Below are 57,671 nucleotides of genomic sequence, written 5' to 3' on the forward strand. Positions count from 1 at the left end.
CCTCGACGGCTGCTGCTCGCAGCGTCGGCGAGGCCTCTTCGCCGACCAGGAAGCGGCGGTTGCGGTCGATCAAGATGATCGCGATGACCCCGAGGAGAATGCCGACGAAGATGGAACCGAGGGCGTCGGGGATCGGTGAACCGGTGATCTGGTGCAGTAGGACGCCGACGAATGCGATGACCAAACCGATCAGTGCTGCAGCATCTTCGGCGAACACGGCCCGGGTCGTCGGGTCGGATGTGTTGAGCGCCTGGGCCATGACGTCGCGGTTCACGGCGGACGCTTCGGTTCGGAGTTGCTTGTACGCCTGCCGGAACGAGATGCCTTCGAGGACGAACGAGACGCCGAGGACTGCGTAGGCGACACCGAAGTCGGTGGCCGGTTCGGAATGGAACAGTTCCTGGATGCCGTGGGTGATCGACACACCCGCGCCGAGCGCAAACAGTCCGAGGGCGGCGAACATCGACCAGATGTAGGCCTCCCGGCCGTACCCGAGTGGCTGGTCTCGGTCCGGTACCCGTTTCGAGCGGCGGTTCGCGATCAGCAGCAGCACTTCGTTGCCGGTATCGGCCCAGGAGTGGGTGGCCTCGGCGACCATCGATGCAGATCCGGTGACGATGGCGGCCGCCGTCTTGGCACCGGCGATCAGCGCGTTCGCCGCAAACGCCAGAACGACTGTCGTGGTGCTCTCGTCGCCGTTTCCCGTCGGCTCGGCCTTGGGTTCGATGCTCACGAACTTCAGGCTAGGCGGGTGGCGACGGTTTCGTGCGGTGACGCTCGGCGACGGAGCGCAGCAGGGGGTCGACGGCGTCGTGGAACTGCGTCAGGCCCGGCTCTTCGACGGGAAAGTGCCCGCACCCGTCCAGCATCACGAATTCGGTGGGTGCGTTGATGCGGCGGAGGAACTGCAGGCTCAGTTCGGGTGGCGTCCATCGGTCGTCGGCCGGGTGGGTGAGCAGAACGGGCGTCGTCCGAAATGCTTCGGGTGCGGTGTGCTCGAACGAGAAGTAGCTGCTGAGGAATCCGAGTGGCACCCGAACACCGCCACCGCGCGGATCGGTTGCGCACAGCGTCGCGAGTTCACGGTTGCTGCTCATGTTCGCGACGTCGGCGACCCAACGGATGGGCACGCGGATACGGCCCACCAGTCGTTCGGTGCGGCGCATCAGGGGAGCGCCATAGACACCCATCGGGCCGAACCGCGCCGCGGCAGCTCTGGCCGACGGATTCGCGGGATCGAGCAGACAGGTAGCGACGACGGCGTCGGCCAGACCGGTCCGCGCGGCTACCTCGTAGGCCAGCAGACCGCCGATGCTGGCTCCCAGAAGCACCAGCGGCCGATCGTCGGCTGCTTTCTCGGCCCGGACGAGGTCACAGAGGAGTTCGACCCACTGCTCGTACCGGACGCCGGCGGGATCGCCTACGACGGTGTCGCCGTACAGCGGAAGATCGGGGAAGAGGACTTCGGCTCCGAGTTTCACGCCGATCCCCGCGAACGGCCACAAAGCGCCCGAGTACCCGCCGGCGCCGTGGATACCGAGAACACGAACCGGCGCGTCTGGAACCACTGCCCGTGCGACGTGGACGGTGTTGCCGTTCCACTCCCACCACGTCGTGGTCGGCTCCGGCATGTGGGCGGTGTACCGGTCGGGCATAAACTTCGAGTAATCGGCGCTGGTCACCTACACAATTCTCGGTACCGGCGTCGCGGCTGACAACTCGCATCGGAGGACCGTGTCGACTCGGCGGAAAAGGCCCTCCCAGCAGCGCTCGAGGGCTACCTACGACGCGATCCTGGAGGCAGCTACTCGCGTTTTCGCTGCGGAAGCCATGGCGGCGACCACCAACCGGATCGCTGACGAGGCAGGCGTCTCGGTGGGCTCGCTCTACCAGTATTTCGGCGACAAGTACGAGATCCTCTCGGAGTTGGCGAACCGTCACGTGAGTGCTGCGCGGGAGAGTTTTGCGGTCTGCCTTGCCGACATCGTCGAGCGTGAACTCACTCCGGACGAGGCTGTCAGGTCGTTGGTGGAGTGCGCGATCGAAGTGAACAGTAATCCGCGACAGTTCTTTCACCTGCTCTACGATCAGGTTCCTCGGACCCCTGAGCTCATCGAACAGGTCGAAGGAATGAATCGGCAACTGGTACTAGGTTTTTCGGAATACTTGCAGAGTCGTGGTTTCAGTGTGGACGATGCGTTGTTGACGTCGCGGTTGACTGTGACTGCCGTGGACGGCCAGGTGCATCGGGTTGTGCTGGAATCGGATTCACCCGAAGAACTTCGCGTGCGAACGGAAGCCGTCGTGCGGCAGGCGAGATCGATGATCGCGTCGGAATCCTGATCCGGTGTATCGAATGGTGACTGCGGTCCGTTATGGTTCTGACGTCATCATCGAGGTAATGGGAAGTCGGTGCAATTCCGGCGCGGTCCCGCCACTGTGAGGTCGTCCACGCGTCGACCGTAGCCAGATACCACCCTCGTTGACGTTGTGTCATGCCACGAGGATGGATCGGTCACACCATGAATGCTGTTGGCGGAGCTCTGTCTCCACCTACCCACCTGCCTTCGCCGAAGGCCGGTGCGCCTCGAGGACGGCTCAGTCCGGGTATCGTGCTGCCCGCTCTGCTGGTCGTCACCGTGCTCTCTGCTGTGTGCGCGTTGGCATTCGGATCCGAGATGCTCCCTGTGTCCACTGTGGTGGACGTGGTGCACTCGCGCTTCGGAGGCCCACCCGTCACGCGTTCCGAACTTGCGATCGTGTGGGGAATCAGAGCACCTCGGGTACTGCTCGGTCTGGCCGTCGGCGCTGGTCTTGCCGTCGCCGGTGCGGTGGTGCAAACCCTCGTCCGTAACGCTCTTGCCGATCCCCACCTGCTGGGAGTGTCGTCCGGCGCGAGTGTCGGTGCCACCGCCGTCATCACCACCGGACTGTTCGCCGGCGCCGGAGTATGGGCGCTCAGCTTCGGTGCGATGATCGGGGCATTGGGTGCTGCGATTCTCGTCTTCACCATCGCGACACTGCAAGGCGGCATCACCCCGCTGCGATTGGTTCTGACCGGGACAGTCACCGCATCCGCCCTGTCGGCGATCGCGAGTTTTCTGGTGCTGCGCACCAACGACTCACAGGCCGCACAGTCCGTATTGTTCTGGCTCCTGGGAAGTTTGGCCGGGGCCTCCTGGGACAAGTTGTGGGCGCCGGTCATCGTTGTGGTCCTGCTGACGGCAGCAGTGTTCGCCCTGCACGGTTGGCTCGACGCACTGGCGGCCGGGCCGGACGTCGCCGCTTCGCTCGGTATTCCCATCCGAACCCTGCGAAACGTGTTGTTCGGAGTGCTGGCAGCGTTGGTCGGCACGATGGTTGCAGTGTCCGGCGCGATTGCCTTCGTAGGCTTGGTTATTCCGCACGTCACACGCATGATCGTCGGAGCCAGACATCGAGTGGTATTGCCGGCGGCAGCACTGATCGGCGCGTCGTTCCTGGTATGGGTCGACGTCGTGGCGCGGACCTCGTTGCGACCGACGGAGATCCCGCTGAGCGTGGTGACCGGGGTGATCGGCGCCCCGCTGTTTCTTCTGCTTCTCGGCCGTCGGCGCTACCGATTCGGGGGTAGTTCGTGAGCGCCCGAGCGCTGCCGCTGACAGCGTCCGGAGTCGTTGTCCGCATCGACCGTCGAACCATCGTCAAAGGCGTCGACATCGCGGCTGACGCCGGCGCAGTGGTCGGCGTGGTTGGTCCGAACGGTTCGGGCAAGTCGACGTTCTTGCGGGCTCTTGCCGGTCTCGGGCCGATCGCCGACGGTGACGTTCGCGTCGGCGACGAGTCGGTCCACACGATGTCCGCGCGTTCGCGGGCCAAAGCCATTTCCTTTGTGGCGCAGGAAGAGCAGAGTCCCGCCGATTTGTTGGTGCACGAGTACGTGACTCTGGGCCGCACACCACATGCAAAGCCCTGGAGTGTCGGCGGCAAGGACGAGAAGGCCGTCGTTGATCGTGCTCTGGGCGAGGTCGGAATGATCGAGCACCGGTTCTCTTCCATGGACACGCTGTCCGGTGGGGAGCGTCGGCGGGTGTTTCTCGCCCGGGGACTCGCGCAGGACGCCGGCGTGCTCATCCTCGACGAGCCGACCAATCATCTCGACATCCGGCACCAACTCGAACTGCTCGATCTGGTCCGGTCGCTGGACCGGACGGTGATCATGGCACTGCACGACCTCGATTTGGCTGCAGCAGTGTGTGATCGGGTGCTCGTTCTCGCGGATGGCGTGGGCCACGCGTTCGGCCATCCCTCCGACGTACTCACGACCTCGGTCGTGGCAACTGTTTTCGGCGTCGAGACATTCGCGCTCGTGAACCCGGTTACCGGCCGTTCACACCTCGTATTCGAATCACGAAATCCTCAACCACAACACACATTTTCGGAGAGTGCACTTTGATACACGTCAAGACCCGAGCGTCGTTCGGTGCGGTCGCAGCCGCAACAGCGTTGTTGGCCGTGTCCGGATGCTCGGCAACCACGCCCGTCGACGACTCCGCGGACAAGACTTCGGTCACGCTGGAGAACTGCGGAACGGAAAGCACTTTCCAACGTCCGATCGAAAAAGTTGTTGCGACAAGCAATGCGGCCAATATCGGCACCATTCTCCGAGTCGGCGGTCTGGATCGCCTCGCTGCCGTCGTGTTGAACACGAACAACGACGCGGTCATGGACTCGATGTTCGGTCCCGGAATCGCCGACGTTCCACACCTGGACGGAACGATCACGATGGAGACGATTCTGGGTAAGCAGGCGGACCTGGTGGTCGGGTCCTACAGCGGCTTGTTCAAGGGCGCCTCCGGCGTGACGCCGGAATCACTGCAGAGCAACAATATCGATGCATATGTCATCTCCGACAGTTGTCGGCAGAGCGCCGCCGCGGATTCCGCGCTCGGAACGATGGGGCCGTGGGATGCTCTCCGTGCGGACGTGACCAATTACGGAAAGCTGTTCGGAACCGAGGACACCGCCGCCCAGGCTCAGACCGAATTGGATTCGCGTTTGGCGCGTCTGGAGTCGGCGCCGGATGCCGCCGACAAGCCGAAGGTACTGATCTACGACAGCGGTGAAGAAGATCTGTACACCAGTGGAGGCAACGGAGCCCCCAACGGAATCATCGACGCGGCCGGAGGAACCAACGTGTTCGCCGATGTCGACAACACCTGGTTCAAAGCGAGCTGGGAGACCGTAGCGAAGTCCGAACCCGACGTCATCGTGATCATGGACTACAAGAAGAGCGCTGACGAAGTACAGGGGAAGATCGACGCGATCAAGAGCCGAGAAGGCCTACGCGACCTCGACGCCGTCAAGCAGAACCGCTTCGTCGTACTTCCGCTCGCCATGTTCACCAGCGGATTCCCCAACATCTACGGCGCGGAACAGTTGCGCGCGAAGATCGAAGAGTTCGGGCTGGCTCCGTCGAGCAGCATCGACTGGACAACCGCGCCGTCGGCATGAGCGACAATCGGTCCTCGCGTCGGGTGATCGTCGTATTACGGCCGACTGTCAGTGGCCTGGACGAGTCGGCTGCACGGCGGATGCTCGACGCTGTTCAGGCGGGCACAGACGTCGACGTTTGCGTTGCGTACCTCGACATCGCGTCGCCGAGCCTTCACGAGGAACTCGATCGAGCGCATACCGATGACGTGGACAAGGTCGTGTTGATTCCCGTTGCGGTTCCGAGGGATCGGTACCTGCTCACGTGGACCAGCAAGGCGGTCGCGAACTGGCGTGAAACCCGGATCGACGCCGAACTGGAAGTGTCGCTACACGAATCGGAATCTTTGGAAGGTGCAGTGGCCGCGCAGGTGATCGACGAACTCGACTCGGCGGGAAAGCCGATCACTGCCAGTCCGGCGTCGTATCGCAGTCCGGCCTGGTCCGTGATCGAACCGCACGAGACTCATCTGTTGGTGTGCAAGGGCCCGCGCTGTATGGCGTACGGAGCGGGACCGTTGCACCGAGCCATGAGCGCCGCGGCCAAAGGAACGTCGGCAAAGGTGACGGGAACGGGTTGTCTGAGCCCGTGCAACCTTGGGCCCTTGGTGATCGCGAACCCTGGTGGTACGTGGTTCGGTCATGTGAACGCCGGAGACGCCGACGCGTTGGTGTCCGGTCACGAGGATCACTTGGTGGATCACGTTCTGGACCGATAGATGCAGAGTCGGTGAGAGCAAAGAACCCGCTGAGCGCGACGTGCGCTCAGCGGGTTCTGTTGTCCTGTCTCAGGAACCGAACGGAAGGGTTCCCGGCGGGATCTGGTATCCACTGCTGCCGACGGAGGCGCTGCCCCAGAGTGCGAGGAAAGCGTTGATGGCGTTGGTGAGCATATGAATGTCCTTTGTGAGATGACTGATTCGTTTTCGACGGTACCGGGTGGATCTGTGGATTCGCTGGGAGTTGGCACCCATTTCATGGGGTTGGCACCCGTTCCGGCAGGTCGGAACGGGTGCCAACTGTCAGCAAAGGGTGCTGGCCTCGGGTGGGTCAGCCCACGTAGCCGGGCGGCATGAGTACGGACTTGGTCTCGCAGAAGGCTTCGAGGCCCTCGGGTCCGTTCTCGCGACCGATACCGGAGTTCTTGTAACCACCGAACGGTGATCCGGGATCGAAGGCGTACCAGTTGATCGCGTAGGTACCCGTGCGGATCTGCGCGGCAACTTCGAGTCCGTGATCGATGTCGGTGGTCCACACCGATCCGGCGAGGCCGTAATCGGAATCGTTGGCGATCTTGATGGCCTCGTCCTCGGAGTCGTACGGAATCACCGAGAGAACGGGTCCGAAGATCTCCTCACGTGCGATGGTCATCGAGTTGTCCACGTCGGCGAAGATCGTCGGCTCGACGTACCAGCCCTTGTCCAGGCCGGCGGGACGTCCACCACCGAGTACGACGCGTGCGCCTTCTTCCTTGCCCTTGGCGATGTATCCCTCGACGCGCTCGCGCTGCTTCTCGGAGATCAGCGGGCCGAGTTGTGCTGCGGGATCGGACGGATCGCCGACGGTCATGAAGCCTGCGGCGGTCTTCATTCCCTCGATGACCTCGTCGTAACGCGAACGGGGAGCGAGGATTCGGGTCTGAGCGACACAGGCCTGACCGGTGTTCATCAGGCCGGACATGACGAGCATCGGCATTCCGGCGGCGATGTCGGCGTCCTCGAGGATGATCGCGGCGGACTTGCCACCCAGTTCGAGGGAGCAGCGCTTGAGGTTCTGTGCGGCGATGGCACCGATCTTGCGGCCGACGGCACTGGATCCGGTGAACGTGATCTTGTCGATGCCCGCATGAGAGACCAGGTATTCGCCGGTCTCGGCTCCGCCGGGGAGCACGGAGATGACGCCTTCGGGAACGCCTGCCTCGGTGAAGATCTCGGCGATCACGTGGACGGAGAGAGGGGATTCGGGTGCGGGCTTGAGCAGTACGGTGCAGCCGGCGAGCAGCGCGGGGGCCAGCTTGTTGATCGCCAGGAACAGCGGGACGTTCCAGGCCAGCACGGCGGCGACGACGCCGACGGGCTCACGGGTCACCTTGGTCTGCCCGAATGCGCCGGTGCGCTTCTCTTCCCACGCGAACTTGTCGGCCAGCTCGGCGTAGTAGCCCAGCGTCGCCATCGACGGGGTCTGCTGCATCATGCCGACCATGGCGGGCGGCTGGCCCATCTCGTTGGAGATGAGCTGGTTGATCTCCGCGCTGCGCTCTTCGATCAGCTTGGCGGCCTTGGCGAGGATCGCGCCGCGCTCGGCGGGGGTGGTGCGTGACCACGGTCCCTCGAACGCCGCGCGGGCTGCGGACACGGCCGCGTCGATGTCTGCCGGTGCTGCGATGGGACAGCTGCCGACGCGCTCCTCCGTTGCGGGAGAGAACACTTCGAGTACCTGGTCGGTGGCCGGGGCCACCCATGCTCCACCGATGTAGAGCTTGTCGTAGTCAGTCATCAATTCATTCCTCGGTGTTGTCGGTCGCCGCGAGGGCATACGCGTCGTCTGCCTGTGCGGTGTCGGTGAAACTGGTGAATCCGTATTTCTCGTGCGGTCCGATGGCGGCTACCTCGAAGAGACCGGTGCCGGTATGGGTGTTCGCGCCTTCGGTGAGCGTGAAGGACGCGAGATTGTCGACGGGGGAGAACATGCGTTGGAACGGTTCGATCTCGTGGACCTTGTGGCGCAGGCCCTGTACGACGAGTTCGCCCTGCCACATTCCGTGACGCCAGTCCTGTTCGAGTCCGTAGCCGGTGCCGATTCCGATGTAGTTGGCCAGCAACAGTTCGCAGGTGACGGTGAGGACTTCACCGCCCGGCCGGTGGAAGGTGACGATCGCTCCGGTGACATCGCGGGTGTCGGGGCAGAACGTCAACTCGTGTTCGGGCCGGCCGAGCCATTCGTTGTCCCTGGCTTCGTCCGGCCACACCCGCATGGCTTCTTCGACGATGCGCCTGCCCTGTTCGTCTTCCTGCATGATCACCGAAATCGTGAACTCGTCGAACTGCATGACCGCATAGATCCAGAAGAAGTTCTGGATTCCGTCCACGGCGCGTCTGCCTTGCGGTTCGGCTTCTCCGACCGGGCGCACGCCCCACGAGCGGTCGCGGTTTCCCCGCCATGTCGTGGGGTCGATCGCGAGTTCCTCCCCGTCGACGGTGAGCGATCCGGTCCAGGTTCCGGTCTGCAGGAAGCGTGAGGTGTCGAACGTGACTCGTTCGAGTTGGCGGCGAAAGTGCTTGGGCTCGAGCGCTGCCGGGATGGTGGCATCGAAGGTGATGTCGAAGGAGAGATCGTAGTCGCTGCCCGGCTCGAGGACGACGCGGAGCTTCTGCAGTCCTTCGAGCACTTCGATGCGCAAAGGTCCGACGGTGGTGTCGGTACGGTCGGCGCCCAGAGCCTTCGACATGCGAGCAACGATGTGGTCGTCGCCGCGGCGAAGCACTGCGAATGCGTCCATGACGCCGAGGTTGGGGTACTGGCCGAGTCCGACGATGAGGAACACGTCGGGGGATTCGGTGGGGTAGCAGTTGAAGTAGTAGCGGTCGTAGAAGTTTCGATCCGAGGTGGCTACGTGACGGATCGGTTCGGCGATCTGGTGAACGGGATAGTCGTCCATCGGTGAGAGCATGTCAGGCCAACCTCTCCCAGTAGGTACCGTCGAGCATCGCGGCGAGCGAAGCGCGGTGCATGATCATGTCGTCAGGGTCTTCGGGGCGCTGCGACTGCCCGAAAGCTATGGCGCGGGCCTGGATTCGCCACATGATCACCGCCTGGCGCAGTGCGGCGTAGGTAACGTAGAACTCCAGATCGTGTGGGGTGTGGCCGGTGATCTCGGCGTAGGTCTGCGCGAGATCCGGCAGTCGAAGGAAGTCGGGAAGACCGGGTAGGTTGGCCAGTCCGGCGATGTCCTCGAAGAACCTGTGCAGGAATGCCATCCAGCCCAGATCCATCTCTCGTGGGCCGAGAGTTGCCATTTCCCAGTCGAGTACGGCTACCGGCGCGAAGTCCTGGTACATGACGTTGCCGATGCGCGAGTCGCCCCAACAGAGCACCGCCGGAGAATCGTCCGCGGGATTGTTCTCCTCGATCCAGTCGAGGGCACGTTCGATGAGCGGTGATCTGACGCCGTCGGAAACCACCCACTCGTAGTACGCGCGCTGCTCGGCGATGTGCGCCGTGAATGCTTCTCGTGCAGTCGTTCCCGAATTCGGGAGTCGGAGGAAGTCGAAACGCTCACAAGGCTTGTCGATGGCGTGCAATTGAGCCAGGACGCCGACCGAGCTGCGCTGGAGGGTTTTTCGCTGCTCGGGGGACGCTTCGGTGACCCAAGATCCGAAGTTGTACGGCATGACGTCGGGCGGCACGTCGCCGGAGATTCGTTCCATCACGAAGAACGGGGCACCCAACGCGTCCGGATCGGACTCTGACCAGTACACCGCAGGCACGGGCACCGCCGAATGCTCTCGCACCTGAGCCATGGTGCGGAACTGGGATTCGAGGTCGTACGTCGGAAACACCGGCATGGTCGATTCCGTCGGCGCCACCCGGGCGACCAAGGGATGATGATCGCCGTCCCAGGTGGCGTCGAAAAGAATGGTTTCACTGGACATGCCGTTGGCTGCGGGCAAGGTGACGTCGGCGACGGTCACGGTGGATCCGCTCGGCACCTTCCCGGCCATCCACCGTTCCAGTCGCTCACGGAGGTCTTCGGTGTCGCGGAGGGAATCGCTCGGTCGGGCGACCTGGGCGTGATGCTCGGCTTCATCTGTCGAAGAAGCGGTCGAGGCAACGTCAGATGAGGAAGCGTCTGGGCTCACGGTCACCTCCTTCCCGTAGGCGTCACGTGCAATGCCCGTAACGGTGTGAGTCAGAACACTAAAACACGTTACAGAAATTGGGAACAGGTGGCACCCGTTTAGTGGGACTCCCTGCGGATTTATCGGGGAAGAACGCGTGTCAGATAACGGCGGTGAGTGAGAGCAAGCCCGCGCCGGTCAGAGTTCCGGCGTCACCCAGCTCGGCGGGAACGATCCGGAGCTCTTGAATGAACGACAAACGGGCATGTCGGGCAGCCGCGTCGAGCATCGGTTCCCACAGCGGTGTACCCGACTGGGCGAAACCGCCGCCGATCACCGCGAGGTCCACATCCAGGAGGGCGGCCGCCGAGGCGATGGCACCACCGAGTGCCGTGCCGGCGCGGCGAAGTGAGTCCACGGCGATGGTGTCCCCGCTGTGTGCGCTCTCGGCGAGCTGACGGCCGGTGGTGCCCGTCCATCCCTGGGTACGAGCCCATCGCACCGCGGCGGGCCCACTGGCCACCGTCTCGAGGCAGCCGACGCCCCCGCAGCTACACGGTTCGGCAGAGCCTGGAACGACGAGGTGGCCGATGTGACCGGCGTTCCCCGTGCGACCCCGAGCAATCTCGCCGCCGAGAACGATTCCGCCGCCGATTCCCGTCGAGACGACCAGGCTCAGGAGGTTCGGGGTCCCGCGTCCGGCGCCGTGGTGGAACTCCGCCAAAGCCGCTGCGGCTCCGTCCATGGCGAGGGCGGTTCCGGCGTCGGGAAAAACACTGCGAACGCCCGCTACCAGCTCGAATCCCTGTGCCCACTTGGAGATGTTGATGGGGGCGACGACGCCGGCGACGGTGTCCACCGGCCCGGCGCACGCGATGCCCACACCGTCGACGTCTCGGCCGTCGGCGACTCGCTCGAGCAGCGCCGCACACGCTCCCCACGGGTCGGTCTGCGGCGTCGGAACGCTGTCGACTACGGGAACACGGCCGTCCTCGGACACGACGCCGGCAGCCATCTTGGTGCCACCGATGTCGAGTGCGAGGCGCATGTCGCTATCGCTTTTCGAGAACCACGACGAGGTTGCTCACCAGGAACTCCCGCAGGCCGGGGACTCGGACCATCCACCACGCCCACGACGGGTGGTAGCGGGGGATCGCGGCGAGCAATGTGCCCTGGCTGGTTCCACGGGCCCAGCGTAAGCCGTCGGTGGCGCCGACTTTGAACAACGACACCCCGAATCTGTTCTTCGGTTCGCGTCCGGTCTTGCGGAGGTACCGCTTGGCCGCGTACTCGCCGCCCAGTGCGTGCCACGGTCCGGTTTCGTGGCCACCGAACGGACCCCACCACAGGGTGTACGAGAGAACCATCAAGCCGCCGGGCTTGGTCACTCGCAGCATTTCCTCGGCCATCAGCCAGGGTTCACTGACGTGTTCGGCCACGTTGGAGGAGAAGCAGATGTCGACGGACGAGTCCAGGAACGGCAGTGCCAAACCGGATCCACGCACCGCGCCGCCCACCGTCAGACCCGCTGCGTGCATCTCCGAAGGATCGGGTTCGACGGGAATGTAGCGGGCACCTGCGGCTTGAAAGACCTCCGCGAAATAGCCCGGACCGCCGCCCACGTCGAGGACGGTGAGACCGTCGAGGGATCGTCCGGTGTGACCTTCGTGCAGGTCCGAGATCAATTCGACGGAGTCGCGCGCGAGCGCGCCGTAGAAGATATCGGGCGCGGACTGCTCGTGGCGGAAGTCGCTGAGCAGGCCGAACGAGCGTTTCAGGGTTGCCCGTCGGCCGAAAATGCGGGTCACTGCGGGCTTGGTCACGGGTAGCAACTTTAGCCACTGGGCCGCCCGGTCCACGAACACCGTCAGGAGCGCGGCAATACGGACGCTCGAACAGTTAGGGTGTTCGGCAGGGTTACCGGCCGGTCAGGCGGGGCATCCCGCAGGATCGCCCGAACCGGGGTGGCCACCGACCAACTCAGGGAGTAACGCACGTGCGCGAGGTTCTGTTGCTCTGCTGGCGCGATACCGGGCATCCCCAGGGCGGTGGAAGCGAGCGTTACCTCGAGCAGGTCGGATCCCAGTTGGCCGAGCGCGGCATCAAGGTGACGCTGCGGACGGCGTCGTATCCCGGGGCGCCGGCGTCGGAGGTTCGCGACGGCATCACCATCAGCCGGGCCGGTGGTCGTTTCAGCGTGTACCCCCGCGCTCTGGCTGCCATTGCCGCCGGGCGTCTGGGTTTCGGATCGCTCAAGGGCATTCACCCCGACGCGGTGATCGACACCCAGAACGGCATCCCTTTCTTCTCGAAGACCGTGGCCGGTGCGCCGGTCACGCTTCTGGTCCATCACTGCCATCGTGAACAATGGCCGGTGGCAGGCAAGCTCGTCGGTCGGATCGGCTGGTGGGTCGAATCGCGATTGTCACCGCGCACCCATCGACGTAGCCAGTATCTGACGGTGTCACTTCCTTCGGCCGAAGAATTGGTGGACCTCGGTGTCGAGCGCGAACGAATTGCCGTGGTGCGCAACGGTGCCGACCGGCTCCCCGTCGGCGTCGACGCGGGCGGATCGATCACCAGGGCCGAGCGTCCCACCATCTCGGTTCTCTCACGACTGGTGCCGCACAAGCAGATCGAGGACGCACTCGAGGCAGTCGCAGCTCTGCGTCCGACGCTTCCGGACATCCATCTCGACGTCATCGGTGGCGGTTGGTGGGAGCAGAATCTGCGGGATCGCGCCGCAGAGTTGGGAATCGGTGACGCCGTCTCGTTCTACGGTCACGTCGACGAGGCCCGTAAACATGAACTCCTTGCGCAGTCGTGGATTCACCTCATGCCTTCACGGAAGGAAGGATGGGGCCTGGCGGTCATCGAGGCTGCGCAGCACGGTGTTCCGACGATCGGTTACCGCAGTTCCAAAGGTCTGACCGACTCTATCGTCGACGGAGTGACCGGGCTGTTGGTCGGGGGCGAGCACGCCGATGACGGTGACATCGCCGATCTGACGCAGGCTGCAGGCACCCTGCTCCGCGACCACGAACTCCGTACGGTGCTCGGTGAGAAGGCTCGCGTGTGGTCCGGCGAGTTCTCCTGGGAGCAGACCGGCACCGGAGTGCTCGAGGTGCTGACCGCACACAAGGACGGTCGGTGGGTCTCAGGACTGGCCGCGCCGCGCGAGTCGAATTCGGTTCTGGTTCAGTTCGACTGAGATCAGCGCGATCACGCCCATCAGTATCCAGGCGAGATGCGCAACTATGACGGCCGTTCGGGCGCCGGTCGAGGCTTCCTGCGCGGCAACATCTCCCGGTACCCGGTAGAGCTCGAGATCGTTGTCGGCGAAGACCTGTTCCAAGCCGTCGAGTGTCGCTGCCGCCTTGCCCAACTGGCCTGGTGTCCTGAGCTCGATCAGTACCCATCCGACTCCGAGATCGGCCAGCTGGGTAGGAGTCCCGCCGGCAAGCAGCAGATCCTCGACCTGGGTGGCCCGGGTTCCTTCACCGCCGACAGCACCACCGGCAACCACCAGTTGGCCGGTCTGCAGAACGTCGAGGGGCAGGAAGCGTGGTGCTGGATCGAGTACCGGCGCGTCACCGCTGTAGGGGAAGGCACGGAACATCCCGGCGGGAAGCACTGCAACGTCACCGGTTTCGTCTCGTAGTTGCTCGGCCACCACGGTCCAGGACCCGGGATAGTGCACGGGCTTCAACGCGCCGCCGACGCCCCACATCAGATCCGGTAGCGCCACGATCGTCACCACGACGGCGGCGATCGAGAATGTCGGACGGGGAAGGGAGAACCGATTGCCCGCCCACATCACCGCGGCGGCGGCAGAGAGTGCGTAGAACGGTACGGCCAGCGCGACCCACTTCTGCGCGTCACGCAGCAGCCCGGCGCCGGTGAAAACCTCGACCGACCATCGGCCGGCGTCGAGCCCCCACGGAGTGGCGCCCAGGGTCGGAGCGAGCACCGCACACAGGGCCAGCGCGCCGAGTCCACTGACAACGGGGTTCCGGCGTCGGCGCCATAGAGCGGGCACACCGGTAAACACCACGACAAGCAGTAGAACTGTTCCGACCAAAGCGAAGAGTGTTGTGCGCGTGGACGGTACCGCTGCCGAGTTCCAGATACCGCCGAGACCGGCGAGGCTGCCGAGTGTCGCGAGGCCCGGTTCCGCTCGGGCGGCAAAGGCGGCGACTCCCGCCGGATCGGAACCGTCGCCGGCTGCTCCGGATACGAAGGTCGCGACCAACCACGGCGAGGCGGCGACGAGGAACAGTCCGATAGCGCCGCAGACTCGCCGCATGGCCGAGGTTCGGCCTCCTGGGGTGGCAACCACCACCAGCGCGGCCGTCAGAGCGAGCAGAGCGCCGGTAGGTGTCAGGCCCGCGAATGCAAATGACGCGGCCAACGCCCACCAAGACCCGGGCGTGGCTCGGCGAACTCCGATTCCGGCACACACGATCCACGGCAGTGCGGCATATCCGGTCAGCAGGCTCCAATGTCCTTGCAACAGGCGCTCGGCCACGTAGGGGTTCCAGAGCATCACCGTCGACGCGACCAGTTGTGGACCGAGACCGGCCGTCGGCAGCAGGACGGCGACCATGCGCGCCGCACCCCAACCGGCGAGCCAGAGCGCCACGAGCAGGATGAACTTGACCACCAGTCCGCCGTCGATCACGGTGCTCAACGCTGCGATCAGCGCGTCCTGGGGAACAGCGCGGGCTGCGGCGTCGGTGAGTCCGAGGGCGGAGTCGGTCAGGTACGAGCGCGGCGTGCTGACGGCGTCGCGCAGCAGTAGGTAGCCGGGGCCGAGCAGCGGTCCGAGGGTCAACAGTGCCAGCGCCAGGCTGTACGCCGCAGGCAGGTAACGGCGGTATCCGGCTTGCACTGTCATGACGCGCACGATACGTGGTGCATCATTACTGCCATGCCTCGCCAACCACTCGATCGCGCCGCCGCGGCCGGGGTCGGCATGGTTTTGGTGGGATCGATGACGGCCAATGTCGCGTCGTACCTGTTGGCATGGTTGGCCAGCCGATGGTTGGGTCCGGTCGGCTACGGAGAGTTCGCGAGTCTGCTTGCCGCCCAGTTGGTACTTGCGGTTCCGGCTTTGGCCTTGCAGACGGTGGTCGCCCGCGAGGCGGTGCGTGGCAAGAGCACAGATGCGTTGCGGTCGTTGGGGTATCGATGCACCGCGATCGTCGCCGTTCTCGCGGTGGCGCTCGCTCCGGCGATGGCATGGCTACTCGACACCGGAATCGTGGCGGCGTTCTCGGCCTTGGTGACCGCGCCCATGTTGGTTCTGCTGGCCACGGAGCAGGGTTTGTTGCAGGGGCACGGCCGATTCGGCACTCTCAGCGCCGTACTGGCCGGGGCCGGGGTGATGAAAGTCCTTCCGGCAGTGATCGTTCTGGCATTCGGCGGCGGAGCAGGCGCCGCCTTGGTCGCGGGCGCGGCCGGAACTGCGTTGCTGGTGGCGATAGTTCGTGTGGTCGACCGAACCGTCTCGGTGAGCGAGGACCGTCCGGTGCGGATCGGGGTTGTCTCCGTGCTCGCGGCGTCGCAGGTTCAGCTCGCGCTGATCGCGTTGTCTTCGCTGGATCTGCTGATCGTCCGCGTCGTCCTCAGCGAATACGACGCCGGTGTCTACGCACTCGGCGCCGTCGCGACGAAGGTGGCGTTCTGGCTTCCACAGGCAGTGGGCGTCGTGCTGTACCCGAAGATGGCGAATCCGGCGCACTCGGCGCAGGCGGTTCGCTCGGCGTTGGCGGTGCTCGTCGGTATCGGCGCCGTGTTGGTTCTGGGGGCGGCGGTTGCAGGCCCGCTGGTGCCGATGCTCGTGGGCGACGCGTACGCCGCCGTCGCTCCGATGCTGTGGGCTTTCGCCCTGCACGGTGCAGCGCTGGCGGTACTCCAGGGTGCCTTGCTGTCCGCAATCGCGTCAGAACGCACGCGAGTGGCCCTTCTGGCGTGGGCAGGACTGGCCGTGGAGGCGACGGTCATGCTCGTGTGGGCGAAGACGCCGGGAGAGTTGATCGGCGTCGCCGTCGTGGTTGCGTCGACGACGGCGTTGGCGGTGTCCGTCGCCGCGGTGCGAAGTGCCGACCGCGCCGGGCCGGCACCTCACAGCGGCGTCAGTTCTCCAGACGCGTGAACAAATCGTCGAAGTAGTCGAGCGTACGCATCGCGGTGTAGACGGATCCGTAGTTGATGTTTCCACCCGTGTAGACGACATTGTCGCCTTGTACTGCGCGGATACGGTTCCACATCGCACGGTCGTCACTGACGGGATCCACACCGGGCGCGGTGGTGACGATCATTCCGTCGGCAGAGTCGAGGGCAGTCACGAGGTTTTCGGTGGAGATCTCCTTCTGTCCCTCGACCGGCCACTGGAGTCGCACGCCGAGGTCCTCGGCCACCTGCGTGGAGATGCCCTTACGGTTGACGCCGTTGACCTTCTGATTCACGTAGTTCAGCAGCACGATCTGCTTGCTCGCCAAGCTCTGGGCGTGGCGTTCCTTCAGTCCGGCTGCCTTGTCCTCGTACGCTCCGATGACCTGACGGACCTCAGGGTTCTCAGTGCGATTCAGCCAACTCGCCAACTGGTCGATGTTCTCGCGCCATGGACGCGTGAAGTCCATCGGAAGCACTGGAGCCGTCTGGCTCAACTGCTGCAGCGGCCACATGTCGGAGGCCTCACCGATGTCGGTGCAGATGATCAGGTCCGGTTCCAGCGCGAGAATTGCCTCGACGTTGACCGGTGCCTCGAACACCTGCGCCGTGGGATCGGCCGGAACCCACGGTTCGGCGGCGTCGAAGCTGTACGCGATGACCGGCAGGCCCATCGCGACGGCCGGTTCGAGGTCGAGTCGGGAGTCGATGGCGACGACGCGCTTCGGGGTCACCGGAATGTCGTAGGTTCCGAGCGAGGTCGTGACCGTGCGCATCCCGGCTGCATCGCCCTCGGTACCGGCAGATCGTGCGCAACCGGCGGCGAACAGCCCGGAGAATGCAGCACTGCCGACAACAAATCTCCGTCGCGTCAGATCGCTGACACAGATGTGCGAACCCAGAACTGTTGATGCGGGCATGTGGCTCCTCGTGTTCGGGGGGTGGTCTGGACTTCCAGAAAACGGTAAGCCCGCGACCACGCGGAGGGAACGACCCGTTGCGCCAATCCGTACGCCGATCCGGCAACAAAGTCCCGAAACACAGCAGAGCGCCCCTTCCGTGTGGAAGGGGCGCTCTGCTTACTGCCTGAATCAGTCCTTGCGCAGATCCGGACGCGGGATCACCTGGGTGTCGTCCGAGGTCCAGTCGTGCTCACCCGGAGCCGGCTCGGGCGAGCCCTGGCCGCTGGGATTCTGGTTCGTTCCGCCGTGTGCAGCGCGGGCCGGGGTTCCGCCCTTGCCGCTGCGAATCCCGAGGAAGATACCGGCGATCAGTGCGATGACACCGAGGACACCTGCCACGATCGGGACGGTGCGGCCGAACAGCGAGAGCTTGTCCATGCCGTCACGGGCCTGCTGGACCTGGTACTCGATGGTGGCTTCGTCGAAGGGCAGCGTGACCTTGAGAACCTCGACGTCGACGGCATCCTTGTTGCGTCCGTAGTACTGGTGCAACTGCTCCTGGCCCTTGACGACAACGCCGGTCTTGGGCTCGACCCACAGGTCACGGACGTTGGTGTACCAACGCGTCATCGTGATCGGAGTAGCGCCACCGGGAACGCCCCAGGTGTCGGCGGGCAGGCTCAGCTTGTTGGTGGGGGAGTTGACGACCTTCGACAGGTCGACGGGATCGATCGTCTGCTGGAAGTGGTACACCTTCAGACCGTTGATCTCGGTCTCTTCGACGAAGTCGATGTCCTTCGTGGCGCGAGCGTTCAGGTCGAAGTAGGGGTAGCTCTTCTGTTCCGTGTTGAACGGGAACTTGTACTGCAGACCGTCACGGGAAACTTCTTCGGCGGGCTGGTCGCTGGAGGTCTGGACGGTTCCGACCGGATCGTTGGTCGGCATCGAGCTGACGCGATCGAGTGTGACGCGGTCCAGGGTCGCGGTCAGCAGCCCGGTATCGCCCTGCTTGTCGGTACGACGGACCGTCTGGCCGGCTTCGACGGTGATGATGTCGGCGTCGGACGGGTCCTGCGTGGTGACGTAGCGCTGAGCGACGATCGGCACGTTGTTGTCGACCTGTGCCTTACCGGCGAGGAGGGCCGCCGAGTTGAGGACGCTACCGGTGCCTGTGGCGACGGTGGTCACCTCGAGGTCGAGTGGCGTCTTCTCCAGCTTGCCTACCGTGTAGGTAGGAATGAGGATGGCGATGGCCAAAAGGAAGGCACCGAGGCCCACCAGAATGCAAGGAAGTATCCGGCTCGGCCCTGAGCGTTCCGCCATGCTGTGACTCCTAACCCGTTAAGTCTTTCGAGGTTCCCCAACCGGCACAATATGAGCTGCGCAGATCGCATGGGGCCCCCGATGGACACCATGTGTGGCAGAACACTAACAGTCCACCGGCCCGGTTTGTCGCATGAGGGCATGAATTGGCCAGGCATTTTGTTGTGAGTCCCTGGTGGTTTCCCTCAATCGGCCTGGGGTGCACACTTATCCGTGATGATCAGTTCCACGAATTCCTCTCAGACGGTCCCGCCACAGGCTCGGGGCTTCGTTCCGGCTTTGGACGGTATGCGTGGATTGGCGGCGCTCGGCGTCCTCGTCACCCATGTCGCGTTCCAGACCGGTGAAGCGCAATCCGGCGCGATCGGGCGGGCGTTCGGCCGTCTCGACCTCGCCGTAGCGGTGTTCTTTGCTTTGTCCGGATTTCTGCTGTGGCGTCCGCACGCGGCAAAGGCCCGTGGAATCGGGCAGCCGCAGCCGACGGTCCGGTACTGGATCTCCCGCGCGACGCGCATCCTGCCGGCGTACTGGGTGGCGGTGGTCCTGATCCTGCTGTTCCTGCCCGGCGCCGGTGGGGGCTACCAGGTGTGGCTCGCGAATCTCGGGTTGGCACAGGTCTTCGTGCCGTTGACGCTCACCGAGGGGCTCACGCAGATGTGGAGCCTGTCGGTCGAGGTGGCGTTCTACGTTCTGTTGCCACTGTTCGCGTATCTGATGGTGCGGTTGCGCGGCGGTACTGCCCGGTACCGGCTACCGCTTCTGCTCGGAGTGTCGGTGCTGGCCCTGGCGTGGGCATTCATTCCGATTCCGACGCCGGACGCCATCCACCACGACAACTGGTTGCCCGGCTACCTGCCGTGGTTCGGCGCCGGCATGGTGCTGGCCGAGTTGGCAGTTGGCCCGTCGACGTGGGTGCATCGACTCGCGCACCGTCGGGTGCTCCTGGCCCTTATTGCCTTTGTCGCCTTCGTTCTCTCGTGCACCGATCTGGCCGGGCCCGAAGGTCTGGTGCGGCCGGAGCCGTGGCAGTACGCGATCAAGATTGCACTCGGTGCGATCATCAGCTTCTCGTTGATCGCGCCACTGGTTCTGCGCGATCAATCGCAGCATCGGTTCCTGGCCAGTCCTTTGGCGCTGGCAATCGGACGCTGGTCCTACGGCCTGTTCATCTGGCACCTGGCCGTACTGAACGCTGTGTTCCCCGTATTCGGCATAGTTCCGTTCTCGGGCAGCTTCTTCTACGTCCTGGCCCTCACGGTCGTCCTGAGCGTCGCTGTGGCCTCGGCCAGTTACGCCTTGGTGGAGGAACCGGCGCGCGTCGCGGTGACGCGGTGGGAGAAGCGTCGCCACATCGGTGAACCGGCAAAGGGCAACGTGGCCAACCCGGTCACGACCAAGGCCACCAACATCGAGAACTGAATCGCGAACGAGTCGCCCACGTATCCGCCCGGTGCCCGCCACGGTCCGGTCGAGAGCAGCGTGATGCCGATCATCGCGGCCACGCCGGCAGTGCCGACCAGAATGCGTGCGGTCCGAGCCGGGCCGAAGATTCGCAGCGCGGCAAGTCCGAGGATCGAGCACACGACCGCGATCGCCGCTCCCACTCCGCCGCCGATGACGGTGGCCGCCGCGAGCACGCCCACCCATCCTGCCGCGACGCTGCGCCACGGGCGGGGCGGTATGAGCGGCTTGGGTTCTCGGCGGGTGGGGACAAGAGCTGCGAACAGCAGCGGGATCAGCAACACGAGCCCACCGAAGATGCCGAGACGGTACCAACGGTCGCTGGGGAAGTCGATGGTGACGGTTCCCGCGGTGCCTGCCGGCACGATCCAGCCCTGCTGCCAACCGTTCACGACCACAGGCGTCAGCTCGGAACCGTCCGGCGCCGTGGCGATCCAACCGATGCTGGTGCTCTCGGGATTGACGATCAACTGATCGGTGGACGAGTTCGTGACGGTGAGTTCCCGGTGATTCGCCGTCCACGCGGTCGATTCGAGCGGTGTATTCCGTTGCGCGGCTGAAGGACCGACAGCCGTCAGGTTCAGATTGTCGACCGAGAATGCGGGGCCCGGTTCGACGACTACTTCAGGCTGTCCCGCTGGCAAAGTTGCCGACGCGTCCAGGTCGCACACACGTGCCTCGACCGGTGCGCCGGTGCGAAGTTGGGCCGCCGTCGTAGTGATCGAGGTGGGGAACTGCTGTCCGGCAACCGAAATGGTCGGGCCGTCGCCACAGGTGACGGTGACGGTGCGGTTGTCGAATGAGTCTGTGTCCTGCACGCCGGAACCGGCGATCGGTGTCCCGTCTGCGCCGACGACGCCGACCTCGGCGAGGCCGGTGGGCTGCGACTGGGCGAAGCCGAGTGCCGTCTGATCGAGGACCGGTTCCCAATCGGTGACGCTGAGGACGATCTTGTCGGTGACGTAGGGGGAGAGGGTAACTCGACTGGTTCGAGGCGTTTCGTCTTCGAGGTCGGGCAGCTCTCGAACCTGCGGTCCGTTGCCGAGGTTCACCGCGACGCTGGTCGGCAGCGAGGGCAGGGTGCCAAGTCCTCGTGTGATGTCCAGGCCGGTGACCAGGGTGGGTTCGGGAAGGTTGAGAGTCAGAGTCGGTTTCGGGCCGCCCGGTTCGGTGGTGCTCTGCGGCGCCGACCACGTGGTGCGTGCGTCGCCGTCGGTGGCAGCGAAGGCAGATCCGCGTGTGTCGCCGATGTCGCTGGAACCCGAAGCCGTGATTCGGCCTGGGGCGGAAAGCAGGTCTTCGAGGGCGTTGCCCTGACGCGCTCGGACAGTCAGTGTCGGTGCAACGACTGTGTTTTCGGGCACCGTGAGCGTGCGCTGGAAACGGCTCGGCTCTTCGGGTATCGCCATGAATGCATTGCTGCACCGCACGCGGTCCGTCGAGTCGGCGCACGCGTTGCGGCCGGGGAACTCCTGGCTCAAATCCCAGGCGTTCACGGATGCGCCCGTCGGCGTACTCGGCAGGACCGTGTCGAAACGGATCGGGACGGACTTCGGCGCGCTGCGATCGGAGAAGTCTTCGACGGAGAGTTCGCTGATGCCGAACTGTGTTCCAGGCGATCCGTTTTCGGTGTGAGTCGCCGTGACGCGTACCCACGGAGTGTTGCCGCCCGGGATCGAGACGGTGATGGGCTCACCGGGACGCTCCACCTTCACCGCCGTGCTGCCGTTCGGTGTCGAGACCTCGAGCCATTTGACCGGAGCGCCGATCGCCGCGGCGCTGGTGGTCAGATGGAGCAGGCCACTGGAAATCGGTGTGTCGAAGTCGATCTGCAACCACTGGCCCAGTGCACGCTCGATTCCGTTGCTGAACCAGCCGGTGGCCGGATCGCCGTCGACCGTCGATGCCGGACTGCTCGACGGTGAAGTGCCGCCCAGCTGGGTGGCGTCGGAGGCTGCGCTGGAAACGGTGATCGAAGCGCCGCTCCAACGGCCTTCCACGAGAGGCGTGTTCGCTACCGGGTAGTCGGGCACCAGATTGTAGGTACGACGTGCGTCGTCGGGCGTCCGGAGGGCGGAACTGTGGTTGTCGACCTGACCGAAATCGGTTTCCCGATCGCGTGGGGTGTCGGTGACGGTGACCGAATCGACCGGCAGTCCGGCAGCTTCGGCGTCGGCGGCGAGAATCATCGGGCCGGTCCCCGGGATCAGCCCGCTTTCGTGAAGGCGCACAGCAGATTCCGGACCGCCTTGAACGCGCGGAACCTGGTTCAGGTCGACGGAGTACGGTCCACTGACCGCCGGGGTGCCGTCAGGCGCGGTGACCTCGAAGATCTCGATGGCCGGGTAACCGGGACGCAGGTCGCTGTCCGCGACCAGCCCTTCGATCGGTTCGGGGCTGTCGTCTTCACCGAAATGCGCGACGCGCTCGATCCCCGGCGAGCCTTCGACCGCCTGGTGCACGAGTATCGGCCTGGCCGAGCGCGACGTTTCGCCGTCGAGGTCGTTGCGCATCACCAGATAGTGGATGCCCTGCCCCAGCAAGGTCTGCGCGAGGCCGTCCGACGGACGTCCGTCGGCGATCAGACGTTGGACCGAATCGAGCGCTCGGATGGCGCCGGGCGGGGTCAGCGGGACCGAGTCACGCACCGCCCACGGCGTACTCGCCAACGCCTGAAGCGGTTCGTCACGCGTCAGGCCCCAGACCTGGCTGCCGAAGGGCGCTCCCGGGACGACCAGGGCACGTTCGGCTTCCGATCCGGGGGAGGTGTTGTCCTCGAGCCACTGTGCTGCTTCGTTCCAGTACGAGGGGACGTCCGGATACGCTCCGCGGGGAGCGAGCTTTCCCGTCCAGGCCAAGGCCGTCGAGAGGGTGAGGGCGACGAGGATCAGGCTGGTCAGTGCGACCATCGGTTCGCGCTCGGGATGGGCGAACGCACGCCGCCATCGGGCGAGTGGAACCGATCCCGGCAGCGGCACTTTGGCCAGCAGGTGTGCGAGTCCCAGCACCAGCGGTAGACGGACCAACGGCTCGAGCTTGTGGACGTTGCGCAGCGGCGCGCCCGCCGAGTCGAGGAACAGACGCACCGACTCCGATACCGGCGAGCTGAGTTCACCTACGTACCCCGCGGCCAGACCGGTGATACCGACGAACAGGATGAGCGTCAGCCGGCCGCGAGCGGGCATGGACCGCATGCAGAGTCCGGCGAGGCCGGCAGCGGCAACCAGACCGGTGGCGACAACTGCTGCGGGCTGGGTGACCAGAACGGCGCCGGCAATGCGTTCGGGGGAGACGAACGGGGTCCAACTGTCCGTGCCGCGCAGTATCTCGGCGAGCGACGCCCATTGAGTGGTGACACCGGCGGACTCGATGTAGTCCAGGAACGGTGGGCTGATCTTGCCGAGCAGCAGTAGCGGCACGATCCACCAGAGAGTGCCGAGTGCGACGAACAGCGCCCACCATGCGGTGAACGTCAGCCACGTTCGGTTGGGTTTGTGCGAGAGCCACCAGATGATCGCGACCAGGCAGGCCGCGGCGGTGGCGACGGCATTGATCGAACCCATGAGCGCGACGGCAAGCGCGGATTGTGCGGCCAACCGCCTCAACCCCCGTGAGCGGTTAGGGAGTCCAGGGACTCCTTTTCCACGCACAGGGCCGAAGGCCAAAATCACCGGCAACAACACCCACGGCGCCAACATCATCGGCAGGGTTTCCGAGGAAATCGAACCGAGAGTGGTCAGCACGCGGGGAGAAAGAACAAAGGCAACCGCTGCGATGACGCGCGAACTACGACTGCCGATACCGAGAGCCTCTGCAACTCGGATGATGCCCCAGAAACCTGCGATCAGAAGCAGCGCCCACCAGATGCGCTGAGTGATCCACGGCGGAACGTTCGCCAACTCGCCGAGCGCGAAGAACGGCCCGTGCGGAAAGAAATATCCATAGGCCTGGTTCTGAACCTGGCCGAGCGGGGCCTGACTACTCCACTGATGCGACGCGCGTTCGAGAAAACCGAACGGATTCTGCGTCAGGTCGTACTTGGTGTCAGCGGTGATCAGACCCGGCGATTGCAGAAAAGTGAGAAGAAACGCTACGACGGAGGCGCCGAACAGCCACCGCTTCGACAGGGGCTCTGCCGACGGGGCGGTGTCTACCGAAGACACCGCTGCGTCGGCGGAAGAACGGGAACTCGCGAGGCCTGCGCTCTCAGCGGCTGCCGTACTCAACCTGGTTCAGCACGGAAGAATCTGCGTTTCCGCTGCGGTCGATCTCGGGACGAGTGTTGTCCGACGCGGCGGCCGTGACACCGAAGATGACGCCGGCACCCAGAACGGCACCGATGACAGCGCTGGCCACACCGGGGACAAGGAACTTCGTCATCGCGGATCTCCCAATTGGTCGTTAGTCGGTCGTTCGCGGTCGGACGGACTTACCGGCCCGTACGAACTGCTCGGGTCAAGGTATCACCCGTACTCGAGAATCCGGACGATTACCCTCGTGACGTGCTGGTCAGTCGAGGGTTTCGGCACCGAGCGCGGTCAACAGGGTGCGCAGTTTCGTGGACGTCTCGTCGAGTTCGTCCTGCGGATCCGATTCGGCGACAATTCCACCACCCGCGCTGGCCCAGGCACTGAGGCCGCCTGCACTGATCTCGGCGCAGCGGATGGCAACCACCCAATCACCGTCGCCGGCGTCGTCGCACCATCCCACGGCGCCGCCGTAGAAACGCCGCGGTTCCTCGGTCTCGCGGATCACCTTCAGTGCCACGTCGGTGGGTGTTCCGCACAGCGCGGGCGTCGGATGCAGCGCGATGGCGAGGTCGAGCGCAGTGGTGTCGTTTCGCAGCGTGCCGCGGATCGGGCTGGCCAAGTGCCAGACCTCGTGAGTATTGGTCAGTTCGGGAGTTGCCGGCACCGACAGATCACGGCACATCGGTTGCAGGACCTCGCGGATCCACGACGTCACGAAGGCGTGCTCGGCCAGATTCTTCGTCGAACGCAGAAGGCTCTCGCCGGCCTCGCGGTCTTGATCGGCGTCGGCGGATCGCTTTGTGGTCCCGGCCAACGGGCGACACGTCACGACGCGCCCGCGTCGACTGACCAATACCTCGGGCGTTGCGCCGACCAGGCTGTGGCCCTCGAATTCGGCTCCCGCAGCAGATAGGTCGACGGCAAAGGTGTTGGCGACGGGATTGAGCGCCGCCATGCGTGCGGCGAGCGCGGTTGGGGCGATCGGGGTCTGCGTCCGAAGTTCCACGGTGCGAGCCGCGACCACCTTGTCGATTTCTCCGCTGCGGAGGCGTCCGATCAACTTTTCCACCCGGCGAAGATGCTCCGACGACGACGGGATCTCCCGGCCCACCTTGGTCGTGGGCAGCGCCGGGGGATCGACCGGTTGCCACGGCCGCGACGCGATCGTCGCCTCGGCAGGTTCGTACAACGCCGTTGGGGCAGCGGGGTCGAAGGGGAGCGCTCCGACGATCAGCTTTGTCGTACCTGCCGACAAAGCGTGGGTGGCTGCGTCGGAGCTGTCGAAGCTGCGTCGTACGCCGCGGGTGACCACGCTGTGATCGGGGCGCGAGAGAACAAAACCGTCCATGGTGGTTTCGACACTAGTCGGCCACGGATCAGGAATGCGCGAAGGTCACTTCCCCGGAGGGACGATCAACACCGGCCGATGACTGTGACGCAGAACATGATCCGCGACGCTGCTCTGCAGTAGCGACCGCAAACCCGTAGTGCCTCGGGTGCCGGTCACGATGATGTCGACGTCCAATTCGTCTGCGGTTTCGCAGATTGCAGACCAGATCGCGGAGCGGCACTCGGCGCTTCTACCTTCGACGGTCAGGCCCGCGGCCTCGGCCAGTGCGACACCCTCGGCGAGGGTGACTTTGGCGTCGGTGTACGCGATGTCCTCGACGTCGTCGTCGGGAACCCACTCCGGTTGCATCACCCCGGACAGGCCGGACATGCGAGCGGCCTGGCGAACCATCGGCTCCCAGGCAGTGACGAGAACAGCGCGATTGGCGGAGAGGAAACGCCCCGCGTAGTCGACTGCACGCTTGGCGTTGTCGGAACCGTCGTACGCGATGAGCATCAGACCTTGTGGCATCACGACCTCCTCGTCAGCGGGGGAATCGGTTCTCTTCCAGGCTACCGTCCCGATGTGCCCGTGAGGGAGTGTATGGGTACCGGGTCCGTTACGGTCGAGGTATGCGGATCAAGTTTCTGAAGGCTGCGACGACCATTGCATTGTGCGGAGGGTTGGTTGCGGGATGCTCGGGCGAAAACGGGACCGCCGATCCGGTTTCGAGCGCCCCGACCAGCACCACCTCCGAGATCACGTCGACGCCTGCGGCGTCCAGCTCCGCACCCGTCGCCGCGTCGTGCGGTAGTGACCTTCTGGCTTCACTGTCCCTGCGTCAGAAACTTGCCCAGCTGCTCAACGTCGGCGTCACCGGGACCGACGACGCGTTGTCGATAGTGCAGAACGAGGAGATCGGCGGCATCTTCGTCGGAAGTTGGACCGATCAGTCGATGCTCACCAATCGTGAAGTGCCGCAGGTTGCTTCGGCGTCGAAGTTGCCGTTGATGGTGACGATCGACGAAGAAGGTGGACGAGTTTCCCGCGTCGCGGACATCCTCGGTCCCGATCCGTCGGCCAGGGAAACAGCGCAGACCATGACAGTGGAACAGACGTACCAGATGGCTCTCGAGCGTGGACGCGGGTTGAAGGATCTCGGAATCACCGTCAACTACGCCCCCGACGTCGACGTCAGCAGCCAACCCGACGACTCCGTGATCGGTGACCGCTCGTACTCCGACGACCCCCAGACCGTGGTTGCGTACGCCGGTGCGTACGCGCAGGGTATGCGCGACGCCGGAATCTTCCCGGTGATCAAGCACTTTCCCGGGCATGGCAGCGCGTCGGGTGACTCGCACCGGGGTGAAGTGACAACGCCGCCCTTGCAGGATCTGATCGCGTCGGACTTGATTCCCTTTCGCGAGCTGTCGGGAACCGGAGTAGGCGTCATGATGGGGCACCTCGAGGTTCCCGGTCTGACCGAGCCCGGTACCCCTGCCAGCATCAGCCCCGCCGCCGTTGCGTTGCTTCGCGACGGAGTGGGTTACGGCGCAGCGCCGTTCACCGGCCCGGTATTCACCGACGACCTCAGCGGTATGCAGGCGATCACCGACCGATACGATATTGCCGACGCGGTTCAGGCTGCGCTGGTGGCAGGTGTCGATCAGGCACTGTGGCTGACCACTGATGACGTTCCGCGGGTGCTCGACCATCTCGAGCAGGCCGTCGCGTCGGGTGAGCTTCCGCAGGCACGGGTCGATCAGGCCGTCGTCACAGTTGCCACCGCCAAAGGTGCCGTGACCTGCTGAGTCGAAGTCAGGATTCGACGCACAATCTTACCGTAGAGTAAGATCGACATTTACCCTGTGGTTGGAGGAAGCATGGCCGGCGGTACCAAGCGACTGCCACGCGCAGTGCGTGAGCAGCAGATGCTCGACGCGGCTGTGGACGTGTTCTCCGACAGGGGATTTCACGAAACTTCGATGGACACCATCGCGGCCAAAGCCGAGATCTCGAAGCCGATGCTGTACCTGTACTACGGCTCGAAGGAAGAGCTGTTCGCAGCGTGCATTCATCGTGAAGGGCTCCGCTTCCTCGAAGCTCTCGCCCCCGCGGGCGCGCCGAACCTGACTCCGCGTGAACAATTGCGCGCCGCTCTCGAGGGCTTCCTCGGGTTCGTGGGCGCAAACCGCAAGTCGTGGATGGTGCTCTACCGTCAGGCCGTCGGGCAGCAGGCTTTTGCGGGAACCGTGCAGTCGAGCCGCGATCGGTTGATCGAGTTGACCGCGCATCTGCTCGAGTCCAGCACCAAGGATCCTGATGCCGCGCACGATTACGGGATCATCGCCATCGCACTCGTCGGCGCCGGTGAGGCGGTAGCCGACCGGGTCGCGGGTGGGGAAATCGAAGTGGACGCCGCCGCGGACCTACTCGAATCCCTCGCGTGGCGCGGTCTCTCGGGCAAGAAGAAGTCCGAATAGCCCCCAAACCAATCTGAGCGAACGTACCTTTCAGCGCATCCAAGGCGCCGAAAGGTACGTTCGCTCAATTGGGGTGGGTGGGAAACCCGACAAAACTTAGGTCAGCGCAGCGTCGCAGTGACGTGCGGGTAACCCTTCTTCGGGTGACGCAGCGACAGATCCCAGCCGTCGTCGGTGCGGTCGGCGTAGGCATTCAGCGTCGCCGGCAGCAGAATCGGCTTGCCGAAACGCACGCTGTAGGTGACCTTGTCCGCGACGGAACCCTCGACGGTCCGCAGAAGTGCCGCGGCACTCCACATTCCGTGAGCAATGGTCTTCGGGAAACCGAAAGCCTTCGCGCCCAGAGACGAGACGTGAATCGGATTACGGTCGCCGGAGACGGCGGCGTACTTGCTGATCGTGGTCTGGTCGACGCGGATGGTGCTCATCGGCATCGGCGGGACCTCGTCGGCCTTGGGCTCCGGACCGGGCTGGCCGGACAGGGAGGTCTTCTGCTGGTTCAGGAAGCTCGAGGTCTGTCGCCAGACCAGTTCCCGTCCCACCCGAATTTCGGTGATCACGTCGATCAGCAGGCCCTTGCGGTGCTCACGCAGGTTCTCGGCATGCACCGAGAGGTCCAGCGGTTCGCTGACGGAGATGGGCCGTAGTGATTCGATGACGTTCTCGGCGTGAACGGAACCGACGGCGGCGAAGGGGAAGTCCTTCGACACCATCAGCTTCATCACCGTCGGGAAGGCCAAGGTGAAGGGGTACGTGATCGGCAGAGTATCGCCGAACCGCAGTCCGGTCACGCGGCAGTACGCCGCCAGATTGTCGGTGTCGACCTTCAGTCCGGTGAGGGTGAAGGTCTGCTGTGGCACCGAGCGAGAGTTGGACTTGTTCCACGGCAGCAATCCCAGTACCGCGCGGGAGTAGATGTCGAGGGTCCTCGGCTGCTCGGTGAGCGCGACGGTCTTTGTTGCCATCATGCGCCCAGGAGGCTCTGGCCGCAGACGCGAACGACCTGTCCCGTAACGGCATTGGAGGCCGGGCTCGCGAAGTATGCGACGGTCTCGGCGACGTCGACGGTCTCGCCGCCCTGCAGGAGCGAGCTCATGCGGCGGCCGGCTTCGCGGGTGGCGAAGGGGATGGCGGCGGTCATGGCGGTCTCGATGAAGCCCGGTGCGACGGCGTTGATGGTGATGTTCTTCTTCGCCAGGACGGGAGCTTCGGCGTGTACGAGGCCGATGACGCCGGCCTTGGAGGTGCCGTAGTTGGTCTGGCCGCGGTTGCCCGCGATTCCGGCGATGGAGGAGACGTCGACGACGCGGCCGCCTTCCTTGAGGGCGCCCTTCTCGACGAGGTGCTCGGTGATCTTCTGCGGTGCAAGAAGATTGACGTTCATGACCATGTTCCAGCGGCCCTCGTCCATGTTGGCGAGGGTCTTGTCGCGGGTGATGCCGGCGTTGTGGACGATGATGTCCGCTCCGCCGTGACGCTCGAGGAGGTGAGCTGCGAGGACCTCGGCTGCGTCGGCTGCCGTGACGTCGAGGGCGAGGGACGTGCCGCCGACCTTGTTCGCGGTCTCGGACAGTGCTTCGCCGGCGGCCGGGATGTCAGCGCAGACGACGTGAGCGCCGTCGCGGGCCAGGACCTCGGCGATGGTGGCACCGATGCCGCGGGCCGCACCGGTGACGACGGCAACCTTGCCTTCGAGAGGCTTGTCCCAGCTCGCGGGCGCGACGGAATCTTCAGCACCGACGACGATGACCTGGCCGTCGACGAAGGCGGACTTGGCCGAAAGAAGGAAGCGCAGAGTCGATTCCACGCCGGAGAGTCCGGTGGACGCCTTGGGGGAGACGTAGACCAACTGAGCGGTGGAACCGCGCTTGATCTCCTTGCCGACGCTGCGGGTGAAGCCTTCGAGCGCGCGCTGCGCGACATGCTCGTCGACGCTCGACGTTTCTTCCGGCGTCGTGCCGAGAACGACGACGCGAGCCGACGGTGCGAGGTTGCGGATCACGGGCTGGAAGAACTCGAACAGCTGCTCGAGTTCGCTGACCTGAGTGATTCCGGTGGCGTCGAACACGAGTCCGCCGAAGCTGCTGTCGTGTGCCTGAGCTGCCGGGTAGTCGGAGAGCAGTACGCGAAGCGGTTCTGCGAGCCGACCCTTGCCGCCGATGAGGACAGGTCCGGCGAGTGCGGGTTCCCCTGCTTTGTAGCGACGCAGGTTCTCGGGCCTGGGCAGGCCGGCCTTCGACGCGATGAATGCGCCGGGGGCGGACGAGAGGAACTGTGAATAGAGGTCGGGAGCTCCCTTGCTGGCTGCCACGGTCCTACCTTCTGTTGTGTTTCGGGTTGTCTCTCACCGGGCAATCGGAAGAATGCGGCGATAGACAAGTAACTTACTACTGAGTAAGAATAGTCTTCAACAGGTAATCGCACCATCCTTGGAGACGCAAGTGACAAGCAAAGCCCGTTCAAATGCAAAGCCCGCCGCACCTCGCACTGCACCGGCCGCAGCCGCTGCAAATTCTGCAGGTCAGCGCCGTCCGGTTGCGATCGTCGGCGGAAATCGCATTCCGTTCGCACGCTCGGACAAGGCGTACGCACAGGCGTCCAACCAGGACATGTTCACTGCGACGCTCGACGGTCTGGTGAGCCGATTCAATCTGCAAGGCGAGAAGCTCGGCATGGTCGTCGGCGGTGCGGTGCTCAAGCACAGCCGTGATTTCAATCTCATTCGCGAGTCCGTTCTCGGCAGCGCGCTGAGCCCGTATACGTCGGCGTACGACCTTCAGCAGGCGTGTGGCACGGGACTGCAGTCGATCATCGCCGTCGGCGATGCCATTTCGGCCGGCCGGATCGATTCCGGCATCGGCGGCGGTACGGACACCACGTCCGACGCTCCGATCGGCGTCAACGATCAGGCGCGCGAGTTCCTGCTCTCCCTCAACCGCGCGAAGTCCACGGGCGACCGCATCAAGCTGCTCGGCAATGTGCGCGCGGGCATGATCGGCCTCGAGATTCCGCGCAACGGCGAGCCCCGCACCGGCAAGTCGATGGGTGACCACGCTGCGATCACCGCCAAGGAATTCGGCGTCAAGCGCGAGGACCAGGACGAACTTGCCGCTGCCAGCCACAAGAACATGGCGGCTGCCTACGACCGCGGTTTCTTCGACGACCTCGTCACCCCGTTCCTCGGCCTGACCCGCGACGACAACCTCCGTCCCGGTTCGACCGTCGAGAAGCTGTCGACGCTCAAGCCGGTCTTCGGTACCAAGCTCGGCGACGCGACGATGACGGCAGGCAACTCGACGCCGCTCACCGACGGTGCTTCTGCAGTGCTCCTCTCCACCGACGAGTGGGCAGCCGAGCGCAATCTTCCGGTTCTGGCGCACCTCGTCGATTCCGAAACCGCTGCCGTCGACTACGTCCACGGCAAGGACGGGCTGCTCATGGCTCCCACGTACGCGATCCCGCGTTTGCTGGCCCGCAACGGTCTGACCTTGCAGGACTTCGATTACTACGAGATCCACGAAGCCTTCGCTTCGGTGGTTCTCGCCACCCTGCAGGCCTTCGAGTCCGACGAGTACTGCAAGGAACGCCTCGGCCTCGACGGCGCGCTGGGCTCGATCGACCGAAGCAAGCTCAATGTCAACGGATCGTCCTTGGCTGCAGGTCATCCGTTCGCAGCAACCGGCGGACGTATCGTCGCTTCCCTCGCCAAGATGCTCGCCGAAAAGGGTTCGGGCCGCGGCCTGATCTCGATCTGTGCGGCCGGTGGCCAGGGTGTCACGGCGATCATCGAGCGGTAACCGCTCCACAATCTCCCCACGCGAGTGAAAACTGCGCTCACCTGCAGTGATCGTCGCGAGGGGATGTGTAATCGGGGATCCGGCCACGAGGGGTGGCCGGATCCCCGAACTCTTTGCAAACTTTTTCGCGCAGGCGTGTAACGCTGCAGAATAGCTACCGATATTCATGACAGCCCCGTGTTGCTGCCTGACCCCCGACCTGGCAGCAGCGCGGGGCTCTCGTATGTCCGGATATCCTGTATTGAGTTGTCGGTGAGCGCCGCAGCGACGGTTGATGCAGCGAGGAGCCAACAGGTGAGTGACGAAGAGGGTCCGTCCGTCGAGAAGACGAACAGCGAGGACTCGTCCCTCCCGGAACAGGAACTCGAGTCGGTCGAAGAACCTCAGGCGGTCGAAGAGACCGAGTCGGTCGAGGAGCCTCAGACCGCTGAGGACACCGAGACGGTTGTCGAGGCCGAATCACTCGAATCTCCCCAGCCTGTCGACGCAGACGTAGTCGATTCCGCAGAGGCGGCAGACGGAGAAGTAGCGGACGAAGACGAAGACGAAGCGGTAGACGAGCTGACAGACGACGAATCGGCAAACGAAGTCACCACCGTCATCCCCGTCGTCCCAGCGGACGACGCCCCGCCGACGGAAGTAGTCGACGAGGCTCCGGCGACAGAAGCCATCGACGAGCAGACAGAGCAGTTCGAGCCCCCGGCGGTGGTGGTTCCCCCGAAGCCGCCGCGCCCCGAGTTCGTGCAGCAGTACGACACCCAGAAGTTCGAACCCATCCAGCAGCAGTACGAGCCTGTTGTCCGCGAACCAGCGGTAGTTGCACCACCAGTGCCACAACAACAACAACAACAACCGGAAGCGCCTGCTTCGACGTCTTCCCGCAAGTGGGTCAAACCGGCGATAGCAGTCGGCGCCATCTTTGCCGTCGCAGCGATTGCCTACGGAGTGGACATCTTCACCTCGTCCGGGAAGACACCACGCGGCACCCAGGTCGCCGGGGTGGACATCGGTGATCTCACGCCCGCCGACGCGGAGGCCACGCTGCGCGCCCAACTCGGCCCGAGGCTCGTCGAACCGGTAGCGGTACATGCCGGCGGCGTCGACTCCGAGATCGTTCCCGCATCTGCGGGTGTGGACGTCGACTGGTCGGCGACGCTTTCCGGAGTGAACGCTCAGCCCATCAACCCGATCACCCGCATCACGTCGTTCTTCGGCTCCCGCGAGGTGCCCGTGGTGTCGACCGTCGACCAGCAAGCGTTGGACACCTCCATGGCGCAGCTTGCGGCGAACAGTGATCGTGCGCCCGTCGAAGGCGCAGTTGTATTCGAGAACGGGAAGGCGACGGGTGTTTCACCTGCCGCCGGCCAGGCCCTCGAAACGCAGAAGGCGGGTTCGACCTTCGCCGCCGAATGGTCCGATGGTGGCGTCGTCGATCTTCCGGTCGACGAGGTGCCGGTGACGGTCACTCAGGCTGGTGTCGATCGCGCACTGCAGGAGGTCGCCATTCCGGCTGTCTCGGGTGACGTCGTGGTCAACGGCCGTGACGGCAAGGTCGCGACACTCGGCGTCGACCAGATCGGTGAGGTTCTGACCTTCACACCGGACGGCTCGGGTGGGCTGACTCCGCAGTACAACACGGATGCGGCGATCAAGATTCTGACTCCGCAGTTGGTGTCGACGGAAGTGCAACCCAAGGACGCGTCGTTCACCTTCGCCGGTGGCAAGCCGTCGGTTGTGCCGGGTGTTGTCGGTGATCTGATCAACTGGCCGGACACGGTCAAGGAACTTCCGGTTCTGTTGGGCAGCACGGCTTCTCGGGCAACACCCGCCGTGTACGGTCCGGTCCCGCCGGCGTTGACCACCGAAGCCGCGGAGGCCCTCGGCATCAACGAGGTGATCGGCGAATTCACCACCGGTGGTTTCGAATACGCGTCTGGTGTGAATATCGGCCTGGCCGCGTCGGAGATCGACGGGGCCGTGATCAAGCCCGGGGACACGTTCTCGCTCAACGAGTACACGGGCCCGCGCGGTGCGGCTCAGGGATACGTCGAGTCCGGAATCATCAACAACGGTCGTCCGGACAAAGCTGTCGGCGGCGGAATCAGCCAGCTCGCGACGACGCTCTACAACGCGACGTACTTCGCCGGCATGGACGACGTCGCGCACACCGAGCACAGTTACTACATCTCGCGGTACCCCGAGGCGCGTGAGGCGACCATCTTCGACGGTGCGATCGACTTGCAGTTCCGTAATCCGGCGAAGACCGGCGTGATGATCGAGACGATTGCGACGTCGTCGAACATCACCGTTCGGATCTGGGGAACCAAAACCGTCGATGTCACGTCGACGACAGGCCCGCGTACGTCGCCGACGTCGCCGAACACCGTGACGTTGCCGGAGGGGCCTGGCTGTGTTGCTTCGAGCGGTGCGCCCGGGTTCACGGTCAGCGACACTCGCGTGATCACCGACCACGCGAGTGGCGCCGAGATTTCCTCGAACACCCGGACCGTCAAGTACGACCCGGTGCCGATCGTGAAGTGCGAGTAGGGGACTACTTCCCGACGAGGGGGCCGAGGGTGCGGCCCGCGAGGTCGACGATGCCCGGCTCTTCGCCGTTGGTGATCAGGTTGATCACGACGCCGTCGATGCCGTGGTCGAGGATGCGCGTCTGGACCTGCTCGGCTACGTCGTCCGGGCTGCCGACGAAATGACGTTCGGTGGCCTTGGCGACCACGTCTTCCGGCGCCGTGGTGATGTCGAGACCACGCTCCGCGAGGAACGTTCGCTGATGCGCGCGAGCCTTGTCGCCGTCCTCGTCGATCATCATGAACGTCAGGAAGCTGGTTTCGAGGGTTGCGGGATCACGATCGGCTTCGTCGCATCGCGCTGCAAGTGCTTCCATCTTGCGGGGCAGTTCCGACGGGTCGCAGATGATGTTGAGGTGATCCGCGAACCGAGCGGCGAGGCCGAACGTCTTCTTCTCACCGCCACCGCCGAGCAGGATCGGCAGGTCGTCGCGGACGCGAGGCTCGTTGATGGCGTCCTTGACGTGATACCACTTGCCGTCGAAAGTGGGGCGCTCACCGCGGAGCATCGGGGCGATGATCTGCAGTGCTTCGTCGAGTTTCTGGAAGCGCTCGGTGAACGTTCCGAACTCGTACCCGAACGAATTATGTTCGAGTTCGAACCAACCGGCGCCGATGCCCAGGATGGCCCGACCGCCGCTCACCACGTCGAGGGTGGTGACGGTCTTGGCGAGCATGGGCGGATTGCGGTAGGTGTTTCCCGTGACCAGTGCAGACAACTGGATGGTCTCGGTGGCCGTCGCCAGCGCGGAGAGCGCGGAGTAGGCCTCGAGCATCGGGGCGTCCGGCGCTCCGATTCCGGGGAGTTGGTAGAAGTGATCCATCACGAATGCAGTGTCGAAGCCTGCGGCTTCGGCTTCGCGGGCCTGCGCTATGACGGTGGGGAAGAGGTCCTTGACCGGACCGCCGTAGCTGAAGTTGGGCATCTGGTATCCGAGGCGAGTGCTCACCGTTTCGACGTTACTCGCGATCGGTTGACCTGGCACGATTTTACCAACTCTATGGATTCCGTTGTGCTGGGCAGACTTCCGGAATTCAGAGAAGTTCTTCGGCCGCTTCGCGTCGCTTGGCGCGCTGCTGGTGAAGTTTGACGATTGCGATTGCGACGCCACCGCCGATGATGGCGCCTACCACCGCGCCGACCCAGGTTGACGATTCTTCGTACGAATCGAATTCGAGACGGGCCATGATTCCGACAGCGGCCACGAGGTAGAGCGCGATGCTGATCACCACGCGAGGGCGGCCGTAGGTGGACAATACGTAGACATCGACGTCGCGGCGCTTCGCATAGATGATCGTGATCAACGAGCCGAACAACGCAACGATCAGCAGCGCGAGCGAGATCCACGCCCCTGTTCGGCCGGCGACCCAGGGCAGAATCGCCGAGCTGACGAATATTGCCCAGAAGACACTCTGGAGTCCCACCGCCGAGGCTTCGTTCCAGACGTCGCGCTGACGCTCGTCCTTGTAGAAGTCGTCGTCCAGATCGCCGACGAACCGCATTGCCTTCATCATGGTGCTCATGCCGTCTCCTCTGGAATTTCCGTGGTGAGTTCCGATTCGGGTAAGGGGAAGAGCGCTTCGACGGTGGTCCCCAGCGCCAGGGCCAGGCGAAGTGCCAGGTAGACACTCGGTGCATAGTCGCCGCGTTCGACGGAGACGATGCTCTGTCTGCTCACCTGACCTGCCGTGGCCAGTTGCGCCTGGGTGAGGCCGGCGAGGCGTCGGTGCTCCCGCACGTTGTTGTCGCCGGCCTTTCCAGTCATGCAAAAAGTAAAGAATACTTGTCACCGGATGTCAAGTTTGCTTGTCATATGAGAGGCTGAAGAGCATGCGTGAACGATTTCTCGAGATCGCCCTGGCCAATCCGGTGGTCGCAACGATCGTGGATCGGGCACCGAAGCTGGGATTGCCGGAGTGGTACCTGACGGCGGGTGGGCTCTTCCAAACCGTCTGGAATCACATCGACGGCCGTGACCTCGGCGCCGGAATCAAGGACTACGACCTCTTCTATTTCGACGCCGGCGATCTGAGCTACGACGCGGAGGACCGTGTGATTCGTTCGGCGGCAGAACTGTTCGCCGATGTGGATCCCGAGGTCGAAGTACGCAACGAAGCCCGCGTGCACCTGTGGTACGAGCAGCATTTCGGGATTCCCGGCGTTCCGTTCACCAGTTGCCGTGACGCTATCGACCACTTCGCTTCCACAACTTGCTGTTTCGGGATCACCAAGTCTGCGGACGGCACTGTGGACGTGTATGCCCCGCATGGCTACGACGATCTTTTCGACATGATCGTCCGCCCCAACCCAGTGCTGGCACCGAGAGGGGTTTACGAGGCCAAGGCAGCACGGTGGCGCAGGGAATGGCCTGCGCTGACCGTGGAGCCTTGGCCTGAGACCTAGACCTAGACCTCGATCGGCGGATGCAGCCTGTCCATGGTCCACTGCCGATTTCGGCGTGCCGCAAGTGAACTGGCCCCGAGTGAGGCGACGAGAAGGCCGCCGAGGACGGCGATCGAGACCCACAGCCTCGAGTCGATGCCGCCGACGGTGAGTTGTCGAAGCCCGTTCACCGCGTAGGTCATCGGGTCGAACGGGTGGATGATCTGGAACGGTTTCGCGGTTGTTTCGACGGGATAAATGCCGCCGGCCGAAACCAGTTGCAGCATCAGGAACGCCAGGGTGATCACGCGTCCGACGGAGACTCCGAAGATGGCGTTGAACGCCTGGATCAACGCCATGTACGTGGCAGTGATGAGCATCAGGAATCCGACGGTGCCGAGGGCGTGCGTGGGGTGCAGGCCAACGGCGAAGTGCACGACCAGGTACATCACGATCACCTGGCAGATGCCGATGAGCAAGGCCGGCCAGTACGAGGCGAGGACCACTCGCAGCGCGCCGAGTCCGTTTGCGATAGGCCGGTTCTGGAGCGGCTTGAGCAGCATCCAGGTGATGATGCCGCCCACGAACAGTGCGAGGGGCAGGAAGAACGGAGCAAAACCGGTACCGAAGGTGCTTGCCCGGTTCTCGTAGGTCTCCTGCAGCTCGACCGGACTGGAGAGGGTTTGAGCGGTTGCTGTTCGCTGCTGATCGGTCCAACTGGGAACCTGGCCGGCGCCCTCGGTGAGTTTGGTTGCGAGTTCGGCAGACCCGGCACGGAGTTGCTCGGTTCCGTCGGCGAGTTTGGCTGCACCGTCGGAGAGTTGGACGCTGCCGTCGGTGAGTTGAACCAGTCCACTGCTGAGGGTTTGAGCGCCGTCGTTGACTTGCTGACCGCCGTCACGCAGCTGTACCAGGCCGTTGCGGAGTTCACCGCCGCCGTTGGCCGCGGCGCTGAGCCCGGCGCGGAAGGTGCTCGAGGGATCGTCGAGTTGGTAGGCGAGTTGTTGTGCACCGCTCTTGAGTTCGCCCAGTTGGCCCATGGTCGCTTCACCGAAACCCTGAGTGCGCAGCATGTCCTGGGCAGGTGCGAGGGCATTGGCGATCTGTTGGCTGACGGGATCCGGGTTCAGTCGAAGGCTGGCCACTGCCTGCCCGACCAGCTGTGCGACGTCTGCTTGTGTGTTCCCGAGGACACTCAGTTGGTCGACGACCTGGGTGACGCCACCACTGAGTTGGCTTGCGCCGTCGCCAAGTTGGACGGCTCCGAGATCGAGCTGCCCCAGACCGTCGGTCAGTGCGAGGACGCCGTCCGTGGCGGTGTTGATACCGGTCGAGAGTTGCGCTGTACCGCCGGCAAGAGTGGCTGCACCGTCACGTGCAGTAACCATGTTGTCGGCCAGAGTTTTCGAGCCCGACGCCAATTCGCCGGCTCCGGCGTTGGCAGTGTTCACTCCGGCCGAGAGCTGGAGTGCTCCGTCGGCGGCCTGCTTCAAACCAGCACCCGCATCGGTCAATCCGACCAGAACTGTTTCGACGGACTGCGCGCCGATCTTGTCGCTGACCTGACTGAGGACCTGCTGGGCGGCGTTTTGGCCGATGATGGTGCCGAGGTAGTTGTTGACGTCGTTGAAGGTGAACTGCAACTGAGCTTTGTGGGGGTCCTTGGTCGTCGGGGAGGCGACGGCCTCGCTGAAATTCTCAGGCAATGTGAGAGAGAAGTAGTACGTGCCGTCCGAGACTCCCTGAGCGGCTTCCTGCTGCGAGACCAGGTGGAGATCGAGCTCACCGGAATCGAGCAGCGCTTGGCTTACCTCGTCGCCCGCGTTGAGCTCCTGACCCTGCACCATCGCGCCGCGGTCGGTGTTGACCAGCGCGACGGGGACCTTGTTGACCTCACCGAACGGATTCCAGAAGGCCCACAGGTACATCGCGCCGTACAGCAGTGGCATCAAGATGATGGTGACGAGTGCGATCCTGGGCATCGCGCCGCGGGAGAACCGCTTGAGTTCGGTTCCGAGAGACATTCCAGCGAGCATCGCGGTTACCTCGCCCCTTCTTGGTCGGGATTGGTGACTTCTTGGAGCAGGGTGACGGCATCGATGGGTGATCCGTCGGGCAGCGGGTTGACGGTCGACGCGATGATGGTCTGGTAGCTCCCCATCTCGACCAGTCGCTCGACGAGATATGCGCGCTCGGAGTCACGCCGCACCTGTTCGAGATCGTCGACGACAAGCAAGGCCGGCTTCTTCGTGTTCGCGACGGCGATACGCAGCAGGGTCGCCTCGAGTTCCCCGAGATCGCTGACGTATCGGCCGAGCGCAGGCAACGGATGATCGCCGAAGACGGGAGCGCACACCGCTTCGAGTTCGCGGTCTCCGGCGCGTCCGACGAGTTTGTACCAGGGAGCATCCCAGCGAATTTGTTCGGTGATCAGATCGCGGACGGTGACGGACTCGGCAAGCTCGTCGATGTCCTCGAACCCGGCGATCCCGGCGATCTCGAAGATCTCTCGGGGACGCGTTCGACCGAAGACGGACAGTGATCCGGAACTGGCTTTCATTCGCCCGCTGAGTGTCAGAAGTAAGGACGTACGTCCTGAACCGGCCGAGCCTTCGAGGATGGTCACACCGCCCGCACGAATCTCGAGATTGACGGGTCCGAACACCGGCCCCCATGGGCCGTCGAGCGCCAAGTCCGTGGCGGTCAATGCCAGGTCAGGGGCGTAATCGGGTTGTGCGTGCTCTGGTGCGACCACGATGATCACCTGTCTGTTGATCTACTCGGCCTTCGAAAGAACCGAGTGCTGGTTCAGTGGACGTTCGTGCTCACCCAATCACATCGGTAGCGGGCGAGCCGTCCCATGAATGGGATGTGTCGGACACGTCCGGCAACTTGGAGACCGAACGGTATGTATTCTGTTGGAAACGGAACGGGGGAGTCGAGGTGCCGGTTCGTAGACGCGGGATGTGCGCGGTGCTGGTCATGGCCACCCTGTCGGTTGTCTCCTGTGCCGGTGAGCGCGAGTCGCCCCCGTTCGTGTCGAGCGAAAGGCTTTTCGAGTTCACCGGTCGCAATGTCGGACCCTTGACGGTGCCGCCCTTGCCCTCCGATCGGCACGAGTCCGAAGCAGCGCCATACGGAGCCATCACCCTGTCCGGTGGGTGGAGCGGCGCAGCCAATGTCTCGCTGCCTGGATCCGTCACGTGTTTCGAGCACAACTGGGCGGATTCGCTGCCCGCCGGTCACCGTCAGTGGGCCTACGAGGTGCACACCAGTTCCTTCTACGAATACGACGGCGGCGGCGAATATCCGGGACGTGATTTCCAGTTGCAGGTCTACGTGAACGAGAAACCCGAACCAGGTCAGCACGGAGCGGCGATCATGAAGTTCTCGGATCAGAGCGGACAGTTCGTGTCCTTCGGCGGTGGCGACGACAAGTCCGTCGAAATAGTCAGTTCTCCGGACCGCAGGCGCGTGGCGCTTTCCCTGGCGGGTACGGCGGCACGACCGGGCGAGCAACCGACGACGTCGGTACTGTCCGCGCAGATCAGTTGCCCGACCATCGAGCGCAGATGACACCAGTCACCACCGAGTGCCGACAACCGAAAATGCCGGCCCCGAAACGTTCTCGGGACCGGCACTTTTCATGAATCAGGAACGAATCAGAATGCTGCTTCGTCGATCTCCATGATGTCGTTCTCGGTGTTCGCGATGATCTCGCGTGAAGCGGTGAGCTCGGGCAGGACGTTCTTGGCGAAGAAGGACGCGATGGCGACCTTGCCCTCGTAGAAGCCCTTGTCCTTGTCGGAAGCGCCGTTGTCGAGTGCTGCGAGAGCAATCTCGGACTGGCGGAGCAGCTGCCAGCCGATGAGCAGGTCGCCGACGGACATCAGGAAGCGGACGGAGCCGAGGCCGACCTTGTACAGCTCGGTGGGCTGCTCCTGAGCTCCCATGAGGAAGCCGGTGAGCGTGGCAGCCATGGCCTGGACGTCTTCGAGTGCGGTGGCGAGCAGTGCGCGCTCCGCCTTCAGACGGCCGTTGCCGGCTTCGCTGTCGATGAAGGTCTTGATCTGTCCCGCAACGTGAGCGAGCGCGACGCCGCGGTCACGAGCGATCTTGCGGAAGAAGAAGTCCTGAGCCTGGATGGCCGTCGTGCCTTCGTACAGCGAGTCGATCTTGGAGTCGCGGATGTACTGCTCGATCGGGTAGTCCTGCAGGAAGCCGGAGCCACCGAGGGTCTGCAGGCTGTCCGTCAGGTACTGGTACGCACGCTCGGAGCCGACGCCCTTGACGATCGGGAGCAGCAGGTCGTTGACGCGGAACGCGGTGTCCTTGTCTGCGCCCGAGACGAGCTGGGCGACAACCTCGTCCTGGTGTGCTGCGGTGTAGAGGTACACCGCGCGCAGGCCCTCGGCGTACGCCTTCTGCATTGCCAGGCTACGACGCACGTCGGGGTGGTGCGTGATGGTCACGCGCGGTGCTGCCTTGTTGGTCATCTGGGTCAGGTCTGCGCCCTGAACACGCTGCTTGGCGTAATCGAGAGCGTTGAGGTAACCGGTCGAGAGGGTGGCGATTGCCTTGGTGCCGACCATCATTCGAGCGTGCTCGATGACGTCGAACATCTGGGCGATGCCGTTGTGGACCTCGCCGACCAGCCAGCCCTGTGCGGGGATGCCATGGCCGCCGAAGGTGACCTCACATGTGGCGGAGACCTTCAGGCCCATCTTGTGTTCGACGTTGGTGACGAAGACGCCGTTGCGCTCGCCGAACTCTTCGGTCTCGAAGTTGAAGTGCGTCTTCGGGACGAAGAACAGGCTCAGGCCCTTGGTGCCGGGTCCGGCGCCTTCGGGGCGAGCGAGAACGAGGTGGAAGATGTTCTCGAACAGGTCGTCCGAGTCTGCCGAGGTGATGAAGCGCTTGACGCCCTCGATGTGCCAGGAGCCGTCGTCCTGCTTGATTGCCTTGGTGCGTCCGGCACCGACGTCGGAGCCGGCGTCGGGCTCGGTGAGGACCATGGTGGCGCCCCATCCGCGTTCGACGATGGTGGCTGCCCACTTCTTCTGCTCTTCGGTGCCGTTGTTGAACAGCACGTCCGCGAAGGCGGGTCCGGCCTGGTACATGTGTGCTGCAGGCTGTGCGCCCAGGATCAGCTCACCGATGGCCCACACGACGGAGCGGGGCACCGGCACGCCGCCGACCTCTTCGCTCAGTCCCATGCGGTACCACTCGGCATCCCACAGAGCCTTGAACGACTTCTTGAAGGATTCCGGAAGTGCAACGGTGTGCGTCTCGGGATCGAAGACAGGGGGGTTGCGGTCCGCATCGGCGAAAGATTCGCCAAGCGGTCCCTCGGCCAGGCGTGCGACCTCTGCCAGCATGTTGCGGACAGTGTCGGCATCCAGGTCGCCCCAAGCGCCTTCGCTCAGTGGCTTCTCCAGTCCGAGAACCTCGAAGAGGTTGAACTCCAGGTCCCGAACGTTGCTCTTGTAATGGCCCATGTCTTCTGCTTCTCCCAGTGAGGTGGTGCGGTCCAGCACTCCTAGTACCGCCCGAAGTTTATTACTCGTCGGTAACTTAATACATGTTACTAGCCGTTCTTTGCATTGCCAACACCGGATTTGCGTCCGATGACAAGCGCGTCGACCGCGATTCCCGTTTCGGTGTGTCTGTGCGGATTTCCGGCGATCTCGAACTCGAGCCTTCCTTGGAACTCCTGCATCAATTCCTCTGGTGTGTAAAGGATTTCGGGATCTTTCGGGCCGCCGACGCCGTAGTCGATGTTGCTTCGGTCGTGACCCAAAATCATGAGGATTCCATCAGGTTTCAGAGAATTTATGGCACGGTTCACAACCAGGGTGCGTTGTGGTGCGGGCAGATGAAGGTAAAGAAGCAGGGCCAAGTCGTATCCCTGCCCGTTCCGGGAGGCGTACTCCGCGACGGTGACGTCGCCGCACCGGTAGTCGAGCCGGTCGAGAACCGATCGGGGCGAGCGGGCCGCGATCGTGCGGGCTTTCTCGATCGCGACGGCCGAGTAGTCGATCCCGGTGACCTCCCAACCGCGGGTCGCGAGCCACAACGCGTTACGGCCCTCCCCGCACGCCAGGTCCAGTGCCTGGCCGTGGGGGAGGGCCGTCGCGTATTCCACCAGCAGCTCGTTGGGTGGAGCGCCCCAGACGAGCTCGGTTTCTTCGTACTTCTTGTCCCAGGCGGCCGCATCCATAGATGACGACGGTAGTGCCACTCAGTTGTTACGGACGCCGTCCATCGAGTTCTTGCGCAGGGCGGCGCGCGTCGGGATCGCGATGGAGACGAATCCCAGAACAGCGGTCACGGCGACGATGGCACCGTAGATCGCCGGTGAAATCGCCGGGATTGGCTGCCCGGACACCGCTACGGCGATACCCATCAGAGGCGGCAGGGCGATCAGTGATCCGACCACGACGGCGATTCCCACCACCATCAACGACTCGATACGCATCATCGCTCGGACCTGCCTCGTCCGCGAGCCCACCAGTTGAAGGAGCGCGAACTCGCGGGAACGCTCCGCAGTGGCGGCGACCAAGGTATTCACGACGGCGACTGCCAGATAACCGAGCAGGACCAGGACGGCGAGGATGCTGACCCACGACTGCATGCGACGCTGATCTTCGCCTGCGGCCCCGAACTGGTCCTGGTTCAGCGCGGCGATCGAGGGGAAGGAGAGCAACGACTGCTGGACTTCGGCCGACCGTCCGGGTTCGGCAGCAACCAGAACGGTGTCGATCAGAGCGTCGGTGGAGTGCTGACGCAAAGTCTCGATCGGCATGGTCACGTCCCCGAATCCGAGGCCGCGACCATATTTCGCGACGACCATCGGATGTACCAGTGTTCCGTCTCCCAGATAGAGGTCGACGCGCTGGCCGACCTTGGCTCCGAGTGTGAAGGCCCCGTCTTCGCTGACGGCAACGGTATCGCCGGTCAGAGCGCTGAGGTCGCCCTCGGTCACCGCGAGATCGAGGGTTGCGTCGGCGCCGGTGGCGTCGATTCCCTGGGCCGCGATCGCGCTGTCGGCTGAGCCGCCTTCCTCACCGCTGGGTACCGGCAGGACTTGACTGCGGACTACCGGGTTTGCCGCACTCACTCCGGGCGCCGATGCGATCGAGTCGAGGAGCGCGGGAGCGATACCGGCCGGCGCGCCGACGATCAGGTCGGCGGTGACGCCCTTGATCGACTGGTTGGTCGCCTCGGCGGCGACGGTGCTCTGGCTGAAGAACTGCACCGAGCCCAGGGCGATGGCGAGAGCCAACGGAACAACCGCCGACGAGAGCCGCCTCGAATTGGATTCGGCGTTGGCGGCAGCGAGAACTTTGGACGCCGACCCACTACGGCGCAGTGGACCGCCGATCACCTTGATGATGCCGCGCACCAACAACGGGCCGAGCAGCGCGACCGAGAAGATCAACAACAGTGCGCTCGAACCGGCTCCAGCGGCTGCCACGCTGCCGGGCAGGAAAGCGGGGAGGATGCACGCGCCGAGACCGGCGGCACCGAAGATCAGCCCGGTGACGATGCGTCCGCGGCTCAGTTTCGCCGGGCCGCTTTCGGATTCGCGAAGCGCTTCGACGGGGTCGAGCTTTGCCGGTCGTCGTGCCGCGATCGCCGCTGCCGCGCGGGCAGTGAGTACGCAGATCAGGAAAGCCGCGATCGCCGGAAGCGGGCTGTACGCCAGCGCGAAATCGGTGGGCATGACCCCTGCGTCGGCAAACTGTGCACCCAGGAATTGGGCGAGTAGGAATCCGGGCACCGCGCCGATCGCAGCCGCAGCCGCCGCGACGAGCAGCACTTCACGCCCGATCATGACGTGGACTTGTCGCGTGGTGGCCCCGATTGCCCGCAACAGAGCGAACTCTCGGCGCCTGGCGTTGATCGAGAGCGACAGCGTGCTGGAAACGACGAACATGCTGACCATCAATGCAAGACCCGCAAACGTGGCACAGAGCACGATCAACTGAGTCCGCGCAGCTCCGGCGTCGAGGAACTCGATGCCTCCGCGTGCGGTGCCGGTCGAGACCTCCGCACCGGTTCCGGCGAGTGCGTCGCGGGCGAGAGCGGCAGCATCCACGCCTTCGGGAGCGATCAATCCGACTGCGGTGACAGAGTTCTGGTGCGGCCACAACCGTTCGGCCTCTGCGTCGTCGAGGAAGACGAGTGCCGGACGGTCGGGTGACGGCACCGAAGCCGCATCAGCTGTGCCGACGACGGTGTACTCGTCCGCTATCGCGCCGTGAGCCAGCGTGATTCGCTCGCCGAGCGCGGCGCTCGTAGTCGAGACCACCTCGTCTCGGCTCTGCGGAGCGCGACCATCGGTCAGCGAATACGGCGCCAGTTGTGCTGTGTTCCAAGGATGTGCGTCGAGTACGACGCCCTCGGCGGTGCTGACGGGGACGGAGATGTCGGGAACCACCGTGACATCGAGGGCATCGAGTTTGCGGACCGTATCGCCGTCGAGGAGAACTCGCTCGGCAAAAGGCTGATCGGCGTCCTCCTTGACCTCGAGTGCCTGTGGCGCGCTGACCACGGCGTCGGCACCGGCGTAGAGATGTGGTGAGACTCCGCCTCGCACTCCTGATTCCAGCAGGACACCCAAACCGCACGTGAGGAGAGCCGCGCAGAATACGGAGACGAACACGGCGATGAATCCGGAGCGATGCGCTTTGAGATGCGCAAAAGTGTGTGCCTTCATCATCACCAGTCCCCGAGGTGTGTCATGCGCTCGGCAATCTGCTGCGGCGTCGGGCGGTCGATGTGCCCGACCAGTTTCCCGTCGGCGAGGAACAGCACACGATCGGCGTACGACGCGGCCACCGGGTCGTGCGTGACCATGACGATGGTCTGATCGAACTCGGCGGCTGTCCGGCGCAACAACTCCAGAACCTGCTTGGCGCTGCGGGAGTCGAGGGCGCCCGTCGGCTCGTCGGCAAAGAGTGCGTCGGGGTGGGTGACGAGGGCGCGCGCGATGGCGACGCGTTGCTGCTGACCACCGGACAGTTCGGAGGGTTTGCGCTTGCGGTGCGATCCGAGTCCGACGGATTCGAGGACGAAGGTCAGGTACTGCTTGTCGGCTCGTCGTCCGGCGAGCAGTAGCGGGAGCGTGACGTTCTGCTCGACGTCGAGAGCACCGAGCAGGTTGTATGCCTGGAAGACGAAACCTATGTGATCGCGACGGAAGATGCTGCGGGCCTTCGGCTTCAGCTGTGAGATCTCGGTGTCGCCCAGCCACACCGATCCGCTGCTCGGCCGGTCCAGGCCCGCCGCGCAGTGCAGGAAAGTGCTCTTGCCCGATCCGGACGGGCCCATCACGGCGGTGAAGGTGCTGCGCGGCAAGGTGAGGCTGATGTTGTCGAGGGCGGTCACGGCGCCGCGGCCGTTGCCGTAGACCTTGCTGACGCCTTCGAGTCGCACGGCGGATGTTCGGGCGGCCGGGGCACCAGGGGCCGGCGGGGCGAGGACCGAGTGTCGATTCTTCATGGGAAGAACGCTATGGAGATTCGGCATTCGTCGACATCCAGCAGGGTCCCGAATCAATGGTGTAGCCAGCTGTAGTGGATCGCGGCATCAGGTGCGGCATGCTGGGGCAGTGAAGAAGAGAACCAGGGCTGCGGTGTACGTGCTCGTCGAGGGTGTGGCAGCCGTGGTCTCCCTGTTCTTGCTGATGGTCGGTCTCATTCTGCTGTCGCTCTCGATTCTGATCGTCGGCTGGTTGCTGTTGCCGTCGTACGTGCGGGTACTCCGGTGGTGGGCGGGTCTGGCCCGCAAGAGAACGGCTGCGTACACCGGACGCCCTGTTCTGCAGCGATACCCACCGATGCCAAGCAATCCGACATTCGGGGACTGGCGCCGATTCCTCACCGATCAGTCGACGAGGCGCGACGCGGCCTGGTTGTCGATTCACGGTCTCGGGGCTTTCGTCGCGGCGATGCTGACCATTGCTCTGCCACTCGGTGCACTCAATGCGATTGCCGTCCCGCTGTACTGGCAGCAGATGCCCGCGGGCGAACCCGTCAACAATCCGTACCCCGTGACGTCGTGGCTGGGCGCTGCCGGAATGCCGTTGATCGGCATCCTGTACTTCCTGATCGCGTGGTGGTTGATCCCCGCGATGGCGAAGTGGATCAGCTGGTCGACCACGACTTTGCTTGCACCGGACACACGTTCGGACCTCTCGAAGCGCGTCACCGCCCTGACTGCCAGCCGCGCTGCGGCCCTCGACGCGCATTCGGCCGAACTCAAGCGGATCGAGCGCGATCTGCACGACGGCGCGCAGAACCGACTGGTCGCCGTGGTGATGATGCTGGGTATGGCCGAGCGCTCGTTGCAGATCAACCCGGACCAGGCTCTGCCACAACTGCATCGGGCCCAAGATGCGGCCACCGAGGCGTTGAGCGAACTGCGGACGTTGGTGCACGACATCTATCCGCCGATCCTCGACGAACTCGGCCTCGAGGGTGCGATCTCGGCGCTTGCTGGGCGCTCCACCGTGCCCTGCGTACTCGAGATCGAGGAGCTCCGCCGTGCCCCGGCCGCCGTCGAGGCTGCTGCGTACTTCGTCGTCGCCGAGGCTTTGACCAACGTCGCAAAGCACAGCGGAGCGCGCAGCGTCACCGTCACGGCAAGGACGGAGGCGTCCACCGACTCGTTGGGTGAGACGATGCTCATCGACGTGATCGACGACGGTCACGGCGGCGCGAACGAACGGCCGGGCGGCGGCGTGGCGGGTATCCGACGCCGGGTCGAGGCTTTCGAAGGAACCGCAGTATTGGAGAGCCCGGAGGGTGGACCGACAACGATGAGGGTGGAACTACCGTGCGGATTCTGATCGCCGAGGACGACGCTCTCCTGCGAGAGGGGCTGGCACTGCTGCTCCGCGGAGAGGGCTTCGAGGTGTCTGCCGTCTCCGACGCCGAACAGTTCCTCACGGTGTTCGAGGAGACCGCTCCTGACGCCGCGGTGCTCGACGTCCGGATGCCTCCTACTTTCACCAACGAGGGACTTCGAGCGGCGATCGAGGTGCGCAAGCTTCGCCCGGGCTTTCCCGTCCTGGTCCTTTCCGCGTATGTCGAGGATCGCTACGCCGGTGAATTGTTGGCAGGAGGTGCCGGCGGGGTCGGGTACCTGCTCAAGGAACGCGTCGGCAAGGTGGCCGAGTTCGTCGACGCCTTGAACCGGGTCGTCGACGGCGGAACCGTGATGGATCCCGAGGTCGTATCCCAACTGATGAGCCGTCGACGCGCCGACGACCCGATCAGATCGCTTACCCCACGCGAGTCCGAGGTTCTCGGATTGATGGCGGAGGGGCTGGGAAATCAGGAAATCGCCAGGAAACTGGTCGTCAGCGACACTGCTGTGAGCAAGCACATAGGAAATATCTTCGCAAAACTCGGCCTGTCGGCTTCCGAAAGCGGGCATCGTCGTGTTTTGGCAGTTCTAGCTCATTTGCGCGCCTGATCGTGGATCTGGACTACATACCTGACCGAAGCGTAATGTGAGCCAGCCTCATGTTGTTGCCGTGATCGAACGGTGACCTGAGAGGCAGGGGCTTATGTCCTGTACGTAACGTGTGATGTCGAATGCGCGTCATCACCAGAAACCAACGAGGAGATCGATCAATGGGTAAGCCGATTGCCAGTGTGGCCGGAGGTCGGCAGTCCGTCCTTCTCGGGCTCGGCGTTCACCGCCCGGAGCGAGTCGTGACCAACGACGAGATCTGCGAGCTGATCGATTCCACCGACGAGTGGATCCAGACGCGATCGGGTATCAAGTCGCGCCGGTTCTCCGGCGAGGGTGAAGGCATCCTCGCGATGTCGATCAGCGCGGCCCGTAAAGCACTGGACGTCAGCGGCATTGCACCCGAGCAGATCGGCGCCGTGATCATCGCGACGTCGACGTGGGACCTGCAGACTCCCCAGGCCGCATCCATCGTCGCCCACGAACTCGGTATCAAGGGCCCGGCGGCGTTCGACGTCGCGGCAGGCTGCGCCGGTTTCTGTACCGCCCTTGCGGTGGCCAGCGACCTCGTTCGCGGCGGAACGGTTGATCACGTACTCGTCGTCGGCGTCGAGTTGATGAGCGAAGCCACCGAGCCCACCGATCGCAGCGTTCGCTTCATCTTCGGTGACGGCGCAGGCGCAGTTGTCGTCGGCCCGAGCGATACCGTCGGAATCGGCCCGGTCGAGTGGGGTTCGGACGGCAGCCAGTCCGACGCCATCGTTCAGGAGCCCAGCTGGCTCGACTACACCAAGAACCCGACCGGACCTCGGCCGTGGATCAAGATGGCCGGTACCGCGGTGTTCCGCTGGGCTGCCTTCGAGATGGGCAAGGTCGCCACTCGCACCCTGGAGAAGTCGGGGCTCGGTATCGAGGACATCGACGCTTTTGTGCCGCACCAGGCAAACCAGCGCATCAACGAGGTCATCGCTCGCAGCATGAAGCTGCCCGAGGGCTTCCCCGTCTCCAACGACATCGCCGAGACGGGCAACACGTCCGCGGCCTCGATCCCGCTCGCCATGGAGCAGATGCTGCGCGACGGCCAGTGCAAGCCGGGCGACAAGGCATTGCTTCTCGCCTTCGGTGCAGGTCTGTCCTTCGCCGGTCAGGTTGTCGTCATGCCGCCGTTGGCTGGAGCGGAATCAGCCTGATCTTCTCTTGCGCCGAGCGCCTCGAACCCACGGTTCGGGGCGCTCGGTCGTTTCCAGGAGGGCAGTCGTTTCCGGTCCGGCTCGTCGAACCTCTGCGATGTGGCACTCTGGCGAGATGGTCGAGAGTGTGGGGGAGTCCGAACGTACGGGTGAGACGGGCGGCAGCTTGGCGAAGATGGGCGGGCACGTGGCGCTCGCCAGCACGGTCAGCCGGATCACCGGTTTCGTCCGCACCCTTGCGCTTGCCGCAGTCCTCGGGATCGCCCTGGTCAGTGATGCGTACAACGCGGCCAACAGCTTCCCGAACATGGTCTATCAGCTTCTTCTCGGCGGGATTCTCGCCAGTGTCCTGCTTCCGTATCTGACACGGCAGCGAAGCCGTGGGCGGACGCTCGAACGAGAGCAGACGCAGCGCGTTCTCACTGTGGGAGCGCTTGCTCTCGCGCTGGTGACGGTAGTGGCGGTGCTGTGCGCGCCGCCCCTGGTCTCGATCGTGATCGATGATCCGGCTCAACGAGAGTTGACGACGCTCTTCGCGTACTTGCTTCTGCCGGAGATCTTCTTCTACGGCGTCACGGCGATGATGACGGCTGTGCTCAGTGTTCGATCGGTGTTCGGCGCGCCGGCCTGGGCGCCGGTGATCAACAACGTCGTCCTTCTGGTGACGGTCGCGGTCTTCCTGTGCATTCCGGGGCCGGTGGCTCTGACTCCCGAGTCGATGACCACCGCGCAGGTTCTGGTGATCGGTATCGGCACTTTGCTCGGGATAGTGGCGCAAACCGCTGTCGTTGCTCGAGCGCTGCACCGCAACGGTTTTCGGTGGCGCCTTCGCGTGCGGGTCGTGCCGCACACTTGGCGCCCGGTGCGCGTCGGGGCGCCGTTGCTCGGTTGGGTACTGGTGTACGTCGTAGCCGGTCAGGTCGGTGTGTGGGTGACGATGAAGGTCACTCTCTCCCGTCACGTGTACTCGATGTACACGCATGCGGATCTGCTGTTTCAAGTGGCGTACGGCATCCTCGGAGTGTCGCTGTTGACGGTGCTGATGCCGCGAATCGCCAGGTCGGTCGCTGCGGGTGACGACGTCGGTGTCGTATCCGATCTCGGCCGGGGAGCCAGGTATTCGGTGGTGGCGTTGATTCCGGTCACGGTGGCTCTCATGGTGTTCGGCCCCTCGTTGACCACCCTGATCTTTTTCGGCCGGGTCGACGGCAGTAGCGCCCGGTTGATCGGGACGGCCGTGGCAGTCAGTGCATTCGGGTTGGTGCCCTTTGCGATGGTCATGCTTCAGCTACGAGTGTTCTACGCCGACAACAATACCCGCACTCCCGCGGTGATAGCCGTGGTGATGGTAGTTGGAAAGACGGCGCTCGTTCTTCTTGCGTCATTGTCGGCGAGTGACGAAACGCTGATCCTGGCCGTCTGTGCGGCCGGCTCGTTCTCCTACGTGTGCGGAGCGGTGCTCGGTCACGTCCTGCTTCGAAAGCGATACGGGCTGTTGGGATTCCGTCGGGTGCAGGCGACCGTCGGGAGAATTTCGACAGCGGCAGTTCTGGCAGGAGGTTGTGCGCTCACTTTGGTGGTGGCGGTTCAGAACCGAATCCCCGAGCCCAGGCTTGCTGCTGCTATTTCATTGTCGGCGGGTGCGGCCGTAGGTGTCGTCGTCCTGTTGGGCGCATGCAAGGTCGTCGGCGTTCCCGAGATTCGCCGGGCGCGAGCCCTACTGCTGTCCTGAGGACAGGAGCGGTACCAGCAGTTCGTCCGGGGTCAGGGCGCCGTGCTGTCCACGGAGACCGGACAGTCCCGATTCGACCGATCGACGAACGACCGCCACGTCTCCGGAAGCAATGGCGATGACATCGCCGATCCGGCCGTGATACTCGGAATGTACTGCGGGCCCGAACAATCCCGCGACGATGCCCTCGGATCTGGTCCCGATCCACATGCGGTCACCCAGTTCGGCGCGCCAGCGGTCCGCAACATCTTGTGCAGCGCCTTCTCGGGTGTGGATGTGCCGGCACCGGGGCTCGCCGGCAAGGGCGAGTACGTCTTTGGACAGCATCGGGGTGTTGTCGAAGTCGATCTTGTTCTCGTCCAGCACGTCGACCATTCCGTGGTCTGCCGTCACCAGCAATCTCACGTCCGGACCGAGAGCGGCTGCGAGTTGTTCGACCAGTCGATCGACAAGCATCAGTTGGAAGATCCACGGCTCGGACTCGGGTCCGTAGACGTGGCCGAGTGCGTCGATCTCGCTGATGTAGCAGTACGTGAACGTCCGTTCGGCAGATTTCGACGCCGCCACGGTGCGAGCGAGGAGGTCTCCGTATGCCTGGATTCCGGCAAACTGGGCACCGCGCATCCCCGCCCGAGTGAGGCCGCTGCCGTCGAACTTGGACGGAACGACGGTGGTGACGGTGATTCCGGCGGCCGCGGCGCGATCGAAGGTCGTGGCCTGCGGCTGCAGGGTCTCCGGAACGATGGAGTCGGTCTGAGATTCCTTCTTGCCGGCGCTGTGCCAACCCAGCCAGTTGAACACCGAATCGGCTTCTTCGACGTAGGACTGGTAGCCGGTGATTCCGTGTGCTCCCGAGGGCAGCCCGGTCCCCAGCGAGACGATGCTGGTGGCCGTCGTCGTGGGGAAACCTGCCCGTATCGGCGTTCCGACGAGTGAGTTCAGGAATGGTGCGTGTTCGGCGTTGCGAGCGAGCAAGTTCGCGCCCATCCCGTCTACCAGCAGAATTACGGTCTTCTTGCTGGGATTCAGATCGAGACGGTTTGCTTCGCCGCCTACTCCGAGAGAAGCGAGTACCGACGGCGCAAGCGTCGACAGAGTCGGCTGGGAGTACACATCGAGGAGAGGTGCGGGGGCGGGCATCCCATGAGATTAGGCGTTGGACAGAGAAAACTGCATACCTTCTGGGCGAGTGTTCAAATCTGTGCGGTCAGATCCGGACATTCCAGATGATCGGCGCGCAGAGACCGCGGACCGGGGCGGCCTCTGCGCGGAGATTCATTCCATGATCGTGGAGATCTGGAACTTGGCACCGAGTGGATCGGCAACCGACGCGAGACGGCCGAAGGGCGTGTCCTCGGGATCACGCAATACGCTGCCGCCGAATTCGACGACCTTGGCGACGGCAGCATCGGTGTCGTCCGCCCCGAAGTACACCTGCCAGAACGACGGGACCTCTGCCGGGAGGAACGAGCTGGCATCCATCAGACCGGCGACGACGGTGTCGCCCTGCTTGGCTTGTGAATATCGGAATTCGTCGCTGTCGCCGATGGACTCGTAAGTCCAGCCGAACACGTCGGTGTAGAACGGCAGGACCGCGGCGTAGTTCTTGGACAAAGTCTCGTGCCAGACCGGCGCTCCGGCCTCGCCCACCAGACCGAAGCCATTGTGCTGATCTGCCTGCCAGATACCGACGACGGCACCGGCCGGATCGCCCACGATCGCCATGCTGCCCTGGGGGCCGACCTGCATCGACGGCATCATGATCATTCCGCCGGCAGCTTCGGCTTTGGACGCCGACGCCGCCGCATCAGTAGAGGAGATGTAGGTGGTCCAGACGTTGCCGTACGGGTTTCCCTCCTGCTGGGGCCCGAGCCCGGCGATGGGCTGCCCGTCTTTGCTGAAGATCGCGTAACCGCCGTACTGCGGGTCGTCGTTGGAGTCGGCCTGCCAACCGAACACGTTGGTGTAGAAGGATTTGGCAATCTCGGTGTCGGAACTGGTGAGGTCGATCCAACAGGGTGTTCCGTCGAGCGCTGTGCGTGCGGGCATCTGAAACTCTCCTTAACCGAAACGGATACACAAGCAAGGGACGCGGAAATGCTTGGCCGAGGAAGGCACGAATCTCACGCTACGCGTGTACTCCGACACATTCCCAGGGTCCGAGAACTTTGCAGTATGTGACCGTTTCGCGTTCACCTGTGGTTCAGCAACCGTGCGCGGAGCGCGGGATCGCTCGCGCAGTCGATTGCAGTCCACGCGAGCGCGAGGGCGCCGTCCAGCACTGCCTTGTCGCCGGTTTCCGCGCGGCAGTAGGGGGTGAACTCTGCCTGATGGTTGCTTGCGCCGTTGCATTCGATCCCGATGATCGGGTGGATCGTCGGAATACGATGCGAGACGTTGCCCATGTCGGTGGATCCCGCTGCGGGACCGTCGTACTCGAAGAAAACGCGCCCGAGTGCTTCGCTGTTCCTCTGGTAGAGCGCGCTCATGTCCGCGTCCCACCGGGATTCGCCGTACGCCGGTGAAGGTTCCGTGATGGTCACTTCGCAGCCGGTTGCGGTCGCTCCGGCGGTGAAGCAGCGTTCCACCTTGGGCTTGACGGCTACTACGCCGTCGAGTGTGTCGGCTCGAACCGCGTAGGCCCCGTGTGAACTGCCCGGGATGACGTTGGGTGCTACGCCCGCGTCGCTGACATATCCGTGTACCTGCACGTCCTTCGGAAGATGTTGCCGCAGTAGGCCGATCCCGACCTGGGCGACCGTGAACGCGTCGGCGGCGTTGACGGCGCCCACTGCGAACGACGCGTGAGCGGAGATCCCGGTGTAGGTGACGTCCAGGTGGGAGATGGCAAGCATGTTCGGTGCTCGCAGATCTGCGGCACCGGGGTGAACCATCATCGCGCAGTGCAGGAAATCGAAAGTTCCATGCTCGAGCATCACTACTTTTCCGCCGCCGCCCTCTTCGGCCGGGGTTCCGAATACTGCCACGGTGATGCCCAGTTCATCAGCCAGAGGCGCGAGCAACAATCCCGCGGTCACCGCGGACGATGCGATGATGTTGTGCCCACAGGCATGCCCGATTCCCGGCAAGGCGTCGTACTCGGCGAAGAGTCCGATCACCAGCTCGCCGCTTCCGTAGGTGGAGGACACTGCCGTCGGCAGTCCGGCCGGACCGCGTTCGACGGTGAAGCCGGCATCCTCGAGGATCGTTGCCACGGCCGCCGACGCGTTGTACTCGGCGAAGGCAAGCTCGGGATGGTCGTGAATCACGTGGCTGAGGCCCAGCGCCGCGTCTGTGATGGTGTCGAGGTGCTTGGCTGCGCGCTCTTTGAAAGGTGTGCTCGTCGTCATTTTTCGAGACTGCGGCGGCACTGGGAATTGCAGTCCTGTTTGCAGGATCAGTCAACTATCGTGCTATCTCATGCACGATTCGACGCTCTTGGACGAAATTGATCTGCGAATCATTCATGCCATGCAGGTTCAACCTCGGGCACCGTGGGCGTTGATCGGGTCGGTGGTCGGCATAGACCCTGTGACGGCAGCGAGGCGATGGACTGCACTGACCGAATCGGGCACAGCGTGGATAGCGGCTTATCCGGCGGCCGATCCCAGCTCGGTACTTGCGTTCGTCGAACTTCGGTGTGAACCGGGCCGGCTCTCCGCGATCGTCTCGGAGGTGATCACCCACGCACACGTCCTGAGCGTCAACGTGCATTCGGGCAGATGCAACGTGATGCTGGAAGCTCTCTTCGCCGATCACGATTCGCTGGCCCACTACGTGCTCGACGACCTCCACTCTCTGGCCGGCGTCACAGACGTCATCGTCCTACCTGTGACACGCGTTTTCACCGAGGGGAGTCGGTGGCGTCTCGGCGCTCTCGAACCCGACGGAGTACGACGTTTGCGTGAATCCGGGATCACGCCACCGCAATTGGGACGCCGGTACACACTCGAAGCGAGCACCGCCGAAGTCGTCGACGTCTTGAGTGCGCAGCCTCGTATTTCCATCACCGAGTTGGCCGCTGCCTTGGGAATCAGCGCGACATCCGCTCGTCGACGCCTGAATACCGCGCTGTCGCAGCACACTCTTCTGCGTTGCGAGGTCGCACGATTCGCGAGTGGTCGGCCGGTTCATGCCCTCTACTTCGCGCGTAGTTCCGTCGCGGAGAACTCCGCCCGCATACTTCGAACTCTCTCGGACATCAGATTGGTGGCGACGGTGGCCGGGCCGGCCAACGTCATCTTCGCCGGATGGTTCCCGACGCTGTCGAGTGCCGCCGCGGTGGAAGCAGACATCGCAGCACGTACGCCGTCATTGGAGATAGTCGATCGCCGAATCGTCCTCGATGCGCCGAAGTTGATGGGGCACTTGCTCGATCGGCAAGGCCGTTCAACGGGCGTGGTGCCGGTACGGATCAGCTCGTGATCAGCCCCGTGCGATCGAGCCACGCGAGCGCATGACGGGTGAACTCGTCCGGAATCTCCAATTGTGGGGTGTGGCCGGTGTCGCCGAGAATGATGGTGGTCCAGTGTGGATGTGCGGTAGCAGCTGCCCGTGCAGCCTCGACCGGGACCAACCGATCGCGGTCGCCGTGCATCAGGAGCGTCGGAGTCGTGATCTCTCGCAGGGTCTTTCGATACGAAGCCGGACGGGCGAGCGTCATCAACAATGACCGTGCTGCCTGGAGGAATTCTGCGTCCTGGGTGGGTTCGTTGCGGCGAATCGCCGTCAAGGCGGCGCCAGCGTCGAGGACTGCGGGATCGGCTCGCGTCGGATCAGCAAAACACAATCTGGTCATCTGAGCGGCCAACTGCCGGTCTGACATCTTCCGACGTCCGAAGCCGAGGACCTGCTCTCCGACGTACGGCATCGAGTAGAGCGCAAATTGTGCGGCGACTGTCAGGTCGGGAAGTTGGACGGGCAGGGGGAGCGCCGGATCCACCAGGACCAGGCCGGCGACCGATTCGGGACTGGCATGGGTCGACATTGCCGAGACCATTCCGCCCATGGAATTGCCGAACAGGACGGCGGGTTCACCGACCACTGTGTCGAGAAAACGATTCAGGAGTGCTGCGTTGGCGTCGACGCCGGTGTGCCGCCCCCGGGCAGAGGTGAGTCCGAATCCGGCGAGGTCCAGTGCGTACACGCGCGTGCGCGCCGCCAGCGCCGGTGCCACCCGCACCCAGTTCAGGTGCGAGCCGCCAAGCCCGTGGACGAGCACGATGGGCGGCGCTCCGCTGGGGCCACCGAAGTCGATCCAGTGAACATCTCCACCGAGATCGGTGATGTTGCTCGTCCCGCCCCACGGGTGCGTGAGGGTGCTACCGGTGGCGAGTTGGGTCGAAACAGCGGATTCCATACTTGTCAGGATGCACCGAGGCGCGGTTCCAGTCACGCTCTCGTCGCAGTTCGAGATCCGAAACTGTGCGCTCGATCACGGAATTTCGCGAAGTTCGCAAAACGGTCGAAACGGAATTCGACTGATGTCAAACACTTTTCGCGGAAGGTTTGCGATTTTTCAAGGGACCCGTGGCATGCCCGGCCGATGACCGTTCGGGCATACTGAAAACCATGTGGTGGATGGTCGGGCTCATAGTGCTGACCGCGTTGGTTTTGGCATCCGTTCTGGTCGGTTTCGTTTTCGGCCGCCCGATCGCCGAAGACAAGTCGGCGGTGCTTGCCTTCGACGACGACACATCTCAGCCCCAGCGTGACTGACCACCGTCGAGCGGAATTGTTGCTCCCGTCAGATAAGCGGCATCCGGGCCGACCAGGAAAGCCACCGCGGTGCCGATGTCCGTCTCGCAGTCCCCGATCCTGCGGAGCGGAATCCCGGCAACAAAAGCGGCAGCCTCTTCCGGACGCGCATCTGCCCAACGCTGCAACCCCGGTGACGACGCGTGTGGAGCGACCGCGTTGACGCGGATCCCGTCGACGCCCCATTCGCACGCTGCCGCGCGACTGAGGGCTCGGACGGACTCCTTCACCGCCGCGTATCCGCCGTAGCCGGCAGCATCCCAGCGGACGGCCACGGAACTGACCATGTTGATGATCGCCCCGCCGCCGCGCTCCTTCATGAACGGGTAGCAGGCTTGCATGGTTCGCAGCGTCGCGACGGGACCGGAAGTCAATCCGTCGGCAAGGCGCTCCGGAGTGATGTCGAGGATGTTGCCGAGTGGGTTGAGGCTGGCGTTGTTGATCAGGATGTCGACGCCGCCGAACAGTTCCACCGTCCGCGCCACGGCAGCAGTGATGGAATCCGCGTCG

The 57,671-nt window shown here is 64.1% G+C and carries 49 protein-coding genes, 1 pseudogene and 1 riboswitch (2 of these 51 cut by a window edge); of the genes and pseudogenes, 20 read left to right on the plus strand and 30 right to left on the minus strand.

Going from position 1 to position 57,671, the window contains the following annotated elements; genetic code table 11:
* Together G8767_RS21355 and G8767_RS21360 are read right to left on the minus strand one after the other, a co-directional pair.
* Nucleotides 1-733, minus strand: the 5' portion of a protein-coding gene (locus tag G8767_RS21355; protein WP_166811624.1) for a cation diffusion facilitator family transporter. 227 nt of this gene lie to the left of the window's left edge; the window shows 733 of its 960 coding nt (coding positions 1-733); its start codon is at nucleotides 731-733; the stop codon falls past the left edge of the window.
* Nucleotides 734-743: 10 nt separating this feature from the next.
* Nucleotides 744-1,682 (minus strand): alpha/beta hydrolase, encoded by a 939-nt coding sequence (locus G8767_RS21360; RefSeq protein WP_166811626.1) that lies wholly within the window; start codon nucleotides 1,680-1,682, stop codon nucleotides 744-746.
* Nucleotides 1,683-1,734: 52 nt separating this feature from the next.
* Between G8767_RS21360 and G8767_RS21365 the strand changes: the two genes are divergently transcribed.
* From G8767_RS21365 to G8767_RS21385, 5 genes are all read left to right on the plus strand, one after another.
* Nucleotides 1,735-2,343 (plus strand): TetR/AcrR family transcriptional regulator, encoded by a 609-nt coding sequence (locus G8767_RS21365; protein WP_166811628.1) that lies wholly within the window; start codon nucleotides 1,735-1,737, stop codon nucleotides 2,341-2,343.
* A gap of 16 nt (nucleotides 2,344-2,359) precedes the next feature.
* A riboswitch (cobalamin riboswitch) is annotated at nucleotides 2,360-2,497 on the plus strand.
* A gap of 115 nt (nucleotides 2,498-2,612) precedes the next feature.
* Complete coding sequence (locus G8767_RS21370; protein ID WP_166811698.1) at nucleotides 2,613-3,620, plus strand: iron ABC transporter permease; 1,008 nt, start codon at nucleotides 2,613-2,615, stop codon at nucleotides 3,618-3,620.
* Complete coding sequence (locus G8767_RS21375; protein WP_166811630.1) at nucleotides 3,617-4,435, plus strand: ABC transporter ATP-binding protein; 819 nt, start codon at nucleotides 3,617-3,619, stop codon at nucleotides 4,433-4,435. The genes G8767_RS21370 and G8767_RS21375 overlap by 4 nt, the downstream gene beginning before the upstream one ends.
* Complete coding sequence (locus G8767_RS21380; protein ID WP_166811632.1) at nucleotides 4,432-5,493, plus strand: ABC transporter substrate-binding protein; 1,062 nt, start codon at nucleotides 4,432-4,434, stop codon at nucleotides 5,491-5,493. Before G8767_RS21375 ends, G8767_RS21380 begins: the two co-directional genes overlap by 4 nt.
* Entirely contained in the window at nucleotides 5,490-6,191 is a 702-nt protein-coding gene (locus G8767_RS21385; RefSeq protein ID WP_166811634.1) for a (2Fe-2S) ferredoxin domain-containing protein, read from the plus strand. Before G8767_RS21380 ends, G8767_RS21385 begins: the two co-directional genes overlap by 4 nt.
* 331 nt (nucleotides 6,192-6,522) lie before the next feature.
* On the opposite strand, the gene G8767_RS21390 is transcribed toward G8767_RS21385, so the two are convergent.
* The 5 genes from G8767_RS21390 to G8767_RS21410 form a co-directional block, all read right to left on the minus strand.
* Entirely contained in the window at nucleotides 6,523-7,968 is a 1,446-nt protein-coding gene (locus G8767_RS21390) for an aldehyde dehydrogenase (protein WP_003945530.1), read from the minus strand.
* 4 nt (nucleotides 7,969-7,972) lie between these two features.
* Entirely contained in the window at nucleotides 7,973-9,142 is a 1,170-nt protein-coding gene (locus G8767_RS21395; protein ID WP_166811636.1) for a hypothetical protein, read from the minus strand.
* 1 nt (nucleotide 9,143) lies between these two features.
* The gene (locus G8767_RS21400) at nucleotides 9,144-10,331 is read right to left on the minus strand and encodes a phosphotransferase family protein (RefSeq protein WP_166811638.1); all 1,188 of its coding nucleotides are present in this window, start codon (nucleotides 10,329-10,331) and stop codon (nucleotides 9,144-9,146) included.
* A gap of 139 nt (nucleotides 10,332-10,470) precedes the next feature.
* A complete protein-coding gene (locus G8767_RS21405) occupies nucleotides 10,471-11,358 on the minus strand; it encodes an ROK family protein (RefSeq protein ID WP_166811640.1) in 888 nt (295 codons plus the stop codon).
* 4 nt (nucleotides 11,359-11,362) lie between these two features.
* On the minus strand, nucleotides 11,363-12,133 hold the full coding sequence (locus G8767_RS21410; protein ID WP_003945692.1) for a class I SAM-dependent methyltransferase: 771 nt from the start codon (nucleotides 12,131-12,133) through the stop codon (nucleotides 11,363-11,365).
* Nucleotides 12,134-12,306: 173 nt separating this feature from the next.
* Between G8767_RS21410 and G8767_RS21415 the strand changes: the two genes are divergently transcribed.
* On the plus strand, nucleotides 12,307-13,521 hold the full coding sequence (locus tag G8767_RS21415) for a glycosyltransferase family 4 protein (protein ID WP_166811642.1): 1,215 nt from the start codon (nucleotides 12,307-12,309) through the stop codon (nucleotides 13,519-13,521).
* On the opposite strand, the gene G8767_RS21420 is transcribed toward G8767_RS21415, so the two are convergent.
* A complete protein-coding gene (locus G8767_RS21420; protein ID WP_166811644.1) occupies nucleotides 13,468-15,207 on the minus strand; it encodes a hypothetical protein in 1,740 nt (579 codons plus the stop codon). The genes G8767_RS21415 and G8767_RS21420 overlap by 54 nt on opposite strands.
* Nucleotides 15,208-15,240: 33 nt before the next feature.
* Between G8767_RS21420 and G8767_RS21425 the strand changes: the two genes are divergently transcribed.
* A complete protein-coding gene (locus G8767_RS21425) occupies nucleotides 15,241-16,467 on the plus strand; it encodes a polysaccharide biosynthesis protein (RefSeq protein ID WP_166811646.1) in 1,227 nt (408 codons plus the stop codon).
* On the opposite strand, the gene G8767_RS21430 is transcribed toward G8767_RS21425, so the two are convergent.
* A complete protein-coding gene (locus G8767_RS21430; RefSeq protein ID WP_054827952.1) occupies nucleotides 16,448-17,404 on the minus strand; it encodes an ABC transporter substrate-binding protein in 957 nt (318 codons plus the stop codon). The genes G8767_RS21425 and G8767_RS21430 overlap by 20 nt on opposite strands.
* Nucleotides 17,405-17,575: 171 nt before the next feature.
* The gene (locus G8767_RS21435; RefSeq protein ID WP_095971372.1) at nucleotides 17,576-18,709 is read right to left on the minus strand and encodes a DUF3068 domain-containing protein; all 1,134 of its coding nucleotides are present in this window, start codon (nucleotides 18,707-18,709) and stop codon (nucleotides 17,576-17,578) included.
* Between the two features lie 216 nt (nucleotides 18,710-18,925).
* Between G8767_RS21435 and G8767_RS21440 the strand changes: the two are divergent.
* Nucleotides 18,926-19,975: pseudogene (locus tag G8767_RS21440) on the plus strand (acyltransferase); the annotation flags it as partial.
* Between the two features lie 23 nt (nucleotides 19,976-19,998).
* On the opposite strand, the gene G8767_RS36580 reads toward G8767_RS21440, so the two are convergent.
* The 4 genes from G8767_RS36580 to G8767_RS21460 all read right to left on the minus strand — a co-directional run bounded on the left by G8767_RS36580 (nucleotide 19,999) and on the right by G8767_RS21460 (nucleotide 26,281).
* Nucleotides 19,999-24,333, minus strand: a complete 4,335-nt coding sequence (locus G8767_RS36580; protein WP_166811648.1) for an alpha-(1->3)-arabinofuranosyltransferase — start codon at nucleotides 24,331-24,333, stop codon at nucleotides 19,999-20,001.
* A gap of 43 nt (nucleotides 24,334-24,376) precedes the next feature.
* Complete coding sequence (locus tag G8767_RS21450) at nucleotides 24,377-24,550, minus strand: DUF2613 domain-containing protein (protein ID WP_003945488.1); 174 nt, start codon at nucleotides 24,548-24,550, stop codon at nucleotides 24,377-24,379.
* 129 nt (nucleotides 24,551-24,679) lie between these two features.
* On the minus strand, nucleotides 24,680-25,768 hold the full coding sequence (locus tag G8767_RS21455) for an isochorismate synthase (RefSeq protein WP_166811650.1): 1,089 nt from the start codon (nucleotides 25,766-25,768) through the stop codon (nucleotides 24,680-24,682).
* Between the two features lie 45 nt (nucleotides 25,769-25,813).
* Nucleotides 25,814-26,281, minus strand: coding sequence for a universal stress protein (locus tag G8767_RS21460; protein WP_003945900.1), 468 nt, complete (start codon nucleotides 26,279-26,281; stop codon nucleotides 25,814-25,816).
* Nucleotides 26,282-26,382: 101 nt separating this feature from the next.
* On the opposite strand from G8767_RS21460, the gene G8767_RS21465 reads away from it, so the two are divergent.
* Nucleotides 26,383-27,561, plus strand: a complete 1,179-nt coding sequence (locus tag G8767_RS21465) for a glycoside hydrolase family 3 N-terminal domain-containing protein (RefSeq protein ID WP_019747138.1) — start codon at nucleotides 26,383-26,385, stop codon at nucleotides 27,559-27,561.
* Between the two features lie 72 nt (nucleotides 27,562-27,633).
* Nucleotides 27,634-28,233 carry a TetR/AcrR family transcriptional regulator gene (locus G8767_RS21470; RefSeq protein WP_003945885.1) on the plus strand — a complete coding sequence of 200 codons (600 nt, stop codon included), beginning with the start codon at nucleotides 27,634-27,636 and terminating at the stop codon, nucleotides 28,231-28,233.
* 101 nt (nucleotides 28,234-28,334) lie between these two features.
* Here the strand turns inward: G8767_RS21470 and G8767_RS21475 are convergent, their stop codons facing one another.
* Both G8767_RS21475 and G8767_RS21480 read right to left on the minus strand, forming a co-directional pair.
* Nucleotides 28,335-29,198 (minus strand): MaoC/PaaZ C-terminal domain-containing protein, encoded by an 864-nt coding sequence (locus G8767_RS21475; RefSeq protein ID WP_166811700.1) that lies wholly within the window; start codon nucleotides 29,196-29,198, stop codon nucleotides 28,335-28,337.
* A complete protein-coding gene (locus tag G8767_RS21480) occupies nucleotides 29,198-30,544 on the minus strand; it encodes a 3-oxoacyl-ACP reductase (protein WP_003945596.1) in 1,347 nt (448 codons plus the stop codon). The genes G8767_RS21475 and G8767_RS21480 overlap by 1 nt, the downstream gene beginning before the upstream one ends.
* A gap of 130 nt (nucleotides 30,545-30,674) precedes the next feature.
* Between G8767_RS21480 and G8767_RS21485 the strand changes: the two genes are divergently transcribed.
* Both G8767_RS21485 and G8767_RS21490 read left to right on the plus strand, forming a co-directional pair.
* A complete protein-coding gene (locus G8767_RS21485; protein WP_124568733.1) occupies nucleotides 30,675-32,030 on the plus strand; it encodes an acetyl-CoA C-acetyltransferase in 1,356 nt (451 codons plus the stop codon).
* A gap of 294 nt (nucleotides 32,031-32,324) precedes the next feature.
* Nucleotides 32,325-34,577 carry a VanW family protein gene (locus G8767_RS21490; RefSeq protein WP_166811652.1) on the plus strand — a complete coding sequence of 751 codons (2,253 nt, stop codon included), beginning with the start codon at nucleotides 32,325-32,327 and terminating at the stop codon, nucleotides 34,575-34,577.
* A gap of 4 nt (nucleotides 34,578-34,581) precedes the next feature.
* Here the strand turns inward: G8767_RS21490 and G8767_RS21495 are convergent, their stop codons facing one another.
* From G8767_RS21495 to G8767_RS21505, 3 genes are all read right to left on the minus strand, one after another.
* On the minus strand, nucleotides 34,582-35,565 hold the full coding sequence (locus G8767_RS21495; protein ID WP_235171409.1) for an LLM class F420-dependent oxidoreductase: 984 nt from the start codon (nucleotides 35,563-35,565) through the stop codon (nucleotides 34,582-34,584).
* Between the two features lie 85 nt (nucleotides 35,566-35,650).
* Nucleotides 35,651-36,139, minus strand: coding sequence for a hypothetical protein (locus tag G8767_RS21500; protein ID WP_166811654.1), 489 nt, complete (start codon nucleotides 36,137-36,139; stop codon nucleotides 35,651-35,653).
* On the minus strand, nucleotides 36,136-36,381 hold the full coding sequence (locus G8767_RS21505; RefSeq protein WP_007734566.1) for a helix-turn-helix domain-containing protein: 246 nt from the start codon (nucleotides 36,379-36,381) through the stop codon (nucleotides 36,136-36,138). The genes G8767_RS21500 and G8767_RS21505 overlap by 4 nt, the downstream gene beginning before the upstream one ends.
* A gap of 65 nt (nucleotides 36,382-36,446) precedes the next feature.
* Here G8767_RS21505 and G8767_RS21510 point away from each other — a divergent pair, with 65 nt between their 5' ends.
* Complete coding sequence (locus G8767_RS21510; RefSeq protein WP_166811656.1) at nucleotides 36,447-37,019, plus strand: nucleotidyltransferase family protein; 573 nt, start codon at nucleotides 36,447-36,449, stop codon at nucleotides 37,017-37,019.
* A 2-nt stretch (nucleotides 37,020-37,021) separates the two neighbouring features.
* On the opposite strand, the gene G8767_RS21515 is transcribed toward G8767_RS21510, so the two are convergent.
* Together G8767_RS21515 and G8767_RS21520 are read right to left on the minus strand one after the other, a co-directional pair.
* Nucleotides 37,022-39,034, minus strand: a complete 2,013-nt coding sequence (locus G8767_RS21515) for a YhgE/Pip domain-containing protein (protein ID WP_058039138.1) — start codon at nucleotides 39,032-39,034, stop codon at nucleotides 37,022-37,024.
* 5 nt (nucleotides 39,035-39,039) lie between these two features.
* Nucleotides 39,040-39,762: an ATP-binding cassette domain-containing protein gene (locus tag G8767_RS21520; RefSeq protein ID WP_054826521.1), complete on the minus strand. Its 723-nt coding sequence runs from the start codon at nucleotides 39,760-39,762 to the stop codon at nucleotides 39,040-39,042.
* Nucleotides 39,763-39,941: 179 nt separating this feature from the next.
* Here G8767_RS21520 and G8767_RS21525 point away from each other — a divergent pair, with 179 nt between their 5' ends.
* Nucleotides 39,942-40,574 carry a hypothetical protein gene (locus G8767_RS21525; protein WP_346843018.1) on the plus strand — a complete coding sequence of 211 codons (633 nt, stop codon included), beginning with the start codon at nucleotides 39,942-39,944 and terminating at the stop codon, nucleotides 40,572-40,574.
* An 86-nt stretch (nucleotides 40,575-40,660) separates the two neighbouring features.
* Here the strand turns inward: G8767_RS21525 and G8767_RS21530 are convergent, their stop codons facing one another.
* From G8767_RS21530 to G8767_RS21545, 4 genes are all read right to left on the minus strand, one after another.
* Entirely contained in the window at nucleotides 40,661-42,496 is a 1,836-nt protein-coding gene (locus G8767_RS21530) for an acyl-CoA dehydrogenase (RefSeq protein WP_007734578.1), read from the minus strand.
* Between the two features lie 89 nt (nucleotides 42,497-42,585).
* Nucleotides 42,586-43,218: a class I SAM-dependent methyltransferase gene (locus tag G8767_RS21535; RefSeq protein ID WP_166811659.1), complete on the minus strand. Its 633-nt coding sequence runs from the start codon at nucleotides 43,216-43,218 to the stop codon at nucleotides 42,586-42,588.
* Between the two features lie 21 nt (nucleotides 43,219-43,239).
* Complete coding sequence (locus tag G8767_RS21540; protein ID WP_166811661.1) at nucleotides 43,240-45,723, minus strand: FtsX-like permease family protein; 2,484 nt, start codon at nucleotides 45,721-45,723, stop codon at nucleotides 43,240-43,242.
* Entirely contained in the window at nucleotides 45,723-46,505 is a 783-nt protein-coding gene (locus tag G8767_RS21545) for an ABC transporter ATP-binding protein (protein ID WP_050794083.1), read from the minus strand. Before G8767_RS21545 ends, G8767_RS21540 begins: the two co-directional genes overlap by 1 nt.
* Before the next feature lie 109 nt (nucleotides 46,506-46,614).
* On the opposite strand from G8767_RS21545, the gene G8767_RS21550 reads away from it, so the two are divergent.
* The 4 genes from G8767_RS21550 (at nucleotide 46,615) to G8767_RS21565 (ending at nucleotide 51,404) form a co-directional block, all read left to right on the plus strand.
* Nucleotides 46,615-47,853 (plus strand): sensor histidine kinase, encoded by a 1,239-nt coding sequence (locus G8767_RS21550; protein ID WP_260395680.1) that lies wholly within the window; start codon nucleotides 46,615-46,617, stop codon nucleotides 47,851-47,853.
* Entirely contained in the window at nucleotides 47,841-48,482 is a 642-nt protein-coding gene (locus tag G8767_RS21555) for a response regulator transcription factor (protein WP_050655523.1), read from the plus strand. Before G8767_RS21550 ends, G8767_RS21555 begins: the two co-directional genes overlap by 13 nt.
* A 161-nt stretch (nucleotides 48,483-48,643) precedes the next feature.
* Nucleotides 48,644-49,672 (plus strand): beta-ketoacyl-ACP synthase III, encoded by a 1,029-nt coding sequence (locus G8767_RS21560; protein WP_003945837.1) that lies wholly within the window; start codon nucleotides 48,644-48,646, stop codon nucleotides 49,670-49,672.
* A 115-nt stretch (nucleotides 49,673-49,787) separates the two neighbouring features.
* Nucleotides 49,788-51,404 carry a murein biosynthesis integral membrane protein MurJ gene (locus tag G8767_RS21565; RefSeq protein WP_240952523.1) on the plus strand — a complete coding sequence of 539 codons (1,617 nt, stop codon included), beginning with the start codon at nucleotides 49,788-49,790 and terminating at the stop codon, nucleotides 51,402-51,404.
* Here the strand turns inward: G8767_RS21565 and G8767_RS21570 are convergent.
* The 3 genes from G8767_RS21570 to G8767_RS21580 form a co-directional block, all read right to left on the minus strand.
* Nucleotides 51,390-52,544, minus strand: a complete 1,155-nt coding sequence (locus G8767_RS21570; protein ID WP_095971360.1) for a nucleotide pyrophosphatase/phosphodiesterase family protein — start codon at nucleotides 52,542-52,544, stop codon at nucleotides 51,390-51,392. The genes G8767_RS21565 and G8767_RS21570 overlap by 15 nt on opposite strands.
* Nucleotides 52,545-52,679: 135 nt before the next feature.
* Entirely contained in the window at nucleotides 52,680-53,453 is a 774-nt protein-coding gene (locus G8767_RS21575; protein ID WP_166811671.1) for a VOC family protein, read from the minus strand.
* 143 nt (nucleotides 53,454-53,596) lie between these two features.
* The gene (locus G8767_RS21580; RefSeq protein ID WP_124568722.1) at nucleotides 53,597-54,754 is read right to left on the minus strand and encodes an amidohydrolase; all 1,158 of its coding nucleotides are present in this window, start codon (nucleotides 54,752-54,754) and stop codon (nucleotides 53,597-53,599) included.
* 70 nt (nucleotides 54,755-54,824) lie between these two features.
* On the opposite strand from G8767_RS21580, the gene G8767_RS21585 reads away from it, so the two are divergent.
* Complete coding sequence (locus G8767_RS21585; RefSeq protein WP_166811673.1) at nucleotides 54,825-55,829, plus strand: Lrp/AsnC family transcriptional regulator; 1,005 nt, start codon at nucleotides 54,825-54,827, stop codon at nucleotides 55,827-55,829.
* Here G8767_RS21585 and G8767_RS21590 read toward each other — a convergent pair.
* Nucleotides 55,819-56,763, minus strand: coding sequence for an alpha/beta hydrolase (locus G8767_RS21590; protein ID WP_095971357.1), 945 nt, complete (start codon nucleotides 56,761-56,763; stop codon nucleotides 55,819-55,821). The genes G8767_RS21585 and G8767_RS21590 overlap by 11 nt on opposite strands.
* Before the next feature lie 212 nt (nucleotides 56,764-56,975).
* Here G8767_RS21590 and G8767_RS21595 point away from each other — a divergent pair, with 212 nt between their 5' ends.
* Nucleotides 56,976-57,122, plus strand: coding sequence for a hypothetical protein (locus tag G8767_RS21595; RefSeq protein WP_172436600.1), 147 nt, complete (start codon nucleotides 56,976-56,978; stop codon nucleotides 57,120-57,122).
* Here the strand turns inward: G8767_RS21595 and G8767_RS21600 are convergent.
* Nucleotides 57,104-57,671: the 3' portion of an SDR family oxidoreductase gene (locus tag G8767_RS21600; RefSeq protein WP_124568720.1), read on the minus strand. The gene runs 194 nt beyond the window's last position; the window shows 568 of its 762 coding nt (coding positions 195-762); the start codon falls outside the window, past its right edge; its stop codon occupies nucleotides 57,104-57,106. The genes G8767_RS21595 and G8767_RS21600 overlap by 19 nt on opposite strands.

It is taken from the genome of Rhodococcus sp. IC4_135 (assembly GCF_011602025.1).
GTDB classification, from domain to species: Bacteria; Actinomycetota; Actinomycetes; order Mycobacteriales; family Mycobacteriaceae; genus Rhodococcus_F; species Rhodococcus_F baikonurensis.

Excerpts from the sequence above, each read along its gene's own strand:
- G8767_RS21505 (WP_007734566.1), bottom strand. The coding sequence starts at position 36,381 with ATGACTGGAAAGGCCGGCGACAACAACGTGCGGGAGCACCGACGCCTC.
- G8767_RS21590 (WP_095971357.1), bottom strand. The coding sequence starts at position 56,763 with ATGGAATCCGCTGTTTCGACCCAACTCGCCACCGGTAGCACCCTCACG.
- G8767_RS21395 (WP_166811636.1), bottom strand. The coding sequence starts at position 9,142 with ATGCTCTCACCGATGGACGACTATCCCGTTCACCAGATCGCCGAACCG.
- G8767_RS21420 (WP_166811644.1), bottom strand. The coding sequence starts at position 15,207 with ATGACAGTGCAAGCCGGATACCGCCGTTACCTGCCTGCGGCGTACAGC.
- G8767_RS21565 (WP_240952523.1), top strand. The coding sequence starts at position 49,788 with ATGGTCGAGAGTGTGGGGGAGTCCGAACGTACGGGTGAGACGGGCGGC.
- G8767_RS21595 (WP_172436600.1), top strand. The coding sequence starts at position 56,976 with ATGTGGTGGATGGTCGGGCTCATAGTGCTGACCGCGTTGGTTTTGGCA.
- G8767_RS21570 (WP_095971360.1), bottom strand. The coding sequence starts at position 52,544 with ATGCCCGCCCCCGCACCTCTCCTCGATGTGTACTCCCAGCCGACTCTG.
- G8767_RS21585 (WP_166811673.1), top strand. The coding sequence starts at position 54,825 with ATGCACGATTCGACGCTCTTGGACGAAATTGATCTGCGAATCATTCAT.
- G8767_RS21515 (WP_058039138.1), bottom strand. The coding sequence starts at position 39,034 with ATGCTCGCTGGAATGTCTCTCGGAACCGAACTCAAGCGGTTCTCCCGC.
- G8767_RS21455 (WP_166811650.1), bottom strand. The coding sequence starts at position 25,768 with ATGGACGGTTTTGTTCTCTCGCGCCCCGATCACAGCGTGGTCACCCGC.
- G8767_RS21425 (WP_166811646.1), top strand. The coding sequence starts at position 15,241 with ATGCCTCGCCAACCACTCGATCGCGCCGCCGCGGCCGGGGTCGGCATG.
- G8767_RS21430 (WP_054827952.1), bottom strand. The coding sequence starts at position 17,404 with ATGCCCGCATCAACAGTTCTGGGTTCGCACATCTGTGTCAGCGATCTG.
- G8767_RS21500 (WP_166811654.1), bottom strand. The coding sequence starts at position 36,139 with ATGAGCACCATGATGAAGGCAATGCGGTTCGTCGGCGATCTGGACGAC.
- G8767_RS21510 (WP_166811656.1), top strand. The coding sequence starts at position 36,447 with ATGCGTGAACGATTTCTCGAGATCGCCCTGGCCAATCCGGTGGTCGCA.
- G8767_RS21540 (WP_166811661.1), bottom strand. The coding sequence starts at position 45,723 with ATGATGAAGGCACACACTTTTGCGCATCTCAAAGCGCATCGCTCCGGA.
- G8767_RS21405 (WP_166811640.1), bottom strand. The coding sequence starts at position 11,358 with ATGCGCCTCGCACTCGACATCGGTGGCACCAAGATGGCTGCCGGCGTC.
- G8767_RS21435 (WP_095971372.1), bottom strand. The coding sequence starts at position 18,709 with ATGGCGGAACGCTCAGGGCCGAGCCGGATACTTCCTTGCATTCTGGTG.
- G8767_RS21535 (WP_166811659.1), bottom strand. The coding sequence starts at position 43,218 with ATGGATGCGGCCGCCTGGGACAAGAAGTACGAAGAAACCGAGCTCGTC.
- G8767_RS21390 (WP_003945530.1), bottom strand. The coding sequence starts at position 7,968 with ATGACTGACTACGACAAGCTCTACATCGGTGGAGCATGGGTGGCCCCG.
- G8767_RS21545 (WP_050794083.1), bottom strand. The coding sequence starts at position 46,505 with ATGAAGAATCGACACTCGGTCCTCGCCCCGCCGGCCCCTGGTGCCCCG.
- G8767_RS21475 (WP_166811700.1), bottom strand. The coding sequence starts at position 29,198 with ATGGCAACAAAGACCGTCGCGCTCACCGAGCAGCCGAGGACCCTCGAC.
- G8767_RS21575 (WP_166811671.1), bottom strand. The coding sequence starts at position 53,453 with ATGCCCGCACGCACAGCGCTCGACGGAACACCCTGTTGGATCGACCTC.
- G8767_RS21465 (WP_019747138.1), top strand. The coding sequence starts at position 26,383 with ATGCGGATCAAGTTTCTGAAGGCTGCGACGACCATTGCATTGTGCGGA.
- G8767_RS21385 (WP_166811634.1), top strand. The coding sequence starts at position 5,490 with ATGAGCGACAATCGGTCCTCGCGTCGGGTGATCGTCGTATTACGGCCG.
- G8767_RS21470 (WP_003945885.1), top strand. The coding sequence starts at position 27,634 with ATGGCCGGCGGTACCAAGCGACTGCCACGCGCAGTGCGTGAGCAGCAG.
- G8767_RS21460 (WP_003945900.1), bottom strand. The coding sequence starts at position 26,281 with ATGCCACAAGGTCTGATGCTCATCGCGTACGACGGTTCCGACAACGCC.
- G8767_RS21530 (WP_007734578.1), bottom strand. The coding sequence starts at position 42,496 with ATGGGCCATTACAAGAGCAACGTTCGGGACCTGGAGTTCAACCTCTTC.
- G8767_RS21560 (WP_003945837.1), top strand. The coding sequence starts at position 48,644 with ATGGGTAAGCCGATTGCCAGTGTGGCCGGAGGTCGGCAGTCCGTCCTT.
- G8767_RS21580 (WP_124568722.1), bottom strand. The coding sequence starts at position 54,754 with ATGACGACGAGCACACCTTTCAAAGAGCGCGCAGCCAAGCACCTCGAC.
- G8767_RS21450 (WP_003945488.1), bottom strand. The coding sequence starts at position 24,550 with ATGACGAAGTTCCTTGTCCCCGGTGTGGCCAGCGCTGTCATCGGTGCC.